Consider the following 56953-nt stretch of genomic DNA (forward strand, 5'->3'; position numbering starts at 1 on the left):
CAGCGCGACCGCGATCGCGCAGGACGCCGTCCACGCCGCCAGGCCGATCCAGTACGCGATCCGCGGCCCGAGCCTGACCGCGATCGTGGTGTAGCCGCTGGCCACGTCCGCCTTGTAGTCGGTCACGGTGGTGGGGATGTAGAGCGCGGTCGCGACCAGCACTCCCTCGGCGACCATCACCCACGGGAAGCCCTCGATCGGGCGTACCACCGTCCAGCCCGCCAGCAGCGCGAAGCCGCCGACCGAGACGGCGTTGGTCGCCACGTCGAAGCCGGGCCGGTCCTTCAGCCGGATCGGGCGCACGCTGTAGAGCCAGCCGAGCACCAGGAAACCGAGCGTGACCAGCGCGAACGAGGTACGGATCGTGGCCGCGACCAGCAGCGCGGCCGCAGCGGTGACGTGCGCGGCGACCAGCGCGGCCCGGACCGAGAGCCGTCCGCTGGTGAGGGGCGCGTCGTCCTTGCGCGGGTTGCGCAGGTCGCCGTCCAGGTCGCAGGCGTCGTTGATGGCCAGTACGGCCAGCCAGACGAGCGGACCCCAGATCACCAGGCCGGTGAGCACGGGCCCGAGCGTCGGCAGGCATGCGCGCGAGGGCGGCAGGCACACGTTCTGCCCGGCGACGAGCTGCCGCGTCGCGAGCAGGTGGCCGACGTAGAAGGGAACGAGGGAGACCAGCCAGAGGGCCGGGCGGGCGATCAGCCACAGCTCGACCAGCATCCGCCAGGGCGGCGCGTGCCCGTTCGCCGTGGGGGCTGCGTTGCGGACCCGCACGTCCGTCACCTCCCGGAGGTGAAGATCGAGGAAGCGGGGCCCTTCCCATTAGACACTAAGTCCAATGAGTGCACCATGCGGGTCTGGCCGCTCGGCCCCCTCGCCCGAACGGCCAGATCGCCGCATACCCGGAAGACGAATCAGGACCCGCAAAGGTTCAATCCACCCCAATCAGGACTTATGGAACGTGAGCCCCTTCTGCGATCATGAAGCTCCCTTCGTTCCCCCCGCGAAAGGGTGCCCATGCGGTTCCTTCCTGCTTCCCGCCGCCGAGCCGTGGTCGCCTGCGGAGCGGCCCTCGCCCTCGCGGGCGGGCTCGCCGCCCCGGCCCCGGCGCTCGCACAGACTGCGCCCGCCTCGTCGTCCGAGCAGCTCGTACGGGTCAACGCCCCCGACACCGCGGCCCGCCAGCGGCTCGCCTCGCTCGGCCTCGACCTCACCGAGGCGAGCGGCACCGGCTGGGCCGACGTCCTCCTGCACGGCTCCGGCGACGCCGCCCGCCTGCGCAAGGCCGGGTTCACCTGGAACGTCCGGAACACGGCCGCCTCCAAGGCAGCCGAAGCCGCCGCCGTCTCCACGCCGCTGCCCAGCGGCCGCACCGCCTACCGCACGCTCGACGACTACGAGGCCGACCTGTCCAAGCTCGCCCGCACGTACCCGAGCAAGGTCCGCCGCATCACGCTCCCGTACCGCACGCTCGAAGGCCGTACGGTGCACGGCATCGAGATCGGCCACCACGTCGGCGCCGGCGACGGCCGTCCCGTCTTCGTGATGATGGGCCTGCACCACTCGCGCGAGTGGCCGTCCGGCGAGATGACGATGGAGTTCGGCTACGACCTGCTCAAGCACGACGGCCGGGACCGCGGCATCACGCGCCTGCTCGACCAGGCCCGCGTCATCCTCGTGCCGGTCGTGAACCCCGACGGCTTCAACCAGTCGCGCAGCGGCCCCCTGGAGAACAAGCGCAAGAACTGCCGGATCGTCGACGGCCAGGACGCGCCGCCGCCGCTGTGCTCCCAGCCGGAGAACGCGCAGCTCGGCGTCGACATCAACCGCAACTACGGCTTCGGCTGGGGCGGCACCGGGTCCAGCGCGAACAAGACGGCGAGCGACTACCACGGCGCCGGTCCGTTCTCCGAGCCCGAGATCCGCAACATCCGCGACCTGGTCACCGGCCGCCAGGTGACCACGCTCATCACCAACCACACCTACGGCGGAACGATCCTGCGGCCCTACTTCACCAAGGCCGAGGGCGACACCCCCGACGAGACCGCCTACAAGGCGCTCAGCGACAAGATGGCCGCGCAGAACGGCTACACCGGCATGAAGTCGGGCGACGACTACGAGACGACCGGCGAGACCAACGACTGGTCGTACTACGCCACCCGCGGCCTCGGCTACACCTTCGAGTTCGGCAAGGACGGCTTCCACCCCGACTTCGCGAGCGTGGCCGGCGAGTACTACGGCACCGGCCCGTACGAGGGCAAGGGCAGCCGCGGCGCCTTCCTCCTCGCGCTGGAGAACGCGGTGGACCGCAGCGCCCATTCGGTCATCCAGGGCCGCGCCCCGGTCGGCGCCACGCTGCGCATCGCCAAGAAGTTCACGCTGTGGACCTCGCCGTGGACCAAGGCCGACGGCACCACCGGCGCTCCCCTGCCCGTCCCGACCGCCCTGTCCTCCACGATGGTCGTGGGTCCGGGCGGACGGTTCACCTGGGACGTCAACCCGTCGATCCGCCCGCAGTCCCCGTTCACCGCGACCGGCGAGTCCCCGGTCACCGGCCTGATCCGCGAGTCCTGGACCCTCACCTGCACGCCGCGCGGCCACCACGGCGGAACGACCGTCAAGGTCACGGTCGACCGCGGCCAGACCGCCAAGGTCGACCTCGGCCGCTGCCGCTGAGCCGGACGCCGGCGCCGGTGCCGACGTCAGAACCGGCGCCGGCATCGGCGGTCGTAAGATCCAGAGCATGTTCCTGCTGCTCCTGACCTACAACGCGCCGGTCGAGAAGATCGACGAGGTGCTCGACCAGCACGTCGCCTGGCTGGACGAGCACTACGCGGCGGGCATCTTCCTGGCGTCCGGCCGCAGGGTCCCGCGCACCGGCGGCGTGATCCTGGCGACCGGCGTCGACCGCGACGGGCTGGAGGCCATCGCCGCCACCGACCCGTTCTGGCGGGAGGGCCTGGCCAGCTTCGAGATCGTCGAGTTCACCGCGACCAAGGCCGCGCCCGAGCTCACGGCCTTGATCGAATAAATCCCGCCCGGGTGCCAACCTTTGCCGCCCCTCCGGTGTGTGTAACGGGCGACAAGGAGGCGGATGGTGCGATACGACGGTTTGCCCGAGTTCGTCGCGGCCCGAGGACCGGCGCTGCTGCGCTCGGCGTTCCTGCTCACCGGTGACCGGCATCTCGCCGAGGACCTCGTGCAGACCGCCCTGGTCAAGCTCGCGCCCCGGTGGCAGCGCGTGGCGAGCGGCGGCGACCCCGAGTCCTACGTGCGCAAGATCCTCTACAACGAGCACCTCAACTGGTGGAAGCGCCGGGGCAGGCACGTCTACCCGAGCGCAGTGCCGCCCGAACCCGACCGGCACCCCGACATCGCCGACGGCGCCGTACGGTCGATGCTCCTCGGCCAGGCCCTCGGGAGGCTGACCGCCAAGCAGCGCGCGATGATCGTGCTGCGCTTCTACGAGGACCGCTCGGAGACCGACACCGCGCGCCTGCTCGGCTGCTCGGTCGGCACCGTGAAGAGCCAGACCCACCGCGCCCTCGCCCGCCTGCGCGCCCTCGAACCCGGCCTCGCCGATCTCCTGACCGACATCGAGATCACGGAGGTGGCGCGATGAGCCCCCGCCTGCACGACGCGCTGAACGAACTGGCCGCGGGCGCCCCACCCGAGGTCAGCGCCGACCGAGTCCTCGACGGCGCCCGCCGCCGCAGGCGCATCCGCCTTATCGCCGTCCCCACGGTGGCCGCCGCCGCTGCCGCCGCCATCCTCATCGGCACGGCGCTCGTCGAGGGCCGCACCGAGCCTCCCCGGCCCGCCGAACGGCCGGACCCGCCTCTGGTCACCGAACCCGGCAAGATCCTCAACCCGCCGGGCGTGCTGCCCGGCCCGCTCCCGAAGGGCAAGGTCGAGCCGATCGTGTACGCCTTCCTGGACCATTGCCGGGGCAAGAACCTCAAGGAGACCACCAGCGTCACCGGCGACTGCGCCCAATGGCGGCTGGTCGGCCGGTCCGGGAAGCAGTGGCGGCTGCCGGACGGGGTCGGTTCGCGTGCGGTGAGGCCCGACGACTACATGAGCGGCGACGCACCGCTGGAGATCAGCCCGGACGGCCGGCGCATCGCCTACTACCGCGCGAAGGACCAGTGCATCGTGGTCCGCGACCTGACATCGGGCAAGGTCACCCCCGTCGGGCCGCGCTGGGTCCCGTCGGCCATTCCCAGTCTGATGTTCTCCGGCGACGGAACCCGGCTGGCCCTCAACCCACGCGACGAGACTCGCACCTCCCGGCCATTGCTGGGTGACGTCCGGACCGGGACCTCCACAGCACTGCCCTCGGGAACCGTGATCGGTCTCAGCCAGGATGCGTCCACGGTCGTGCTGGGCGACATCTGGAACGAGAAGGCGCCCCTGACCGTCTCCGGCGCGGACGGCTCCGTGCGCTCCCGCGTGCGGCTCGACCCGACGGTCAGCCTGAGGGGCATGGACGGCAACGCTCTCTCGCCCGACGGGCGCAGGCTGCTCGCTTCCACCGAGCACATGGACAAGGCCCTGCTCGTGAACGTTCAGACCGGCAAGATCGCTTCCACACTGCGGATCACCGGCGGGGTCGGGACGGTGGGGGCTTGGGCGGGGCCGACGGCGTACTTCAGCCCGAGAGACGTGTCAGCACCCCCGGGCCGACGGCTCGAACAGGAAACCCCTTCCGAGGCGTCACGGGGTGCCCTCGTCGACCTCACCACCGGCAAGTACCGCTACTTCGGCAGGACGTTCAGAATCGAGACGACACAGGCTTCCCAGGCCTTCGGCGGCTACCTCTCCTGAACGAATTTCGCGCAGGCGCCAACCTGTCGCCGCCGCCTGGCGTGTGTTACGGGTGAGAGGGAGGCGCTATGGCACGGTTCGACGGTCTTGCCGAGTTCGTGACCGCCCGCGAACGCGCGTTGATGCGGTCGGCGTACCTGCTGACCGGGGACGCGTTCCTGGCCGAGGATCTGGTGCAGAGCGCCCTCCTCAAGGTCGCGCCCCGGTGGCGGCGCGTCACGGCCTCGGGCGACCCCGAGGCGTACGTCCGGAAGATCCTCTATCGGGAGCATGTGAGCTGGTGGCGGCGCCGGGGACGACACGGGGACGTTCTCAGCGCCGCCCCACCCGAGGGTGACGGACTGCCGGACTTCGCGGACGGCGCGGTGAGCTCCGTGGTGCTGCGGCAGGCACTGGCACGGCTCACCGCGCCACAGCGCGCGGTCATCGTCCTGCGCTTCTACGAGGACTGCTCGGTCGCGGAGACCGCCGAGTTGCTCGGCTGTACGACCGGGACGGTCAAGAGCCAGACCCACCGCGCACTCGTCCGGCTCCGCCAGCTCGAACCGGGTCTGGCCGATCTTCTGTCCGAGGCCGAGACCGAGGAGGCGACCCGATGACACGCCTGCACGACGCCCTCCACGCCCTGGCCGACGAGGCCCCGCCGACCGCGATGGCCGAACGGATCGTCGTGCGCGCGCGCCGTCGCCACCGCGTTCGGACGCTCGCAGTCCCCACTGCGGCTGCAGGAGTCGCGGCAGCCGTCCTCGTCGGATCGCTGCTCGGCGGCGGCGTGCATCGTTCCGCGCCCGTGGGCAGCGGCCCCAAGGGCGTGATCAACTCCGGCCCCGTTCCCGTCCCGCTGCCCTCCGGCACCGTCGAGCCGATCAAGTACGCCTATACCGACAGCTGCCGGCAGGGCCAGGTCCCCATACCCGACGATCCCTGCCGTCAGTGGCGCGTGGTCGGTCTGTCCGGGAAGCAATGGCGGGTTACGGACGCACTCAGGTCGGCCACGCCCCACAAGGGCGGCGAGCCGGTATACGGGCCGCTTGTCGTCAGTGGCGACGGTCACCGCATCGCGTACTACCGGCTGGCCGACGAACGCTTTGTGGTGAGGGACCTCACCACGGGCCGAACCACGGTGGCCTCTCAACGGGTCCCTTGGTCGGAGTATCAGCGCACACAGGCCACGCTGGTCTTCTCCAGCGACGGGTCGCAGCTCGGCATCTCGCGCGTCCTCTACAAGAGCGAGGGGCACGCGCTCCTGATGGACACGGCCACCGGCCAGGTGCGTCAGCTGCCCGCCGGCAGCATCGCGGGGCTGGGCAAGGACGCCTCCACCGTCGTGCTCACGACGAGCAAGGGGAAGCGGACCTATCTCACGCTCGCGCGCTCGGACGGCTCGCAGGTCGGCCAGCCCAAGGAGCTCGATCCGGGTGTGGTCCTCGAAGGGACCGGCAACCAGCTCTCCCCCAACGGCCGCCTCCTGCTCACCACCCCGTACCGGGGCTCCGGGGCTGCGGACGATCCCGCGGTCGGGGCGAAGAGCCGGCTGAGCACCATCTCGCTGGTGGACGTCCGCACGGGAAGGGTCGTCAGCGTCGACTCGATCCACCTGCCTCCGGGCCTGGGTACCGACGGTGTCGAGGCCGAGTGGGTCGGGACCTCCACCATCCTCCTCGCCTGCGGCACCGACGCGTCGAGTCCGCCTGACCTGGAAACCAGGGCCTACATCGTCGACCTCGGCACCGGGCGGTCCCGGCTCGTCGGGTCGATCAAGCTGCACTCGTACGGCGGCGCGATGCTCTTCGGCGCCTACGCCCGCTGAGCGAGGAAGGCGCGGACCTGGTCGGGCGAGGTGAAGACCTCGGCGGTCATGCCGACGGCGCGGGCGCCTTCGACGAAGGAGGGCTTGTCGTCGAAGAAGACGATGTCGGCCGGGGCGACGCCGAGGCGTTCGGCGCAGATCTCGTAGGCGCGGGGGTCGGGCTTGGCGACGCCGATGCGGCACGAGTAGGTGAGCGCGTCGAAGCGGCCGAGCCAGGCGTGGTGACGGGCCTCGAAGCGGGGCACCAGGTCGGTGATGATGTTGGAGAGCAGGCCGAGCGTGCGGCCCTGGTCGGCGAGCTCGCCGACCAGGGCCACCATCGCGTCGTCGACCTCGGTCCAGCTGGCCAGGTCGGCCTCCAGCACGGCCGGGATGTCGGGCAGCTGGGTGCCGAGGCGGGTCTCGACGGTCTTCCAGTACGCGACGCTGTCCTGCCCGGCGTCGTAGTCCGGGCGGCAGGCCCAGTACGCCTCCCAGAACCGTTCCCCCGAGACCCCGTCGGCCGAGACCCCGGCGAGCCGCTCGATCTCGGCCTTGGCCGCCGGGGTCTGGTCGCGGGCGATCACTCCGTACAGGTCGAACACGATCACAGGTGACATATGTTCGACCCTAGAGCATTTTCACCTGAGCAGCACGTCCGCCATCGTCGCGGCCGTCTTGCGGAGATCGTCCTCGCCGTAGCCGCGGCGGGTCACCTCCTGGGTGCCGATGCGCAGGCCGCGGTCCGGCTCGCCCGGCTCCTGCCAGGGCAGGCCGATCGCGCTGAGGTAGATCCCGGCCTCGGCCAGCCGCGCCATCGCCGCGCGCCCGTCGCCGACGTCCACGGCGACGTGGTGGGAGTCGGTGAAGCCGCGATCGGCGCCCGCGACCGTGAAGCCCTCCTCGGCGAGGGCGGCGGCCAGCAGGCGGGCGTTGGCGATGCAGGTGTCGGCGTACGCGCCGCCGCCCGCCATGATCTCGGCGGCGGTGACGGCCAGCGGCGCCAGGCGGCCCGCGTCGTAGTTGGCGGTGAGGCCCGGGAAGACCGCGGTGGACAGCCGTTCGGCCAGCCCCTCGTCGTCGGTGGCGATCACGCCGCCGGGCGGGCCGCCGAACGACTTGTAGGTCGAGAAGGTGAGGATCTGCGCCCCCTCGGCCAGCGGCTTCTGGAAGCGCCCGGCGGCGACCAGCCCGGCCATGTGCGACGCGTCGTACAGCAGCGTCGCCCCGGCCGCCGCGACGGCCTCGGCGATCGCGCCGACGCGGTGCGGGAACAGCAGCAGGCTCGCGCCGATCACCACCAGCCGCGGCCGCTCCCGGTCGAGGAAGCCCGGCAGGGCGTCCAGATCGACGTCGTAGGCGCCGGAGTCGTACGGCAGGTCCACCACGCGCAGCCCGCGCACGCCGGGAGCGCCGACCGCGTGGTGGCTGGTGTGGCCGCCGGCCCGTTCGGGCAGCACGGCGATCGTGTCCCCGGGCTCGGTCACCGCCGTGTAGACGGCGAGGTTGGCCATGGTCGCGCTGTGGCTGCGCACCTCGGCGAACCGCGCGCCGAGCAGCCGCGCGACGATCGTCGGGGCGAGCACCTCGAGGGTGTCCAGATGATCGAGCCCGGCCTGGTACTTCTCCCCCGGCCAGCCCATGCTCGGGCGCCCGCTCACGAGGGCCTCCGAGACCGCCTGCGCGGCCGGGCTCATCACGTTCGTGCCCGCGTAGAGCACGATCCCCTCGCGGTCGAACGACCTGGCATGATCATCGAGCGCCCGCCGCACGGTTTCGGACACGCCCTCGGGCGAGAGGTCGGTCAGCTCCGCGGCGACCTCCGCGATCCGGGCACGAGCCACCGGCGACGCCCATGGCGCCAGTTCCTGGGTCATTCACCCTCCTCAATCACGTTCTAGGACAGAACGTAGAGAAAGGAACGGGCCGCGCGCCAGAGGGATCTTGCGAGGTCACAGCAAGCGCTTGCTACAACACGTAACCTGATGTCAACGGGCCAACTTGAGCAAGCGGTTGGGTGGAGACGGCATAATGAGAGGGTGACGACCACGAGCACTAATTCCGGACGGCCCAAAGCCAACGAGGGCGGCGGCGGCACGCGCCGCCGGGGCAAGGGCTCACCCGCCCTGGCCTCGGAGCGGCGCGAACACCTGGTCAAGCTCGCGGCCGAACTCTTCGCCGAGAAGGGCTTCCAGGCCACGACGGTGCGCAACATCGCCGAAGAGGCCGGGATCCTGTCGGGCAGCCTGTACCACCACTTCGACTCCAAGGAGTCGATCGTCGACGAGATCCTCTCGGGGTTCTTCACCGAGATCATGTCGGCGTACCAGGGCGTCATCGACCAGGGCATGAGCCCCCGCGACACCATCGCGGGACTGGTCCGCCTCGCCTTCGGCACCCTGGAGCCGCACCGCGCCGCGATCACGGTGATGCAGAACGACTGGAACTACCTCAAGGGCATGGACCGGTTCGCCTACCTGACCAAGTCCGAGGACGAGGTCGAGAAGATGTGGGTCGACACCATCAAGGCCGGCCAGAAGGACGGCTCGTTCCGCGAGGACATCGACCCCAAGCTCACCTACCGGATGATTCGCGACACCGTCTGGGTGGCGGTCCGCTGGTTCAAGCCGGGCGGCCGGCTGAACTCCAAGGGCCTGGCCGAGCACTACCTCAAGGTCATGTTCGACGGCATCAACACGCACTGACGACCGATCACCACGCGCCGACGGCCGGTCACCGGTCGGCGGGCCGCCGGATGAACGCGGCGAGGACGGCGGCGGCCACGGCCACGGCCGCCGCGAGCAGCAGCGGTGTGCGCAGCATGGCCTCGTAGTCGGGCCGGTATCCCCGCGCCGCCGAGGGCGGGGCGATCAGGTCGCCGTCTCCGCGGAAGGCCATGAAGACGCTGACCAGGCCCGTTCCGAGCAGCGCGATCTGTTCCTGCAACCCGGAGCCGAACCCGGCCAGGCCTTCGGGGACGTCGCCAAGGATCGCCATCGCGACCGAGACGGCGAGCGCTCCCCAGGCGAGGCCGTAGAGGAACAGCCAGGCGGCGATGACGAGGTAGGGCGAGCCGCCGTTCTGGCCGAACGCCAGCGCCGCCGTGGCGATCGCCACCAGCGCCGTCGCCGCCGTCATCGGCCAGCGCGGGCCGAGCCGCCAGCACAGCAGCCCCGTGACCGGCGCGCTCACCAATGCCCCGATCAGCACGGGCGACAGCCGCAGCCCCAGCAGGCTGCCCTGGCCGTACCCGCCGTAGAAGGTCCATTCGAAGACGGCCTGGTCGAGGACGCTGAGGGACGCGAACGCGGCGATCGCCGCCACCGCTGACAGGACCAGCCGCAGGGGCAGCAGGTGGGGCCGTACCGCCAGCGCCACCGTGACCAGGGCGACCAGCACGGCGGCGGCCGGGACCAGCCCGGCCAGGGTGCGCCAGTCGATCCAGCCGTAGCTGCCGCCGCACCACACACCGAAGATCACGCCCGCGCCGAAGAGGCTGAGGAGCACCGTTCCGGCAACGTCCGCGGCGCGCCCACGCCCCTCGCGGCGCGAGTCACGCGTACCGAACGCCCCGAGAACGGCCGCGAGCAGGACCAGCGGCACCGCCGCGAAGTACAGCACCCACCGCGCACCGAAGTCCCGGACCATGCGCGCCGTGACCGACGCGGCCACCTGGGGCACGCCGAGAAAGGCTCCCCACACGCCCAGGGCGATGCCGAGGCGGCGTCCGGGGAACATGTCCTGGAGCAGCGCCAGGCTCGGCGCCAGGACCGCCGCCGCGCCGATCCCCATGAGCGCGCGCGGCAGCAGTTGAAGCCACGCTCCGGCGGCGTCCTGGAAGTCGAGGAAGAACCAGCCGCCCAGCATCAGGCTGATCGCGAAGACCCCGAGCCCGGCCAGGAACACCTTCTTGCGCCCGATCGAGTCGGCCAGCCGCCCGAACGGGACGACCGTCACGACCAGCGCCAGCGGGTAGGCGAGGCTGAACCACAGCTGGGTGTGCGCGTTGACCGGCATCGCGTTCAGGGTGAACGAGTTGCCGAGCCCGACCGCCAGCGCCGCGACCGTCACCGCGGCCAGCGTGAGAACGGCGTTGCCTCCGGCGATCCCCCGCGGCACGGCGGGCAGCGGGGGTCCGGGCGGCAGAAAAGGGGGCGGCCCCACCATCGGCGGCAACGTGGGCACCGCCTGTCCCGGCAAGGTCGGCGCCACTGGCGCCGCGCCCGGCGCCACCACGGGCGCGAACTTCCCGGTCGCCATGGACGCACCCTGCTCCAGCATCGCCGCTGCCCCCGCAGGCGCCGCGCCCTGATGGTCGAGCAGATGCAGGAGCAACTGCGGCGCGCTGGGCCTGCGCCCCGGGTCCTTGCTCAGGCACGCGGCGACCAGCCCAGCCAGTTGCTGCGGCAACGCCGACAGATCCGGATCGGCATGAAGCACCCGGTGCATGACCGCGGGGATCGTGTCGTTGCCGAACGGGGAACGCCCGGTCGCCGCGTACAGCACGGTCGCGGCCCAGGCGAAGATGTCGGTGTGCGGCCCGACGACCGCGCCCGCGACCTGCTCGGGCGCCATGTAGGCCGGGGTTCCGACCACATGGCTGGTCATCGTCCCGGTCGCGTCCAGCGCCTTGGCGATCCCGAAATCGATCACCCTCGGACCGTCGGGCCCCATCAGGACGTTCGGCGGCTTGAAGTCGCGGTGCACGATCCCGGCCTCGTGAATGGCCGCCAGCGCGGTCGCGGTGCCGATCGCCAGCCGGTAGAGCTCCCCGCCCGTCCGCGGTCCCTCTTCCCGTACGAGCTCCTGCAGCGAACGCCCCGGGACGAACTCGCTGACGATGTACGGCTGATCCCCCTCGGAGTCCGCGTCGAGCACCTGCGCCGTGCAGAAACCGGCCACCCGTTCCGCCGCCTCGATCTCCCGCACGAACCGCGCCCGCGCCGAGGCGTCAGAAGTGAACTGCGCCCGCAGCAGCTTGACCGCGACCCGTTCCCCTTCCGGCCCCCGCCCCTCGAAGACGACTCCCTGACCGCCCTCGCCAAGTCGCCCCGCGAGCTCGTACTCTCCCAGCCGTTCCGGATCACCCGGCCTGAGAGGTCCGGCCATCGTTCCCCCTGGTCCTTGGCCCCCCGCCGACAATGCGGACCATTGGACCACAATCCCGCACGATTGGTTCCCGTCCCGCGGGTATCAGCAAACACACCATGATCGTCCCTCAATGGAGAGATGGTGTTTTGTGTCACATATGAGTCTGAACTCGTGACGCTTGCGTCTCAGGGAACGCTGTTACGGATGAGGTCTACGGGGGAGGCGAGATGTCGGCTCAACGCGGTGCCGCCGCAGGGCGGGAGGAACAGCCGCCTGTGGAGCTGCGCGCCGCCCTGATCCAGGGGCTGCAGGAGCAGTTCCCCGGCGTCCGGGTCTGGTTCGGCGAGGCCACCGGTTCCTGGTGGGCGCTGGTCCCCACCAACGCCGGCCCGCGCCTCCTCGAGGCGCCCACCCCCCAGCAACTCCGCGACGCCATCATGGCCACCCGCACCCGAACCTGACCCCGCGCCGCACGCCTCACCAAAATGTGACCCGTATCACTCCCCTGTCCTGACAACCGTTCATAGGGCTAGCGCGTCACGAACATGATCAAGCGGGCCTCGGGTTGCTATGGCAGGGGATCGATGTGCGGGACAAGAGGAACACCCACGGATCCCGAGCGGTACGAGCCGGCGGCGAGGCGGCGGATGGGGCGCGGAAGGTCTCGGTGGTCGTCAACGGGTGGGGCGGGCATCTCACGCTGGAGCAGCACGCCGAACTGCTCGGGCAGCTGGTGACCGTCATCGGCCATTTGGGCGACGGTATTCGTGCGCAGGCGGGCTACCTCGGGCAGTACCCGCACGTGGTCGACGGGCTGCGCGAGGCGGCGGGCGGGTTGGACTCGGCGCGGGAGAGCCTCAAGAAGGTTCAGGGGCAGATCGAGGAGCTCGCCTAGGCGCCAGGTGCCTTCGGGCGGCGAAGAAATCGCGGATCTCGCGTTCGCCGGTGTCCTGCCAGAAGCGGACGGAGTGGGTGACCAGGCGGCCCTCGTCGACGAGCTGTTCGGGTGAGGAGGGCAGGCCTCGCCAGCGCAGGGCCAGGGGGTCGTCGGGGCCGCCGAAGTCGGCGAGGTGGTAGCCGGCGGCGACGGTGAGCAGGGCGTAGATGTGGTCCTCGCCGGTCTTGGTGCCGACCAGTTCGGGGAGGTCGAGCCAGCCTCGGTCGTAGATCGCGCGCAGCGCCTCATGGGAGTAGACGCAGGCGCCGCCTAGGACGTGTTCGCCGGTGACGTAGCCGTTGGCGCGTGCTTGTTCGAGGAGGTCGCGCATGCGGCGGCGGAGCGCGGGGCGGCGGAGGCCGCGCAGGCCCGCTTCGGAATGAAGGGCTCGTCCGGCCTGGGTCCAGTCGCGCGATCCGCCGTCGGGGCCGTAGCGGTAGGAGCCGAGCAGGCCGAGGGCCGGGTCGTCGGTGAAGCGTTTCGCGGCGGCGGCCTCCAGGCCGGGGCCGAGCATCAGCGCGTCGGCGTCCAGTCGGAGGAGCAGGTCGAACTCGGCGTTCTCGAGGGCGTGGCGGAGACCTGCGGCGAGTTTTGCCCAGAGGCCGCCGTAGGTGCCGGGGGGTGTCGAGGGTGCGGGCAGGACGACGACCGGGGGGCCGAGCTCGCGGAGCCTTCTCATCTCGGGGACGCGGCCGCGGGTGTCGTCGATGACGACGATGAGCGCGGGGTCCTCGGAGTAGCAGAGCACGCTGGCCACGGTGTCGGGAGCGTCGTCGTCGGGCCCCGCGGGCAGCACGGCCGCCAGCCTTCGTCCACCCGTCACGGCGCCCACGTCGCAAAGGCAGGGGGCGTCACGCGAGGCGACGCTATCAGCCATGACCGATGGGGTCGGGAGATCGTGACAGAACTAACCACAACGACAAATGAACCGCGACTTCTTGCGCATCCTTCACATAGATCCCACGGGTGGGCATGTCCAGACTCGCTATGATCCATCGCTGAACATCACAGGAGAGTCACGCCCCCCACAGAAAGGCCGTCATGACGAACCCGGTTGGCCCCTCCGGCAAGGGGCGCCGTCGGATCTGGATCGCCGCCGCCTCCGTGGGCGGGATCGTGGTCGCCACGACCGCGGTGGGCGCCGTCCAGCTGAACGGGAAGGCCGAGCCGTCCGCCGCCGGAAGCAAGGCGGTCGCGCCGGCGGCCGGCAACGCGCCGACCGCCGAGGCGGCCGGGATCGCTCTCCCGCGCGTCAAGTGGAAGGTCAGCTGGCACGACGAGTTCCGCGGCCGCGGCAAGCCGTCGAAGTACTGGCGGCCGGTGACGGGCAACGGCACCAACGGCTGGTCTCACAAGGCGCTCCACTACTACCGGGCGGGCAACGCCGCACAGGACGGCAAGGGCCGGCTCCTCATCACCGCCGCCAAGACCGGGCCGAAGGACAAGCTCCGGTGCTGGAACGGCAGGTGCAAGTACACCTCGTCGCGCATCCAGACCAGCGGCACGTTCAAGCAGGCGTACGGCCGCTTCGCGATCCGCGCCAAGCTCCCCACCGGCAAGGGCGTCTGGCCGGCGTTCTGGATGCAGCGGGCCGCCAAGCCGTACGGCGAGATCGACGTCGTCGAGACGATCGGCAGCAAGCCGAACCTCGTCCAGGGGTACGCGCACCAGACGCGGCGGGTCGGCGGCGGCACCAAGCTCATGCCGCGCTCGCTGGCCGCCGGCTATCACACCTACGGCGTCGACTGGACCCCGTACCGGGTCGTCTGGTGGGTGGACGGTCACCCGTACGCGCAGCTCAAGCGCTACAAGGGCTGGGTCTTCAACAGCCCCTTCTACCTCATCCTCAACGTCCAGGTCGGCGGCCAGTGGCCGGGGACCCCCACGCGCGCCACGCGCTTCCCGGCCCGCATGGCGGTCGACTGGGTGCGCGTCTATAAGGCGACCAAGTAAGGCTCTCTAACGAGAGTCTTCTCACCACAACTGAGATCTGCGTCACCGGATCGGCGCGCTCCAAAATGAGCGGCCGATCCGGCGCTCAGGCTTTCTAAGTTACGAGCGGATTACCAGGGTTACGGCGAGCTGACAGGAAATTGTCCACGGCGCCATGACCACCCGTGGACAGGCTTAACGGCAGCCCGATCCGGCACTCACAACAGCCCAGGTCGCAGCGCGATCTCGAACGCCAAGTCGTCGCCAAATCACAAAATGTGACCTAGTCCCACTCATATAGGTCGGTTGTACCGAACTGTCCGAGCGTGATAGAAATCCACCTCGGTCGACCCGGAAATAAACATCTCAGAACATGTTTCGCGCTTGTTTCGCGATGTGAAGAAAGGGAGCGATTACCAGATGGTGTCCTTCGCAAGGACACGGCAACACGACCCGGACGACCCATTGGGCGAAGCGGCTACCGTCCACCGGCCGGGACCTCCCGGCCTCCCCGGACTACCCGCGGGACTCGTCTCCCGCCGCCGCGCTCCCTACATCGCCCTCTTGGCCGTCGTGTTGATCCTGGGCGGGTTCGGCCAGACCCCGCCCGGCCGCCACCTCTTGCGAACCGCGGGCATCCTCGGCTCCCCCGCCTCCTACACAGAACTGGCCTTTGCGGCGCCGAAGTCGCTGCCGCGCGAGATCTCCCCCGGCTCCCCGCTCCCCCAGGTCTCCTTCATGATTCACAACTCGACGGACAGGGCCCGCGACTACCGCTGGTCCGTCACGCTCGCCCCCCGCCAAGAGACGGCCGGGCAACCGGCCGCTCCCGCCAAGCCCACCGCCCCCGCCAGGCCCGCTGCCCCCACCACTCTGACCACCGGGAACCTCAATCTGGCCGACGGCGGTTCCACGACCGTCACGCCGCAGGCCGCCAAGGTCGCGTGCGTGTCCGGCCCGGTGGTCCTCACCGTCCGGCTCGAGGGCAGCGGCGAGACGCTGTCCTGGCAGGCCGACTGCACCGCCGCCGACATCACCCAGCAAGGATGAGCGCGCCCGGGAAGGCGTCCGCGCGCGCCGAGAAGCAGAACGCGAAGAGACCGAACGCGAGGCCGAACGCGAAGAGACAGGCCGCGTGGCCGCAGGGCGAACGGCCCGTGGTCGCACTGGTCACCGACGCCGTCCACCCGTACAACTTCGGCGGCCGCGAGATCCGCTACCACGAGCTGTCGCGCCTGCTGTCGGCCACCGCCGACGTGCACATGTACACGATGCACTGGTGGGACGGGCCCAGGCGGCGCACCGACGGCCCGATCACCATGCACGCCCTGACGCCCAAGCTCGCGCTCTACAAGGGGCGCCGACGATCCTTCAGGCAGGCGATCGTGTTCGCGCTCGCCTGCCTGGCGCTGCTGTGGCGCCGCTTCGACATCCTGAAGGTCGACCACATCCCGCAGTTCCAGCTCTTCACGTTGCGCCTGGTCGCGACCGTGCGGCGAAAACCGCTCATCGCCACCTGGCACGAGGTCTGGGGAGCGGAGTACTGGAACGACTACCTGGGCCGTGGCGGCCGGCTCGCCTGGTGGGTGGAGCGCATGTCGATGCGCCTGCCCGACCACATCATCGCGGCGTCGCCGCAGACCGCCGACCGCCTGTACGACCAGCTCGGCCCGGACGCCTCGATCATGGTGGCGCCGAACGGGATCGACCTGGAGGCGGCCCGCAACGCCGATCCGGCGGGTGACACCACCGACCTGGTGGTGGTCACCCGGCTGATGGTGCACAAGCGGATCGACATGCTGCTGGACGCCGTCGCCCTGCTGCACGCCGAGGGCCGCCGGATCACCTGCCGCGTCATCGGCACCGGTCCCGAACGCCTGGCCCTGCACGAGCAGGCCGAACGGCTGGGCCTGTCCGAGCATGTGGACTTCCGGCACGACGTCGAGGAGCAGAAGGAGCTCTTCGCCCTCATCAAGGCGGGCCGGGTGTTCGTGCTGCCGTCCGAACGCGAGGGCTTCGGGATCGCCATCCTGGAGTCGCTGGCGTGCGGCGTTCCGGTCGTGACCACCGCGGCCCCCGACAATCTGTCCCAGCATCTGGTCACCCGTTCGCAGCGCGGCCTGGTCTCCGAGCACACCCCGGCCGCGCTGGCGATGGCGATCGGCACGGCGCTGTCGGCGCAGGACGACCTGGACGGCGGGGACCCGTGGCTCGGCGACCCGTGGGTGGGCGACTACTCCTGGGACGCCATCGCCGCGCAGATCTCCGGAAAGTTCTGGCCCGAGGCGTCATGAGGATCCTGTTCGTCAGTCCGTACCCGCCCGCCAAGGACGGGATCGGAACCTACACGCACGTGCTCGGCGGCGCCCTGCGCGCGGCCGGGCACGACGTCGCCGTCGTCACCCCGCGGCCGCTGCCCGGCGCGCCGCCGGAGGTGATCGGCGCGCTCGGTCCCGGCGGCGCCACGCAGGCGCTGCGCGAGGCCGAGGCCTCGTTCGCGCCCGACGTCGTACACGTCCAGTTCGCCGTCCCCGCGTTCGGCTCCCGTACGCCGGCGATGGTGCGCTGGCTGGGCGAGCTGTCGCACGGGCGGCCGGACGGCCGCGCGGCGGTCGTCACGACGATGCACGAGGTCACGCGCGACACCGCGCTGCTGCGCGGGGCCGGCGAGGCCCTGTACCGGCGGATCGCGGCGGGCAGCGACCACGTGATCGTGCACACGGCGGCCGCGCAGGAGCTCGTCCCGGGCTCGCAGGTCGTCCCGCACTTCTCGTCCCCGCCGCCCGAGACCACCACGACCCCGGCCGAGCTGCGCGAACGCTTCGGGCTCGGCGAGTCCGAACGGCTGCTGCTGGCGTTCGGGTTCATCCACGTCGACAAGGGCCTGGACGACCTGGTCGCGGCGCTGGGGCTGCTGCGCCGCCGCGACGCCGGCCTGGCCGCGAACGTGCGCGTCGTCGTCGCCGGCACGGTCCGCGGCCGGACGGGTCCGTTCCGGCTCATGGAGCTGCGCGACCACGTTCACCTGCGGAAGGTGCTGCGCATGGCGCGCCGCGCCCGGCTGCTGGACCGGCTGGTGTTCACCGGATTCGTCCCGGACGGCGACATCGGCGCGTGGTTCGGCACGTCCGAGGCCGTCGTGCTGCCCTACCGCAAGGCCGAGCAGAGCGGGGTCGCCAACCTCGCGCGGGCGTTCGGCGTTCCGGTGCTGGCGACGACGGCGGGCGGGCTGGCCGAGCTCTTCGCCGACTCGCCCTGGACCGCGCCTCCGGCCAAGCCGAGCAGCCTGGCCGACCTTCTCCAGCGCTTCCTGACGACCAGTCCCCATGATCCACCCGCCCACCACGTACCGGAGCTCGGCGAGACCGTCGCCGCGACCGCCGAGGCGTACCGGACGCTCCTGAACGCCACCCGAGCCGACATCCAGGCGGACGCCGCTCAAGGGAGAGTGACCGATGGCCGCTAGCCTCACCGTCGTCATCTGCTCCCTGAACGGCGCGGACCGCATCGACAGGCCGCTGAACGCCCTCGACGCGCAGACCGCGCGCGGCGAGCTGGAGATCATCGTCGTGGACGACGGCTCGTCCGACGGCGTCGGCGACGTCGCCCGCGCACGCGGCCTCCCGGTCATCGCGCACGAGGCCAACCAGGGTCTGTCGGCGGCGCGCAACACCGGCATGCGGGCGGCGACGACGCCGCTGGTCGCGTTCATCGACGACGACTGCGAGCCCACGCCCGACTGGGCCGAGCTGCTGATCGGCGCGTACGAGGACGGCGTCACGGGGGTGGGCGGCCCGGTCGTGCCCATCACCGGGACCGGCTTCATGTCCCGCTACGTCGAGCGCAACAACCGGCACGAGCCGCTGGAGCTGGAGCTCACCACGAGCCAGGCCCTCCCGTACCGGCTCTACCTCTACCTGCGCAACCAGTGGACGACGCCGCAGCCCAAGCCGCGGCGCGACGTCTACTCGTTCACCGGCGGCAACATGTCGTTCCGGCGCGAGGAACTGCTGGAGGTCGGCGGCTTCGACGAACGGTTCCGCTTCGGCTCGGAGGAGGAGGACCTCACCAGGCGCCTGCGCCGGGCCGGGCACGACCGCATGGTCTTCGTGCCGGAGGCGTGGATCACCCACCGCTTCGAGCCGACGCTGCGCAATGTGCTGCGCCGCAGCCTGCAGTACGGCCGCGGGAACGCGCTGCAGTACAGCAAGTGGCCCGGGGTCCGCCCGACGCTGTTCCCCTGGCCGGTCCTGACGTTCCTGCTGCTGGCGGCCTCGCTGCTGCTGTGGCCGCTGGTCGTGGTCGCCGTGCTGCTGCCGCTGTTGCTCTACCCGCGCGGCCTGAAGAACGCCACGCTGGGCGGCGCCCCCGAGGCGTTCGTCGACCCGTTCCTGCAGCTCACGCAGGAGGCGTACGAGAACGTCGGCTTCGTGCGCGGCGCCCTGGCCTTCCGTGGCATGGAACGCGAACCCGAACCCGTTCGAGCTGGACATCCGGCGTGATCGATGTCCGGCCACCCTTGAGCGATCAGTTCCCAGAGGAGGACCTGCCCCCCTCGCCTCGCCGGATCCGCGGCACCATCGAATGGCTGATCTTCCGGCGCGTCGTCACCTACGGCGGCTCGCTGGCGCTGATGGCGGCCCTCGCGATGCTCCAGGACCTGTGGATCGCGCAGCTGGTCCTGATCCCGATGCTGTTCACGGTGCCTGGACTGCTCCTGCTGAACGCGATGCGCGTGCCCGGCACGTCGGTGGCGAACTTCCCGCTGTACGTGCCGGCCTGCTCGCTCGTCGTGCTGATGACCTCGGGCCTGGCGGTCAACATCATCGGCGCGCAGGCCGGGATGGCGCATCCGCTGCGGCCCGCGCCGCTGCTCATCGGGCTCGAGGTGATCTGCCTCGTGCTCCTGCTGTTCGGCACGACCGCGCCGCTCAGCACGGCGATCCCGCGTCCGGCGATCCCGTCGGCCGCGTGGCTGGCGCTGATGGGCCTGCTGCCGCTGATGGCCGCGGTGGGCGCGCTCCGCCTGAACCACGGCCAGGGCTCGGCGGTGGCGATCGGCGTCCTGGTCACCTGCGGCGTGGTGCTGATCCTGGCCGCCGTGCTGGCCGGACGGCTGGACGTCACGCTCATCTCGCTGCTGCTCTTCGCGATCTCGCTGGCGATGATGTGGGCGTACTCGCTGCGCAGCGACCTGATGTACGGGTTCGACATCTCCACCGAGTACGCCATCGCGACCCAGACGATCCAGGACGGGGTGTGGCAGATGCACCCCCACAAGGACGCCTACGGCGCGATGCTGAGCATCACCGTGCTGCCCGCGCAGCTGCACGCCCTGACCGGCGTGGACGTGGCGCTGGTGCTCAAGCTCGCCTATCCGGCCGCGTTCGCGATGTTCGTGGTCGGCATCTTCAACATCGCCACGCGCTTCCTGCCGCGCCGGTGGGCCTTGCTGGCCGCCGCGTACGTGCTGGTCCAGGGCGGTGTGTCGCAGCAGCTCCCGGCGCTCACCCGCCAGGAGGTCGCGCTGCTGCTGTTCCTGGCGCTGTGCGCGGCGATGCTGGAGATCGAGATGCCGCGGCCGCAGCGCGTCGCGCTGGTGATCATGTTCGGCCCGGCGCTGGTGGTGTCGCACTACTCGTCCGCCTACTTCGCGATCATGATGCTGGTCGGCGCGATCGTGATGCAGGTCCTGCTGGCGATCCTGCGCCGTGCGACACCCGTGCGCTGGACGGTGGTCGCGGCGACGGTCGCGGCGACGATCAGCGCGGTGGCCTGGTACGGGCCGGTCACGCAGTCGGCGTCCAACCTCGGCCAGCTGCGCACCGCGCTGAGCTCGGACGGGCTGCAGCTGCTGCCGCACGGCCAGGGCAAGGGCATCATCGGCGCGTACCTGGCCGGCGGCGACGGCGCGACCATCTCGGCGGCCGAGTACGACAAGAAGGTCCGCGAGGAGTACGCGGCGCAGCGCAAGTACGTGGTGCCGTCCGAGGGCGCGGACGATCCGAGGTACGCGCTCAAGGACGCGCCGCTCACCAAGCCGACGCCGCGCCTCATCCCGATCGGCCAGCTCCTGGAGCTCGCCGTCCTGATCTTCGCCCAGCTCGGGAACCTGCTGGCCCTGGTCGCGGCGGCGGTCATGGCGTTCACCCGAAGATCCCCGGGACTGACGCGGCAGGTGGGCCTGCTCGCGCTGCCCGCCCTCGGCGCCCTGGTGCTCTTCCGGCTGTCGGGCACCCTGGCCAGCACCTACAACCAGGGGCGCGCCCAGATCCAGGCGCTGACGCTGGTGTCGGTCGCGCTGTTCTGGATGCTGCACAAGAGCTCGCCGCACCTGCGCAAGGTCGGGCTGCGGTTCTCCAAGGGGGTCCTGGACGGCCTGATGTGGACGGCCGTCGCGGGCGCCGTACTGGCGATCTTCCTGAAGACCAGCGGGCTGTCGGCGGTCGGCCTGAACGGGTCGCCCGGCACCAACCTGAAGGGCGGCGGCGAGGACACCGAGCGCTACTACATGTACCGCCCGGAGATCGCCTCGGCCGCGTGGCTGGCCGCCAACGTCGCGAACAACAAGGACTTCGTCTACTCCGACCGCTACGGGCAGACGCGCCTGTTCACCCAGATGGGCGCGTGGCGGCCCGGGATGCTGACCGACCTGGCGCCACCGGTGATCAACAACTCGGCGTGGATCTACGCCACCCGGGTGAACGTCGTCCAGGGCCGGGCCCGGTCCTCGGTGACCGACGGCATGGCCACCTACGCCTTCCCCGCCGACTTCATCAAGGAGCACTACGACCTCGTGTACAGCAACGGCACATCCGAGGTGTTCCACAAATGATCTCCATGGTGGTCATCAGCAAGGACGAGCCCGAGCTGGACGCCACGCTGAGCGGCGTGGCCGCCGCGGCGGACGCCTACGGCGCGGCCGACGGTCACGGCGAGCCGTACGAGATCATCGTGGTGGACGCCTCCGACGGCCGGCTCGACCACATCGCCGCCGCCCACCCCGGGGTGCGCTGGATCGCGTTCGAGCGTCCGGCCGGGGTGCGGGTGTCGATCCCCCACCAGCGCAACGCGGGCGTGCGCGCCGCCAAGGGCGACATCGTGGTCTTCACCGACGCCGGCTGCCGTCCGCTGGACGGCTGGCTGGGCGAGCTGCTGGCGCCGATCCAGGTCGACGGCGAGGACATCGTCGCGGGCGTGGCCGTCGGCCCCGAGGGCGCGGACGGGCTGTACGACGCGGAGGCGCTGCGCCGGGCCGAGGCCGCCTACCTGGACGAGTGCCCGACCATCAACCTCGCGTTCCGCACCAAGGTGTGGGAGGCGATCGGCGGGTTCGACGAGGCCTTCGAGTACGGCTCGGACGTCGACTTCGCCTGGCGGGCCATCGACGCGGGCCACAAGATCCGCAGTGCTCCCGGCTCGGTCGTCACGCACCACTGGGGCGACCGGCGGCGGCAGTTCAAGCGTTCCTTCGCTTACGGCAAGGCGCGCGCCCGCCTGTACCGCAAGCACCGCTCGCGGCGCGGGCAGCTGTTGTCCACGGAGCCGATGGTCGTCGTCTACCCGGTCTTCCTGGCCGGGATCCCCGTCGTGCTGGTGGCGTCGGTGTTCGTTCCGTGGGTGCTGCTCTACCCGCTGCTGCTCGCGGTCCCGGCCTGGCGCAACCGGCGGATCGGCGCCGGGCGCGTGATCGTCGACCACCTCGCCTACGGGGCCGGAGTGCTGGCGGAGCTGCCGTCGCGATGAAGGTCCTCGTACTCCCCCGCGACGGCAACCCCTACCAGGAGCTTCTGTATACCGAGCTCCGGCGGCGGGGCATGCGCGTGCGCTACCTGGGCGGACTGACGCCTTCGCACACGCTGAACGTGCTGCTGCTGCCGCTGGAGCTGCTTGCCGGAAGGCTGACCGGCGCACGGATCGTTCACCTGCACTGGGTGTGGGCGTTCACGCTGCCGGGCGGGAGCCGGACGCGGCTCCTGGCCCAGGCGTGGTTCCGCGTGGTGCTGGCGACGGCGCGGCTGCTCGGGCTGCGGCTGGCCTGGACGGCGCACAACGTGCTGCCGCACCAGCAGGTCTTCGCGAACGACGTCGCCGCGCGGCGAACGCTCGTGCGCGCGTGCGACCTGGTCATCTCCCACTCTCTCGGGACTCTCGACGAGCTGGCGGCGATGAGGGCCCACCCCAGGCGCGCGGCCGTCGTGCCGCACGGGCCCTATCCCGCTCCCGCGCTGCCCGCGCCCGGCGGGGGCGAAGGCGGAGGCGGGCGGTTCCTCTTCCTGGGCATGGTCGCCGAGTACAAGGGCGTCGAGGATCTGATCGCCGCGTTCGCCGAGCTGCCGTCGGGGGTCGAGGCGTCGCTGACGATCGCGGGCTCCTGCTCCGACGCGGCGCTGGCGGCCCGGCTGCGCGAGCTCGCGGCGCCGCTGGGCGACCGGGTGACGCTGCGGCTGGAGCACGTACCGGACGGCGAGCTGGCCGGACTGTACGGGGCGGCGGACGTGGTCGTGCTGCCGTTCCGCAAGATCACCACGAGCGGGTCGGCGCTGCTGGCGCTCAGCTACGGCCGCCCGCTCATCGTCCCGGACGTCCCGCCGCTCGCCGAGCTGCCGGACGACGCCGTACGGCGGTACGAGCCCGCTGCCGAGCCCGGCGACCGCGTCCAGCTCACCAAGGCACTGGCCGAGCTCGCGCAGGCCGGTGCGGCGGACCTTGAGGCCATGTCGGAGGCCGCGCTCGCCTACACCCGCGAGAACGGCTGGGAGGCCATCGGCGAGACCACCGCCGAGGAGTTCGCCCGCATCGTCGAGGCACCACCGCCGCCCGCCGAACGCGGCCCCAGGGAACGCGGACGGCTCGCGGCCCTGGCGCACGGCTGGTTCCGCCGCGTCGCCGACGACGCGCTCTACCGGGGCTCGATGCTCCTGCTGTCCAACACGCTGGGCCTGGCCGCGTTCGGGTTCCTCTACTGGACGCTGGCGGCGCGCACCTACCCGCAGGCGCAGGTCGGGTGGCTGGCGGGCGTGACCGCGGGCGTGAACCTGCTCGCCACCGTGGCCTCGCTCGGCCTGCCCAACACCGTGATCCGCCACCTGACCAAGAGCGAGGACCCGCGCGAGCTGGCGCGGGTGACGGTCGCGGCGGTGACGGTCATCGGCGGGGCGCTCACCGTGCTCTGCCTGCTGCTGCTCACCCCGCTGCTGCCCGGCGGCGGCCCGAACCTGGGCGGAGACCTGCGTTCGGTGGGCCTGATGACGCTGCTGGTCGTCGCCACGGCCGGGGGCGCGCTGTTCGACGCGGGCCTGATCACCATGCGGGCGACCGGCGCGCTGCTGGTCAAGAACGTGGTCGGCCAGGTCGCCAAGGTGGGCGCGCTGCTCGCGCTGATCCCGTTCGGGCTGCCCGGGCTGATCGTGTCGTACGGCTCGGGCACCGTCCTCGCCTCGGTCCTCGGCGGGATCGCGCTGATGCGCAGGCTGCCGCCCGACCGCGTGCGGCTCGGCGCGCGCCGCGTGCTGCGCGAGCACCTGTCGTTCTCCGGCGGCAGCTACCTCGGCACGGTCTTCGGGATCCTGCCGAGCACGGTCACCCCGATCCAGGTCCTGGCGATCTCCGGCAGCAAGCAGACCGCGCTCTTCGCGGTGGCGTTCCAGCTGGCGGGGTTCATCAACTTCATCCCGTCGACCGCCGCGCAGGTCGTGTTCGCCGAGGCGCAGCGCGGTGCGCTCGCCAAGCAGCTCGCCAAGGCGGTCAAGGCGATCTACGGGCTGCTGCTGCCCGCCGTGCTGATCGCCATCGTCGCCGCGCCGCTCGTGCTGCGGCTCTTCGGCGACGCCTACGCGGAGGCCGCGACCGGCTGCCTGCGGTGGCTGGCGATCGGCGCGCTGCTCAGCGGCGGCTCCTACCTGGTCGACGCGGCGCTGATCGCGCGCGACCGCACCAAGGCCTACATCTTCATGAACGGCGCCAACGCCACCCTCGTCCTGGTCATCACCGCGCTGTTCCTCCCGCACGGCCTCACGGCGGGCGCGGCGGGATGGGCCCTCGCGCAGGGCCTGTCGGTCCTGGTCGGGGCCGTCGTGCTGGCCACCAGCTTCCGGTCCCGGCTGTCGGACATCCCCAAGGTGAGCCGGGTCCCGTTCCCCCAGAGCGGAGGGGCCCGCCGATGAACCCGGTTGAGCGAACGCAGCCCACCAAGCGGCTCGCCTGGCTGGACGTGCTGCGCGGGATCGCGGCCTGCGCCGTGGCGGCCCACCACGCGGCCGGATGGTTCCTGCCCGACCTCTACCGGCACACGAGCCGGTGGTTCAACCTGGGCATCTGGGGCGTCCTGGTGTTCTTCCTGGTCAGCGGCTACGTCATCCCGGCGTCGTTGGAGAAGACCGGGTCGCTGCGGCGCTTCTGGATCGGCCGGCTCTTCCGCATCCATCCGCTGGTCGTCGTCGCGGTGTGCGGGGTCGGGGTCCTGGCGGTCGGCAACATCACCGCGTCCTCGGCCCGCGCGCTCTCCCACGCCGAGCCGATCACCGCCGCGCTCGCGCACGGGTTCCTGCTGCAGGAGATGCTGAACGTCCCGAACGCGATCGTGGTCATGTGGACCCTCTCGTACGAGATGGTGTTCTACCTGCTGGCGGCGGGTCTCTTCGCGGTCGGCCTGCATCGCCGTTCGGCCCCCATCGCCGTCTCCCTGGCGACGGTCGGGTTCGTGCTGGGCGCGGTGGTCCCGGCCGCCTTCCTGTCCCGCCACGTGGGCACGGTCCCGGTGATCGCCGTGGCCGCCCTCCTCCTGGCCGCCGCGATCGCCGCGTCCGTCGCCCGCCCCACCGGCAGCCTGCGAACGGTCGGCGCGGTGTTGGGAGCCGTCGTCGCCCTGCTCCTGGTGACCCTCAACAGCAGGTCCGGCATCGGCTGGAGCTGCGCGCTGCTGGCGATGATGTTCACCGGGACCGTTCTCCACCGCGCCGACCAGGGCCGGCTGCGGCGTTCGACCGCGGCGCTCACCACCGCCGTCGTCGCCGTGCTCGCCGTCGTCGCCGGTTTCTGGAACTCCGGCGTCCCGGCGGGCGTGGAGAAGGACTACTCCACATACCCGCGCGAATGGGCGATCGCGCTCGTCCTCGCCGTCGCCGCGTTCGTCGCGGGCCGCGCGCTGAGCAACCGCCGCATGCCGGGCGCCCTGGCCTGGCTCGGAACGGTCAGCTACTCGGTCTACCTGATCCACCCGCTCCTGATGGCGGCGATGCTGGCGATCCTGCCCGAGTCGCAGTGGGGCCCGGCGGCCTTCGTCGCCTACTTCGCGATCCTGCTGCCGGTCTCGTGGCTGTCGTACCGCATCGTCGAGATCCCGATGCAGAACCTGGGCCGCCGCCTGGCCCGCCGCGCCGACCCGGCGCCGCCCTCCTCTTCCGCCGCCGCGCCCGCCGAGGTCCCGGCGCCCGCCCCCGCCGAACGCCTGGAGGTCCTGTGACCACCACGCACGCTCCCGCTCCCGTCCGCGAAGACCACGCCCCGGGCCCCACGCTCCGCGCGCAAGGCCTGGCCGCGCTCCTCACCTGGCTGGTGGCCGGTACGGCGGCCGCCGCGATCCCCGCACTCCTCGACCTCGACCCGTTCGGCACCTGGTCACGCCTGGTCCCCGCCGCGATCGGCCTGGTCGCCGCCGCGCTTCTCTGCGTCCCCGCCCTGCGCCGCAGCCGCCTGCCCATCTCCGGCGTGGCCGTGGGCCTCTTCGCAGCGTTCACCGTGCTGGTGGTGCGCTCCGCGTTGAGCGGCACGCCGTTCGCCTACGAAGGTGTTCTGGGCGACACCGGCCGGCTCTCGGCCATGGCCAACCGCTACTCCTCCGAGTGGCGCGTCGTGGACGGCCTCGGTACGGGCGTCAGCTCCGAATACCCGCCGCTCTTCCCCTGGCTGATCGGCAAGGCCTCGGCGCTCCTGAGCATCCCCGCCTGGCGCCTGCTGGCCCCCGCCGAGATCCTCACCGTCTCCGGCTCGCTGGTCGCCGCGTTCGCGCTCTGGCTGCGTCTGGTCAAGCCCCCGGTCGCCGCCACCATCAGCGTCGTCGCGCTCCTCGCCCTGGGGAGCCCGAACGCGCTGGGCGCCGCGAACAAGTCCTACGAGGTCATCGCCCTCGCGGTCACGGTCCCCTGGCTGATTCTGACGTTCGGCAACCCGCCGCGCGGACGCCTGCACTGGCTGCCCGCAGGCTTGCTGGGCGGCTTCCTACTCCTGGACTACTACGCCTACGTCCTGTTCAGCGTGGCCGGAGTCCTCGCCCTGATGTGGTCCTCCTGGCGCGCCGACCGCCGCGCCTACCTCGTCCATGTTCTGCGTACCACAGCCGTCTGCATCGCCATCGGCGCGGTCTACCTCGCCCCCTTCGCATGGGGAATGCTCCAGGACGGCGGCAAGCAGGTCAGCGACACCTACCAACCCGACTACGCGCTGAAGGCCGTTTTCCCGTTCATCACCCCGAGCCTTCTGGCCTTCGTCGAGCTGGCAGGCCTGGGCGGCCTCATCTACTCGATACGGAAGACCTGGTGGAGCAAGCCGCTCCTGTCCCTCCTGGGCGGCTGCTACGTCTACGCGGGGGTCAGCTGGGTCCGCAACGAAGGCTCCGGCCACACGGGCCTCTACTACTACGCGGGCTTCCTCATCTCGGCGATCCTCCTGACCGCCGCCGTCCTCACAGCCTTCGAATACCTGCCCCGCCTAAGCCACACCAAGGGCGTCCTCGCCCTGGCCGCGACGTTCACCGTCGCGGGCGGCCTCTACTTCGTGAGCAACCAGCCTTCCCTCTCCCCCGGAGGCTTCCTCACGTACGCGCACCTGCAACCGGACGCCAACGGCCGCCTCCCCCGCCACGCCGCCGAAGCCGCCCGAACGTTCCGCCCGGCGGACGAGGCCCGCGACCGCTTCACCTTCCCAGTCGCCCCCCTGCGCGCCGCCGTGAAGGAGAACTTCACCGGCGACCCCACGATCCTGTCCCCCGACGAGGCGGTCTTCGTCTACGAGAAGTGGCACGGCTACCTGGGCTGGGACCGCGGCGCCACGGCGGCACTCCAGCGCTGGGACGCCCGCTTCGCCGAGCTGACCCGCCTCTCCGCCACCCCGGACCTGGCCAACGCGACGACGGCCTTCGGCCGGATCGACGTCTACGTCCTCCACCGCGAAGGCACCAGCCTGGTCTGGCGTTCCAAACAGGGAGCCACGGCGACGTTCCGCCCCGCCCAGTTCCGCGGCTTCCAGGTCACCGACCTCCCCAACGGCTACGTAGTGGCCATCCAGAAGGCACCATGACCGGAAACATCCGCTGGATCGTCGTAGCCGTCGTGGTCACCGTGGCCCTGGCGGTCACCACCGCCGCGTTCGTCCTCACGGACAAGAACTCCGACAACGCCGGCACATCGGCCACACCACCGCCCACCCCCACGACCCCCGTGCCGACCCCGACAGCGCCGTCGTCCCCACCGCCGTCCCCCAAGCCCAAGAACACCTCCCCCTGGAAGCTGGCCTGGTCGGACGAGTTCAACGGCAAGGTGCGCACCGCCCCGCAGTCCGGCAAGTGGACGTTCCAGGTGGACAACTACCACGCCAACGGCGAGCTGCAGGACTACACCCAGAGCACCTCCAACGCCTCCCACGACGGCAGCGGCAACCTCGCCATCACGGCCCGCACCTCCGGCGCTGGCAGGTACACCTCGGCCCGCCTCATCACCGACCGCAAGTTCACGCCCCGCTACGGTCGCCTGGAGGCGCGCATCAAGGTCCCGCCCGGCAAGGGCCTCTGGCCCGCGTTCTGGGCGATGCACGCCCCCAAGTGGTCCACGCCCCGATCCGAGATCGACGTCATGGAGCACCTGGGCCGTTCCCCCACCAAGGCCTTCGGCCGCCTCCACGGCGGCGCCGACTCCTCGGGCAAGCTCCGCAGCTTCCCCTTCCACACCTACGAGCTGCCCGGCGGCCAGGACTTCTCGAACGACTTCCACATCTTCTCGGCCGACTGGTACCCCGACCGCATCGAGTTCGCCGTCGACCACAAGGTCTACGCGGTCGACAAGAAGTCCAGCGCCCCCGGCGACTCCTGGACCTTCGACGCCCCCGTCTACCTGATCCTCAACCTCGCCGTGGGCGGCACCTGGCCCGGCGCCCCCGACTCCACGACCCGGTTCCCCGCCCGCATGCTGATCGACTACGTCCGCGTCTACAAGCGCGCCTGAGACCGGGCGAGCGCGCGACGGGCGAACGGGCGGGGCAGCCACCAGTTGGCGTCGCCGCACAGCTCCATCAGCGCCGGTACGAGGACCAGGCGCACGATCGTGGCGTCGATCAGGACGGCGACGCCGAGGCCGAGGCCCATCTGCTTCACGGCGATGTCGGCGCCGAGCAGCACGGACAGGAAGACCATCACCATGATGGCCGCGGCGGCGGTGATGACGCGGGCGGTGCGGGCGAGGCCCTGCGCGACCGCCTCGCGCGTCTCCATGCCGTGCTCGTGGAACTCCCGGACCCGCGAGACCAGGAAGACCTCGTAGTCCATCGACAGCCCGAACAGGATGGGGAACATCATCAGCGGCACCCAGGTGGCGACCGGCATGGCCACCGGGAAGCCGAGCGCCGCGCCGCCCCAGCCCCACTGCACGACGGCCGTCAGCACCCCGTAGGCGGCCGCGATGGACAGCAGGTTCATCACCGCCGCCTGGAGCGCCACGACGACCGACCGGACGAGTGCCACCAGCAGCACCATCGACAGGCCGACGACCACGGCGATCAGGAGCGGCAGCCGGGACCGCACGCTGTCGGCGAAGTCGATCGACGCGGGGTTGGGCCCGCCGACGTGGACCGTGGCGCCCGTTCCGGCGACGGCGCGCGGGACCACCTCGTCGCGGATGGTGTGGACGAGTCCGGGCGTCGCCTTGTCGTGCGGGCCGGTACGCGGGAACGCGACGAACACCGAGGCGGCGCCGTCCGGGCTCGTGCGCGGCGGCTGCACGCCCGCCACCCCCGGCGTCGAAGCGACGGCCTCGGCGACGCGTGAGGCGTCGCCGCCCTGGACGACGACGACCAGCGGCGCGCCGGTGCCTTCGCCGAAGCCCTCGGCGATGATGCGGTGCGAGGCGTAGCCGCTGGTGCCGTGGGGCTGGGTGCTGGAGTCGGGCAGGCTGAGCCGCATCGACAGCGCGGGCACGGCGAGGAGCACCAGAATCCCGGCGGCGGCGAGGCCGGCGGTCAGCGGCCGGCGCTGGACGGTCCGCGCCCACCGCTCGGCGAGCGGCCTGCGCGCCCGCCCGAGCCCGGGAACGCGCAGCCGGTCGATGCCCCGCCCGGCGAAGCCGAGCAGCGCCGGCAGCAGGGTCACGGCGGTGACCATCGTCATCAGCACGGTCACGCCCGCGGCGACCGCGACGCCGTTCAGCAGCTTCTGCTGCATGACGAACAGCCCCATCAGCGCGATCACGACCGTGGTGCCGGCGAAGAGCACCGCGCGCCCGGCCGTCGCGATGGCCTGCACCGTGGCCTCCTCCGGATCGTTCCCCTCGGCCAGCGACTCCCGGTAGCGGGTCACGATGAACAGCGCGTAGTCGATGCCGACGCCGAGGCCGATCAGCGCCGCGACGATGGGGCTGAACGCGGGCGCGGGCAGCACGTGGCCGAGCAGCATGGTGAGCGCGAGCCCGGTGCCGATCCCGAACAGGGCGGAGGCGATGGGCAGGCCCATCGCCAGGACCGAGCCGAACGCGACCAGCAGGATGACCATCGCGGCCAGCACGCCCACTCCCTCAGAGGGGCCGCCACCGGGTGTCTCGGCCTGGTCGATCGCCGCGCCGCCGAGCTCCAGCCGCACCGGGCCGTCACTGTGGCGCACGTCGTGCAGCAGCTTGGTGACCTCGGCCTTGGGCATGTCGTCGGAGGTGACGTCGAGGTTGGCGGTGGCGAACGCGATGCGCCCGTCCCGCGAGATCTGCCCCTGGCCCTGGTACGGCGAGGACACCGAGCTCACATGCGGGGTCCGGGCCAGCCGGGCGATCGCCGCCTGGACGCGGGCCCGCGCCGCCGGGTCGCGCACCCCGGCGTCCGCCTCGATCGCCAGCGTGATGCTGTCGCCGCTGAGCTGCGGGAAGTGGTCCTTGAGCAGCTGCTGGGCCTTGGCCGACTCCGCCTTCCCGCCGGAGAAATCGTTCAGCGGCTTGGCGGCGAAGCCGAAGCCCAGCGTCAGCAGGGCCGCCGTGCCGAGGAGCCAGGCGAGGACGGTCAGGCGCCGCCGCCGGTAACAGAGCCGTGCGAGCCGTGCGAGCCGTTCGGGCTGTGACGGCACCGGAGATCACCTCTGGGAGGTCGTCGGATGTGGTCCGTTCGAGAGTCCACGTCCGGCGTCGCCCTGGCATCCCGCGAAAGAAGTCAATCGCGGCCGCGCGTACTCCCCCGGAAGTACGCCCGGAGCGTCATCATCCCGGCCGACCGCCGCCCGGGGTGACGAGGCCGCTCTCGTAGGCCAGCACCACCAGCTGCGCCCGGTCACGCGCCCCGGTCTTGGTCATGGCGCGGCTGACGTGCGTCTTGGCGGTGAACGGGCTGACCACCAGCGCCTCGGCGATCTCGTCGTTGGACAGTCCCCGCCCGACCAGCCTGACCACCTCGCGTTCGCGCGCCGTCAGTCCCGCCAGCGCGTCCCCTGAACGGGGAGCCGGTCGCGGCCCGGCCGCCCCCGCGGCAGCGCCCGTCTGGACGAACGCCTCGATCACCGCGCGCGTGACGGCGGGCGCGAGCAGCGACTCGCCGCGCGCGACGACGCGTACGGCCTGGTGGAGGTCGGCGGGCTCGATGTCCTTGACGAGGAAGCCGCTCGCCCCGGCGCGCAGCGCGCGGAACACGTTCTCGTCCTCGGCGTAGGTGGTGAGCACCAGGACGCGCACCCTGCCGAGCAGCGGATCGGCGGTGATGCGCCGGATCGCGGTGAGCCCGTCGACCTCGGGCATCCGCAGGTCCATCAGCACCACGTCGGGCAGGTGCTCGCGGGTCAGCGCCACGGCCGTGCCGCCGTTCGCGGCCTCGCCGGCGACCTCGATGTCGGGCGCCGCCTCCAGGAGCACCCGGAACCCGGCCCGCACCAGCGACTGGTCGTCGGCGAGCACCACGCGGATCACGGGTTCACCGCGGGCAGCCGGACGCCCACCACGAAGCCGCCTCCGGGCCGCGGTCCCGCCTCGAACGTGCCGCCGAGCGCCTCGGCCCGCTCGCGCATCCCGCGCAGCCCGTGGCCGCCCGCTCCCGTTCCCCCGGCACCGTCGTCGGCGACCTCCAGCTCGATCCCCCGGGGTCCGCAGGCCAGCCGGACCCGGGCGCTGACCCGCGGTCCGCCGTGCCGCAGCACGTTGGTGAGCGACTCCTGCAGGATGCGGTACGCGGCGTGGTCGAGCCGGTCACCGAGCCCCTCGTGCGACCCGATCACCTCAAGCTCGACCGAGACCCCGGCCGCCCGGACCGCGTCGACGAGCGCGGGCACGCGGTCCAGCCCGGCGGCGTCCCGTTCCCCGTCCTGGGCGCCCGCCCGCAGCACCCCGAGCGTCGCGCTCATGTCCCGCAGGGCGCGGCTGCCGGTGTCGCGGATCGCCTCAAGCGCCGGAGCGGCCTGGCTCTCCTCCCCGACCAGCTGCAGCGCCGCGCGCGCCTGAACGGTGATGGTCGCCATGCTGTGCGCCACGGTGTCGTGCAGTTCGCGCGCGATGCGCACCCGGTCCTCGGCGACCCTGCGCGCGGCCGTCAGCTCACCCTCCTCGGCCAGGAGCCTGAGCCGTTCGCGCGACTCCTCCGCCAGGGCCCGCCTGCTGCGCACCACCTCGGCGAGGAGGATCACCGCCGCGGCCAGCGCCCAGTGGGTCACGAACGTCGCCATGCCCTCAAGGAAGGACATCCCCTTGCGGCCCACGACGACGAAGAAGCCGATGGCGAAGAAGCCGCCGATGATCCCGGCGGCCCAGCGCAGGTGTCCCGCCATGACCGTCGAGTACAGCGGAACGGCCAGCACGCCGATCGGCGAGATCCCCGGGAAGTTGGCCGAGTAGTAGCCGAAGAGCCCGAGGCTGCACAGCAGCAGGACGGCGATCGGCCTGCGCCGGTGCCACAGGATCGGCAGGGTCATGAGGGCGCCCAGCAGGTACGCCTGCGCGTCGACGGCTCTCGAACCCGGCTCGGAGGCCTCGTGAATCATCATCGCGTTGATCGCGCCGACCACCAGCGTCACGCCGGCGTCGGCGAGCACCCGTCGCGGTACCACCACAGCGCGAGCGTACGCCCGCAGGGCCACGGCCGATCAGATCGTCAGGGGCGGGTGAGGATGGCGGCGCTGCCGTAGCTGCCGCCGAAGCCGGTGCAGAGGGCGACCTCGGGGTCCCTGGTCTGGTTGGTGCCGGTGCCGCGGAGCTGGCGGACCGCTTCGGCGACGTTGTTGAGGCCGTGGACGTAGCCCTCGGAGAGCAGGCCGCCGTGGGGGTTGACGGGGATGTGGCCGTTCCAGGCGATCTCTTGGGCGTGTAGGAGAACGCCCAGGTCGGAGCGAGGAACGAGGCCGAAGTCCTCCAGCTGGCGGGGCACCAGCCAGCTGTAGGCGTCATAGAGGAGGGCGAGGGAGACGTCGTCCGGCTTCATGCCCGCGGCCTCGTAGAGGGGGCCTGCCACGTAGGAGGAGAAGAGGCGCGTGACGTCGTCGGCCTTGTCCATGGTGGAGGCGCCGGGGCCTCCACCTCTGACGACCGCGTGGATGCGGGGTGCTTCGGGGGCCAGTGCCGTCTTGGTGATGACGAGGGCGCAGGCGCCGTCGGTTTCCTGGCAGCAGTCCAGGCGGCGCAGGGGTGAGGCCACCATCTTGTCGGCCATGTAGGTCGGCAGGTCTATGCGCTCGCGGCGGAGGGCTCGGGGGTTGCGGGAGGCGTGGGCTCGGGATTGGGCCACCACCGAGAAGGTGTGGGCCTCGGTGAGCTCCGCCTCGTGCAGGTAGCGCTGGCCCGCCAGGGCGAACTGGTGAACGGGGCCCGCCATGCCGTACGGGTGGGTGAACTGCTCCTCGGTGCCCTCGCCCAGCTTGAGGCCGAGGGTGTTCATGCGCTTGCCGGAACGGCCGTTGAGGGCACGGTAGACCAGGACCGACTCGGCCAGGCCGGCGTCGATCAGCATGGCGGCGTCGGCGAGGATCGAGGCGCTCTGGGTGCCGCCGCCGTAGATCTCGTTGTGCCAGCCGATCTCGGGCAGGCGCAGCTCGCGGGCCAGGTAGAGCACGGGGGCCGAGTCGTTCAGGTGGTAGCTGAGGATGGCGTCCGGGCGTTCGACACCGGCGTCGGCGAGGGCTGCGCGGGCGGCCTCGGCGGCCAGTTGGAGCTCGGTCCTGCCGGACTCGCGGGACAGCTCGGTCATCCCGATGCCCGCGATCGCGGCGCGGCCCGAGAAGCCCTGCGTGCCCACGGCCCTCCTCGGATATAGGTGTCGCCCGCCGAGACGGGGCGCGATCCGTCCCGGCGGGCGACCTCTCGCCGAACCTAGCCGTAAAGTGCTATCTAGACAAGCGCTTGCTCGGTTTTTCAGTCCGACATGCGGATCAGCCTGCGTTCCACCGCCGCCGCGACGGCTCCGGTACGGGTCTCGACGCCGAGCTTGCCGAAGATGTGGACCAGGTGGGTCTTCACGGTCGCCTCGCTGATGAACAGGTCCTTGGCGATCTGGCGGTTCGACAGGCCCTTGGCGAGGAGTTCGAGGATCTCGATCTCGCGGGTGGACAGGGCGGTGGGCTCGCGCATGCGGTTCATCAGGCGGCTGGCGACACGGGGCGACAGGGCCGTCTCCCCCCGGGCCGCCGTTTCGATGCCGCGGAACAGCTCGTCCGGCGGGCCCGCCTTCAGCAGGTAGCCGACCGCGCCGACCTCGATGGCACGGGCGATGTCGGCGTCGGAGTCGTAGGTAGTGAGGACGAGGACTCGGGGCGGCTCGGGCAGTTCCAGGATGCGCCGGGTGGCCTCCACGCCGTCGATCCCCTCGCCCAGCTGGAGGTCCATGAGGACCAGGTCGGGGCGGACCAGGCCGGCCTGGCGTACGGCGTCCTCGCCGTTGGAGGCCTCGGCCACCACCTCCACGCCGGGCTCGCTGCCCAGCAGTGCCCGGAGACCCGCGCGGACGACGGTGTGGTCGTCCACGATCATCAGCTTGACGGTGTTCATCGGCCGATCCTCGCTGCCACCACGGTGCCCTCCCCAGGAGCGCTCTCGATCACCAATGTGCCGTCCACGGCGGCGAGCCGGTCGCGCATGGCGCGCAGGCCGTAGCCGCGGCCCGCGGCCGAGGGGCCGGGGCTGGACGGGTCGAACCCGGCTCCGTCGTCGGCGACGTCGAGCGTCACCGCGCCGTCCAGCCAGGTCAGCGTCACCACGATCGTGCCCGCCCCCGCGTGCTCGCGGGCGTTGGCGAGCGCGCCCTGCGCGACGCGGAGCAGGACGGCCTCGCCCTCGGGGGCCAGTGGGCGCTCGTCGCCGTCCAGCCGCAGAACGGTGCCGGGCGCCTCGCGTTCGATCATCCTGCGCAGCGCCTCGGCGAGCGACCCTCCGGCCAGGTCCGCGGGGGCGAGGCCGCGCACGAAGCGGCGGGCCTCCTCCAGATTGCCCTCGGCCGCGTCCGCCGCCTGCCGTACATGGTCGCGCGCGGTGGCCGGATCGCTGTCCCACTCGCGTTCGGCGGCCTGCAGGAGCATGCCCATGCTGGTCAGGCCCTGGGCGAGCGTGTCGTGGATCTCCCGGGCGAGCCGTTCGCGCTCCTCCAGGACGCCCGCCGAACGTTGCGCGTCGGCCAGTTCGTCGCGGGTGCGCTGGAGCTCCAGGAAGACCACGGTCGCCACGGCCATCACGGCGACCGGGCCGAAGACCAGGCTCGGGTCGAAGCGGTCCGACAGGCGTACCTGCGCCCAGATCACCGCGCCGGTGAGCAGGGCCGCGATCGCCACGGCCACAGTCGGCGGCAGCAGCCGCAGGCCCATGAAGAACAGCGGGATCGAGCACCACGCGAAGCTCGGCGCGATGAACACCAGGCCCAGCCAGGCCCCCAGCACCACCGCGAGCCAGACCAGCCGGCCCCGCTCCCCCAGCGGGTCCCAGAACACGATGCCCACCGAGTAGATCACCGCGACGACCACGCACAGGATGAGGGCGGTCTCGGCGTTCGCGCCGTGCCTGATCACCAGCCGCGACGCCGCGGCGGCCATCAGCACGAAGAACCCCGCGTGCATGGCCGCGTAGACGCGGTTTCCTGCCCTGCTCATGATCCCTCCCCCCGGCATTACTGAACGTTAACGCAGCGTCACACGCGGCACGGGGGCGGGCATCAACCGATCGGTTGATTCGCGATCAATCAGGCTCCCGATGGAACCCGACCCGATCCCGGCGAGAGTTGTGGATGTCAGCGAAAAACCGCTAACCACCAGGGAGAACCATCATGCGGAAGCTCAACACCGTCGTCGGGATGACCGCCGGACTGGCCCTCGTCGGGGGCGCGATCGGCATCTCCGCCGCCCAGGCCGCCCCCGCGGCTCCCGCCGCCGCCCCGAACGCGGCCGTCGTCCAGCAGGTGAACGTGCTGAGCAGCGACGCCGCCATGAAGGTCGCGGACGCGGTCCAGAAGGAGGCCGCCAAGCAGAAGCAGAAGGTCGCGGTCGCGATCGTGGACCGCTCCGGCGACCTGCGCCTGGTGGTCAAGGGCGACGGCGCCGGCCCGCAGACCGTCGAGTCGGCCAAGCGCAAGGCCTTCACCGCCGTCTCGTTCGGCCAGCCGACCTCCAAGCTCGCCGACGGCGCGACCGGCAACGGCCCGACCACCAAGGACATCCCCGGCACGCTCTTCCTCGCGGGCGGCGTCCCGGTGGCCTCCGGCGGCGCCCCCATCGCGGGCATCGGCGTCGGCGGCGCTCCCCAGGGCTCGATCGACGAGTCGATCGCCCAGGCGGGCCTCAAGGCCATCCAGGGTCAGCTGCGCTGAATTGCCTTCGCGGCCTCGGGCCCTCGCCTAGAGGCTCGGTCCCCGAACCGCACAAGCGGTGAGCGCGACATCGCTTCGCGATCTTCGCGGGGAGCATCGCCTCCGGCTCGCGCCCCGCTCAGGTAACGCGCTCACGTGCGGGCTAGGCCCCGTGCTCGTACTGAATGGCGGCGCGCTCGGCCAGGATCGGCTTGATGAACTCGTCGATCACGGCACGGTGCGCCGGGTGGTCACGGTAGGCGACGTAGTCGTCCTTGGACGCGAAGTCGCCTACCACCACGAAGTCGAAGTTGCCCGGGTTGACCCCGGCGTCGGTTCCGATGCTCAGCGAGCCGACCTCGGGGATCACCCCGGCCAGCGCCGAGAGCCGCGAGGCGACCTCCTCCGCCTGGCCGGTGGTGGTGCCCTCGGCCCAGCGGAACAGCACGACGTGCCGGAAGTTACTCATGTCGCCAGGCTAGCGGCGACGGTGGCGCCGAGATCCCAGCAGGCCTCCAGATCGGTCTTGCCGGGCTCGCCGGTGATGACCACGGGCGGGAGCACGGAACGCCACTTCAGCCCGGTCGTAATCGACTCCAGCGCGCGAAGGGCACCGGTGGCGTCGTTGTTGCCGTGCAGATAGGCCCCGTACGGGAGGCGGACCGTCGCCTCCAGGCACGGGTAGTAGACCTGGTCGAAGAAGTGCTTGAGGGCGCCGGAGAGATATCCCAGGTTGACCGGCGTTCCGAGCAGGCAGGCGTCGGCCTCCAGCACGTCCACCGGGGACGCGGTGAGCGCCGGGCGGGAGACGACCTCCACGCCCTCGATCTCGTCGGTGGTCGCCCCGGACCGCACCGCCTCGTACATCGCCTGCAGAGCCGGTGACGGTGTGTGATGAACGATCAGCAGCTTCCTCATTGAGCACGACCCTAAACCCGCCCCCCGAACGAGGCGCGCCCTTCGTTCCGGTCATAGCCTGGGAGAGGCGTTAGACCAAAAGCGGTCAAAAGTAACGCCGCAGACGGGGAACAAGTTCCAAAGGATCTTGGTTGCGCCTCATCGGAGGTGTGGTGTGGAGCTAGAAGCGAAACCGGCCGGGCCGGTCTGGCCCTTCGCGCTACCGGCCGCGGGGGTGGCGGCGCTCGTCGCCGTCCCGGCCGTTCCGGACGCGCCGCGATGGCTGGACCGGCTGTCCCTGCTGGTGACCGGGCGCCCGCTCGCTCCCGTGCACGCCGTGGTGCTCGCGCTGGTGCTGGCGCTGGTCGCGCGCGGCGTCGTGCTGCGCCGCCGCGCCGCCTGGTACGGGCTGATGACCGTGGCGGGGATGGGCCTGCTGGCGGTGATCGCAGGCGACGACGCGCTCTGGCGCGCGCCGCTGATCGCCGCGGTGCTGGTCGCGCTGTGGCTGCGCCGCGACGACTTTCCGGTCCGCCCCCATCCCGAACGCGTCCGTACCGCCGTGAAAACCGGCGCGGTGCTGGTCATCGGGGCGGTCGCCGGCTCGATGCTGATCGGCGGCGTGGCGATCCGTTCGGTCGCCGGCGACGTCGCCGACGGGCTCAGCGCCTCGCACATGGACGGCGCCGGCTGGCTGCCGAACGTGCTCGCACTCGCGGGCGCGGCCGGGCTGCTGGTGATCGTGGTGACCCTGCTCGCCTCCGACCCCGCGCCTCCCGCGGGCGGTGAGGACGAGCGGCAGGCGGTCGCCGGGCTGGTCGCCAACCCCGGCTCGGACACCCTCGCCCCCTTCGCGCTGCGCCGCGACAAGTCGTACGTGTTCAGCCGGGACGGCCGGGCGGCGATCGGCTACCGGGTCCTGTTCGGGCTCGCGGTCGTCGGCGGTGACCCGGTCGGCGACCCGCGCTCGCAGGAATCGGCGATCGAGGAGTTCCTGGCGATGAGCCGCCGGACCGGCTGGCGGCCCGCGGTCCTCGGCGCCAGCGCCGACCTGCTGCCCGCCTGGGGCGACCTGCGCTCGTTCGGCTTCGGTGACGAGGTCGTGGTCCGCCCCGCCGAGTTCAGCCTGTCGGGACGGCAGATGCGCAACGTGCGCCAGGCCGTGAAGCGCACGCACAACTTCGGCGTGAAGTCGGAGATCGTGCGCGAGGACGAGCTGACGCCCGAGCTGCGCGACGAACTGCTGGAGGTCGCCTCCTCCTCGCTCGGCGGCGCGGCCGAACGCGGCTTCTCGATGAACCTGGACGAGCTGCTCACCGGCTTCCACCCCGGCACGATCGTGGCGATCGCCTACGACGAGGACGGCAGGGCCATCGCGTTCCAGCGCTACGCGACGGCGGGCAACGGCATCAGCCTGGACGCGATGCGCCGCTCGCCCGACGGCCCGAACGGCGTCAACGAGCGGCTCATCACCGAGGTCATCGAGTACGCGCGCGAGCAGGGCATGGACCTGGTCTCGCTCAACTTCGCCGCGTTCCGCGAGCTGCTGGACTCCGAGGACCGCAACCCGGTCGAGAAGGCGGGCTACCAGGCCCTCCACCTGCTCGACCCGCTGATCGCGGTGGAGTCGCTCTACCTGTTCGACAAGAAGTTCCGGCCCGACTACCGGCCGCGCTCCATCGTCTTCCGCTCCTGGTTCGACATCGTCTGGCTGGCCGCCGCGCTGCTCACGCTGGAGTTCGGCCGCACCAAGCCCGCCACCGCCGACGAGCACGCGGTCGCCGAAGAGCCCGCCCACCACTTCGGCCCCTTCTAGCTCCCTCTCCATAAGCGCCCCGTTCCCAGGCCTGGGAACGGGGCGCTCCTGTTCGGTGCTTCTGTTCGGTGCTTCTGTTCGGTGCTCCTGTTCGGTGCTCCTGTCTGGTCCTTCGGTCTGGCTGCTAGGCTTCCCAAGCGAGCGCTTGGTACGTAATGATGGGTCAGGCCCTGCCAGGCCCGCAGATGAAGGAGCCGTCCACGTGGCTGACCGCCCGATGAAGTTCTCGACCTTCCACCTGTTCCACCAGAACCCGGGGCAGACCGCCCGGGAGGTGTACGACTACCAGATCGAGGTCGTCGAGCTCCTGGAAGAGCTCGGGTTCGACGGGGTGTGGGTCGCCGAACACCACTTCCGGGACTACGGCGTCGTCCCCAACATCTTCAACCTGCTGTCCAACCTGGCGGCGCGCACCGAACGGCTGCGCCTGGGCACCGGCATCGTGGTGCTGCCCCTGCACAACCCGATCCACGTGGCCGAGGAGGCCGCGATGGTGGACCTGTTGTCGGGCGGGCGGCTGGACATGGGGATCGGCCGCGGCTACCAGAGCATCGAGTTCGAGAACTTCGGGCTCGACCTCGCCGAGGCCCGGGACCGCTTCAACGAGTGCCTGGACATGATCCTCGGCCTCTGGACGCAGGACGACTTCGAGTACAAGGGCAAGTTCTACGAGACCACGCATCCGCTGACGCTGATGCCCAAGCCGGTGCAGCGCCCGCACCCGCCGCTCAGGGTCGCCGCCGTGAGCCCCGAGACGGTCGAGATGTACGCGGCCCGCGGCATCCCGATCCTGGCCGACCCCGCCGCCCCGTTCAAGAAGATCGCCAAGGCCGCCGAGACCTGGCACGCGACCGCCGCCGCCAACGGCGTCGACTCCGACTCGGTCGAGCTGGTCGCCAGCCGCTCGGTCTACGTCGCGCCGACCATCGAGCAGGCCCGCGAGGACCAGGCCCGCTTCGAGGCCGAGTTCGACCGCTCCCGGATCTTCAACGTGCAGAGCGCGCCGATCGACCCGAAGACCGGCCAGGCGGCCAAGGGTTTCGAGTACTACCAGAACCGCTACCTGAAGGGCGGTTCGGTCGACAACGAGTTCCGCTGGGAGCAGCTGGAGGTCATCGGCGACCCCGAGCGGGTCATCGGGCAGATCAAGATGCTCCAGGAGATGGGGTTCGGCAACCTCATGTGCGACTTCGGCAGCACCCGCCCGGTGCCGATCGAGGAGCTGCGCAAGGTCCTCAAGTTCTTCGCCGCAGAAGTGATGCCGGCGTTCCGTTAAAACCACCCCCCTCGTCTGGAGGCGCGATGTCCGTCGTTCAACGGTTCACTCTCGGGGACGTTCTCAGCGAGCATCGGCGCGGCCGGCCGCTGGAGACCGCGGTCGTCGACGGCGACGTCCGGCTGACCTGGCCCGAGCTGGACGACCGGGTGAACCGCCTGGCGCACGCGCTGGCCGCGGACGGCGTCGGCCCCGGCGAACGCGTCCTGTGGCTCGGCCAGAACTCCTTCCGCGTCCTGGAGCTGCTGCTCGCCGCGAACCGGCTCGGCGCGGTCTTCTGCCCGGCCAACTGGCGGCAGAGCGCCGACGAGCTGGCGTACGTGCTGAACGACCTCACCCCCAAGGTGGTCGTCTGGGAGGAGTCCGAGGCGGTCGAGAAGGCCCGCGGCCAGGTCACGCTGGACGCGCGCTGGGTGAAGTCGCCCGAGGAGTACGAGTCCTACCTGTCCGACGACGCCACCGAGCCGGCCGGCGCCGCGGAGGTCCTGTCGGGCACGCCCGCGCTCGCGCTCTACACGGCGGCCTTCGACGGGCGCCCGAACGCGGCGCTGCTGAGCAGCACGGCCCTGATCGCGCACAGCATGTCGCTGCTGCACATCCGCCAGATGGAGAACGGCTTCACGTTCCTGGCGTGCGGGCCGCTGTTCCACGTCGGCACGGTGATGTTCACGCTGGCCACGTTCCAGATCGGCGGCAAGCTGGTCTTCACGCCCGCGTACGAGCCGAAGGAGGTCTGCCGCCTCATCGACGCCGAGAAGTGCACGCAGGCGTTCCTGTTCGGCCCGATGATCGACGGCCTGGTCGAGGCCAACAAGGAGGGCGACCACGACCTGTCCTCGCTGCGCTTCGTCTCGCACTCCCCCGAGTGGGACGCGATGATCACGGTGGACGACAGCCCGTGGTGCGCGTCCAAGATGGGCGGCTACGGGCAGACCGAGGTCGGCGGCATGCTGACGTTCCTCGGCCTCGGCATGGGCGGCGCGGGATACGCGGGCCGGCCCTCCCCCCTCGTCCACGTGCGCATGCTCGGCCCGTCCGGCGAGGAGGTCGCGGCGGGCGAGGTCGGCGAGATCTGCGCCCGGGGCGCGAGCCTGTTCTCCGGCTACTTCAACCGGCCCGAGCTGAACGAGGCCAAGATCGCGGGCGGCTGGCACCACACCGGCGACCTGGGCCGCCGCGAGGCCGACGGCACGATCACCTTCATCGGTCCGAAGCTCCGCATGATCAAGTCGGCGAACGAGAACATCTACCCGGCCGAGGTCGAGCGCGCGGTCAAGGCCCACGCGGCCGTCGCCGACGCCGCCGTGATCGGGGTGCCGGACGACCGCTTCGGCCAGTCGCCGAAGGCGATCGTGGTCCTCAAGGACGGGCAGACCGCGACCGCCGAGGACATCATCGAGCACGTCCGGGGCGAGATCGCCTCGTACAAGAAGCCGCGCGACGTCGAGTTCGTGGACGCGATCCCGAAGAAGGGCTACACCCCCGACTACGACGCGCTCGACGAGCAGTACGGCGGCGGCGCCTACCCGGGGGCGTAACCCCAGGGGAACTACAGGACGGCGATGGGATTGATCGGACTGGCGGTGCCCCCCTCGATTCTGAGGGGGGCCGCCATGAACAGGAAGTCCGTCCGCCCGGCCTCGGCCGCGACCTGCGCCAGCTCCTCCAGCCAGAGCATCTCGGCCAGGTAGATCCCGTGCCGCCACAGGAAGATCATGTGCAGGTCGTCGGCGAGGCCCTCGTCGGCGAGCTGCCGTTCGTTCAGGCCGCCGATCGCCGCGTTGTCGCCGGCGACCATGCACACGTCCCGTTCGGCCAGCCAGCGCCCGCCGTCCGCCGACAGCCCCGGCTGACCCGCCCAGTAGGCCTCGGGCCCTTCCTGCCAGGCCAGCGGCCACCCCGTCCGCACGACCGCGACGTCACCGGCCCGCACTTCCACGCCGCAGGCCTCAAGATCCTCTGGCCCGATCCGGTCGGTCGCGTCCAGCCGCTCGACCCCGCGTACGCGCGGCACGTCGAACAGCACGCCGCGCGCCACGACCGGGCCCGCCTTGTCGATCCCGCAGCGCCCCGCGCCGTACGAGCGGACGCGGTCGGCCGGGTGCCCGTTGTAGAGCTCGTCGCCCGACCACATGTGGCAGAGCGCGTCCATGTGCGTGGTCGTGCCGTGCGGCGTGACCACGATCGCGTCGTCGGCCATCTTCAGCCCGGCGCCGATGGCCCGCGTTCCGGCCGCGTAGTCGCCGCCGTCCACCGACATGAAGTGCTGCGGCAGCGGCCGGCCCCGCAAATGCGGAACGGTCGTCGGCGCGGGCGACGAGGTGGCGCCGCGGATCGGCAGCGACAGGCTGAGCGCCCGCCCCTCCCGCACGCAGCCCGCGGCGGCGAGCACGACCTCCGGGGCCAGCAGGTTCAGGGCGCCGCGCTCGTCTTCGGCACCCCAGCGTCCCCAGTTGTTGGACTCATCGAGCATCATTCGGTTAGACCTTCCTTCGAAAGGACCGCGCATGATTGTCGTGCAGGGCACCTGCGACCCGGCGTTCACCGGCGTACGAGAGATCTTCGAGCAGAACTTCGCCGACGGCCGGGAACTCGGGGCCTCTCTGGCGGTCTACGCCGGGGACCGCAAGGTCGTCGACCTGTGGGGCGGCGTCGCCGACCGGCGCAGCGGCCGCGAGTGGCTCGTGGACACGCCCTGCTTCGCGTTCTCCTGCACCAAGGCGGTGACCGCGACGGCCGCGCTGCTGCTGGCCGAGCGCGGCGCGTACGAGATGACCGGCCCGGTGACCAACTGGTGGCCGGAGTTCGGGGTGAACGGCAAGTCGGGCGCGACCGCCGAGCACCTGCTGTCGCACCAGGCAGGCCTGCCCGCGTTCGCCCGCCCGGTGATGGCCGAGGAAGCCGCCGACGCCGAGGCGCGCGCGAACGAGCTGGCCGCACAGACGCCCGAGTGGACGCCGGGTGAGGCGCACGGCTACCACGCGCTGACCTACGGCTGGCTGGCGGGAGAGATCGTCCGCCGCCACTCCGGCAAGACCGTCGGCGAGTTCGTCCGCGAGGAGTTCGCGGGCGACCTGGACCTGTGGATCGGCTCCCCCGACGAGGTGATCGACCGCGCCGCCAAGCTCACCGCGGGCAAGCGGCCCCCCGAAAACGGCGCGGACGCGCCCCGCGCGGTCGACGACGACAACGTCCTGGAGCGCCTGGCCAACGCCTACGTCGACCCCAACAGCCAGCTGAACCGGGCCCTCAACAACCCGCACCCCGGCAAGGGCGGCTACAACAACCCCGTGGTCCTGCGCGCGGGCTGGCCCGCCGCGGGCATGATCGCCACGGCCCGTTCGCTCGCGGAGTTCTACAACCGGCTGATCAACGGCCGGATCGTGCGCCCCGACACCCTCACCGACGCCCTGCGCCGCCGCGTCGACGGCCCGGACCGCACGATGCTGGTGAACAGCTCGTTCGGGCTCGGCTACATGCGCCCCTCGGCCACGTTCTTCACCCCGAAGGCGGGCCGCGAGACGGCGTTCGGCCACACCGGCGCGGGCGGCTCGATCGGCCTCGGCGACCCGCACGCCGGGCTCACCATCGCCTACCTGCCGAACATGATGGGCGACCAGCTGTCGGGCGACCTCCGCGCCTACCGCCTCACCGAAGCCGCCTACGCCGCCCTCGCCTGATCGCCGCTTTCCTGAGCCGCGCACTATTGCATCGTGATCCCGCCGCTGACCGACAGTGTCTGGCCGGTGATGTAGGCGGCGCGGTCGGTGCACAGGAACGCGACGATGCCCGCGATGTCGTCCGGGCGGCCGATCCGGCGCAGCGGGATCTGCTTGGCGAGCTTGTCGAGCAGCCCGGGGTGCTGGTCGGAGACCGCCCGGACCATCGGGGTGTCGGTCGGGCCGGGGCAGACGATGTTGCTGGTCACGCCGCCGCGCGCGGCCTCGCGGGCCAGCGTCTTGGCCAGCCCGAACAGCCCCGCCTTGGTGGCCGCGTACGCGCCCTCGCCGCCGGACCCGGCCCGCGCGCCGTCGGAGGAGATGAAGATCAGCCGGCCTCCCCCGCGTTCCACCATGCCGGGCAGCAGGCCCTTGGTGAGCTGCATCGGGGCGCGCAGGTTGATCTTCCACATGAGGTCCCAGGCCGCCGGGTCGCTCTCGGTGAACGGCTCCACGATGCTGACCCCGGCGTTGTGCACGAGGATGTCGACGTCCCCGGCCGCGCCGATGAAGCGGTCGATGTCGTCCGGATCGGTGAGATCGACCCGCAGCGCGACGCCGCCGACCTCCTTGGCGGCCTCCTCGGCCGCCACGAGGTCGATGTCGGCGACGATCACCCGGGCGCCGAGCGCGGCCAGGTCGGCGCAGATCGCCCGGCCGATGCCCCCGGCTCCCCCGGTGACGACGGCCGTACGGCCCGACAGGCTCATTCCGTCCACGTTCATCCCTCCCAGGCGGCGGCGAGCTCGGCGCCGGTGGTCCGGGCGGCGAGCAGGCTGATGGTGTTGGCCATGACGGCGTCCCCGTACTCGGCGGGCATGCCCGCCACGGCGTCGGTGAGCACCACCACCCGGTAGCCGAGGTTGACCGCCTCCAGGCACAGGCCCGGGATGCCGAGGTTGAGCGACAGCCCCATCGCGACGACCGTACGGACGCCGAGCGAGCGCAGCGTCTGGTCGAGCGCGGTCCCGGTGAACGGGGAGAACCCGTGGTAGCGCCGCGACTCCAGGTCGCCGGGGCCCGCCAGCTCCGGCACGACCTCGATCGCCCCGGTGCCCTCCAGCATGTGGTTCGGGTCCTTCAGCAGGCCCTTGATGAACGGGCAGTTGTCGGTGTGGCTGCCCGCCCGGTCGGCGCGGAACGCGGCCGTGCACTGCACGACCCGTACGCCCGCCGCCCGTGCCGCCGCCGCGGCCCGCGCCGCGTTCGCCACCACCCCGCGCTCGTCGCAGGCCTTCACCAGCTCGGGGAACTTGGCGAGATCCCCGACCACGCCGCGCTGCATCTCCATGACCAGGAGCGCGGTGTGCCGGGGGTCGGCCAGCTCTGCAAGATCGATCGCCACGCGACCCAGGCTATCGACCTAGCACTTGCTTGGGTAGTCCGCCCTGCCCCGCCCTACCGATAGCGTGCTGGTTCATGGAGGTACGGGACCTGCACGAGTGGCCTGCCACAGCCGAGGAGGCCGAAAAGATCCAGGACCGGCTCCGGCCCCTGCTGGATCTCGCCGGGCCGGGTCCGGCGGCGCCGCGGACGGTCGCCGGACTGGACGTCTCGTACGCCGACGGGAGCGACCGGCTCGTGGCGGCGGCAGTCGTCCTGGACGCGGCGACGCTCGACACGGTCGAGGAGTCCGTGGTGGCGGGGACGGCGACGTTTCCCTATGTGCCGGGGCTGTTCGCGTTCCGGGAACTGCCGACGCTGATCGAGGCGCTGCGCGGGCTGACGGTGACCCCCGACGTGCTGGTCTGCGACGGCTACGGGCTGGCGCATCCGCGACGGTTCGGACTGGCCTGCCACCTGGGCGTTCTCACCGATCTACCGACGTTCGGGGTGGCCAAGACCGGTTTCGTCGGCACGTACGCCCCGCCCGGGGAGGATCGCGGCGACGCGAGCCCGCTGACCGACGCGGGCGAGGTCGTCGGGCGGGTGCTGCGGACCCGGGACGGCGTGAAGCCGGTGTTCGTCTCGGCCGGGCACCGCATCGATCTTGATACCGCGTGCCGGCTCACCCTGGGCCTCTGCCCCGGCTACCGGCTGCCCGAGACCACCCGCCGGGCCGATCATCTGTCCCGGCAGGCCCTGCGCCACACCTGAAGGCGGGTCGGTTCCCCCGCCGCCATTCCATGATCGTTACACTGAGTAACGGAAAGATCACGGAATGGTGGATTTCGGGGGGACAGTGAGTGACACCGAGGGCGGGCGCCCGAAGCTCGCCGGGCAGACGCCCGAGGGCTGGGACGACGACCCGCTGAGCCTGGAGCCGACCGAGCGCTGGTCGCGGCGGTTCGCGCTCGGCGTGCGGATCCTGCTGGGCCTGGCGACCGTCTGGCTGATCTGGTCGGTGTACGACTACCTGTCACACGGCGGATTCGGCCTGAACATGGACGACCCGCAGGGCTACGGGACCCTCCTGCTCTCGACGATCGTCTTCGTGATCCTGCTCGCGCTGGAGATCCTCAAGCCGCTGGCCGAGCCGGACGCCAAGCGCATCCGGTCGCGGTTCGGCTGGGTGAGCGGGCTCGCGACCGTGCTGTGCCTGGCGGGCATCGTGCTGTCCTGGGTGATGGTGTACGGCAAGGGATCCGAGGAGACCGCGCTCGGCAAGCTGGTCGCCTCGCCGGCCCAGGCGAACCAGGTCCTGCACAAGGACCTGCCGAACGCCGGGGCGGGTTACACGCGCCTTCCGACCGGTGTCTTCATCCAGTCCATAGAGTTCAAGGGCACCAGCGACGTGGCGGTGTCCGGCTACGTCTGGCAGCGCGTTCCGAAGGGCCTCCCCATCCAGCCCGGGGTGGTGCTTCCCGAGGCCGGCGACGCCTACAACACCACGAAGGTCTACGAGGAGAAGCAGAGCGACGGGACGCTGACCGGCTGGTACTTCAACGCCGAGATCCGCCAGCTCTTCGACTACGGGGCCTACCCGCTCGACAAGCAGAACGTGTGGCTGCGGATGTGGCCGACCGACTTCAACACCAACGTCGTGCTCACCCCCGACTTCGCGGCCTATCCGCCCTGGAAGATCCACAACCTGCAGGCGATGGACGGCCAGCTGGTCTACGGCGAGTGGAACCCCGACTTCACCGGCTACAGCTACGTCAACAACCAGTACTCCTCGAACTTCGGCTACCAGAAGGCGGCCGGGATCAGCGGCAGCAGCACCCCGGAGCTCTACTTCAACGTCGGGCTGAAGCGCGACCCGCAGGGGCCGCTGTACGGGCAGCTGATCCGCTGGCTCTTCATCGCCCTCATCGTTTTCGCCGCGCTCTTCCTGATCACCGTGGACGAGGAGCAGCGGGAGGTCGTCGGCTTCACCACGTTCGAGGTGATGAGCTTCGCGGTCGGCATGCTGCTGGTGATCGTCTTTGACCAGAACGCCATCCGGGACGCCACCGGAGCCAGGGGCGTGGTGTATCTGGAGTACTTCTCCTACGCCCTCTACTTCATGATCCTCATGGTCGGGCTGAACGCCATGATGATCACCGCCAAGGCGCGGTTCCGGTTCCTGGCGTGGGGCGGGAACCTGCTGCCGAAGCTGCTCTACTGGCCCGGCTACTTCGGCCTGGTACTGATCGCGACGGTCCTCGCGTTCTTCTGACCGGCGAGGCCGCGTCCGTGACCGGCGAAGGAGTGTCTTGTTCAGCCAACCAAGCGTGCGCTAGGTTGGCTGGCGATGGACCGCCCGCGCCCCGTACCCGTGCCGACCCCGCTGACCGAGCCGTACTGGACGGCCTGCCGGCGGGGTGAGCTGGCGCTGCAGCGGTGCGCGGCGTGCCGGCGGTTCGTGCACTTCCCCGAGCCGGCCTGCCCGTACTGCGGCGGCGGCGAGCTGCCGTACGAGACGGTCGCCGGCCGCGGCACGGTGCACGCCTTCAGCGTCGTGCACCGTTCGTTCCTCCCCGGCTTCGAGCCCCCGTACACGATCGCCTGGATCGACCTCCCCGAGGGCGCCCGGGTGTTCGGCGACATCACCGGCTGCGCGCCCGAGGACGTGCGGATCGGGATGCCGGTGGAGGTGCGCTTCGACGAGGACATCCCCCATTGGAGGCCCACATGACCCGGATCGGCAACGTCCTGTACGGCGCCAAGAACGTGGACGAGGCGGTCCGGTTCTACCGCGACGCGCTCGGCCTGGCCGTGAAGTTCCAGGACGGCGACCGGTTCGCGGCGCTGGACGGCGGCGGCGTCACGTTCGCCATCGCCGGGCCGGAGGAGGACGTCACCGGCGGCGAGCCCGCGGTGTCGTTCAAGGTCGACGACGTCGCCGCGCTGGCGACCTCGCTGACCGCCGCCGGCGCCGAGCTGGTGCGCGGCCCCGAAGAGGGCCCCCACGAGACCCGTGCCGTCCTGCGCGACCCCGCGGGCAACCCGTTCGTCATCTACGCGAGCCGCAAGTAGCCCCCCGCCGCACGTCCCCACCCCCTGCAGGAGTTGAAGGAGTCCAGCCGTGGCGCGAGAGAACTCTCCGTTCAGCAACTACGCCTACGCGATCCTCACCGCGAACGCGCTGCGCACGCCCGACAAGGTGGCGCTGACCTATTGCGGCGACCAGAGCTTCACCTATGACCAGCTCAACCGGAAGGTCAACCGGGTCGCGCACGCGCTCCTGGCCGCCGGCGTCGGGCGCGGCACCCGGGTCGCCTCCCTGATGAACGAGACGCTCCATGTGGCCGAGGTCTACCTCGCCCAGATGAAGATCGGCTCGACCGTCGCGGCGCTCAACCCGTACTGGCCCGCCGACACGCTGCAGCAGGTCGTCGAGCATTCCGAGTGCACCGCGTTCGTCTACGACGCGACGGTGGAGGGCCTGGTCAACGAGATCCGGCCGAAGCTGCCGAACGTCAAGCTGTGGCTGCGCGTCGGCGGCCCCGGCACGGACGCGGTCGACGTGGACGCCCTCGCCGAGAACGCGAGCGAGGACGAGCCGCCGCTCGGCGGGTTCGGCAACGACCTGCTCGCGCTCTTCTACACCTCCGGCACGACAGGCCTGCCCAAGGCCGTCATGCACACCCACTTCAGCTCGCTCGCCAGCGCGCAGATCTGGCTGGACGTGGACCGCGACCAGGACTCGGTGATGGGCACCGGCGCGATCATCTGGGGCATCGGCTTCCCGGCGCTGGTCGGCCCGGCGTTCTACGCGGGCATGAAGCTGGTCCTGGAGCAGGACTGGGGCCCGTCCAACTTCCTCAAGGTCGTGCCGCGCGAGAAGGTCACGCACGTCAGCCTGATCCCGAGCTTCTTCTCGGCCCTCCTCGGCTCGGACGAGCACTCCGGCGTCGACCTGTCGTCGCTGAAGGGCATCGTGCTGGGCGGCGAGCCGCTGCTGCCCGCGCTGCGCGAGCGCATCCTGGAGCGCATCCCCGGCGCCGGGATCTATTGCTACTACGGGCAGACCGAGGCGCCGTACACCTGCTTCGGGCGCCAGGACGACGGCAGCCAGGACATCTCCTCGGTCGGCCGGGCGCGCATGTCCTGCGCGGTCCGCGTCACCGACCCGAACGGCGCGCGCGTGCTCGACGAGGTCGGCGAGATCAACCTGAACGGCCCGAACGTGATGGTCGGCTACGACAAGCAGCCCGACAAGACCGCCGACGTGCTGCGCGACGGCTGGTACATCGGCGGCGACCTGGGCCGGATGGACGCCAACGGGTTCCTGTACGTGCTCGGGCGGCGCGAGGACGCGATCCTCAAGGGCGGCCAGTGGTCCCAGCCGGTCGAGATCGAGGGCGCCGCGATCAAGGTGGACGGGGTCGCGGAGGCCGGCGTGGTCGGCGTCCCGGCGCACCCCGAGGGCCAGGACGCGGTCGAGCAGAAGATCCTTCTCGCCGTCGTGGCCCGTTCGGGCACCGACCTGGACCCCGAGGCGGTGAAGGCGGCCGTCGCCGCGCTGCTGCCCGGCCACCAGGCGCCCGACGCCGTCGTGATCGCGCCCGAGCTGCCGCACACGCAGGACGCGTCGGGCGGCCCCGGCAAGCTGCTGCGCCGCGGCATCCGCGACCAGTACGCCGACCAGGTCGGCTGACCGAGGACGTTGATGAGCCACCTTCCTGAACACATCGTCAAGGCCTGGGTCTCGGGGTTCGGGGTGAGCGTGCCGCGCGGCGCGACCGCCTCAACCCCCGAGGGTCTCGAAGCGGCCGCCGGCGGGCTGGCCCCGCCGCTGGTGGTCAAGGCGTACGGTCCCCGGCTGCTCCACAAGAGCGACGCCGGGGCCGTGCGCCTGAATCTGAACTCCGCGGGCACCGCCGCGGCGGCCGCCGCCGAGATGCTCGCCTCCCTGGCCGGGCAGGACATCGCCCCCGACGGTTTCCTGGTCGAGGAGCAGGCCTCCCCCGGCGTCGAGGTCATCGTCGGCGCGGTCCGCGACCCCGCGTTCGGCCCGGTGGTGCTGGTCGGCCTCGGCGGCGTCTGGACCGAGGTGCTGCACGACACGGCGCTGCGCCTGGCGCCGATCACCGAGGCCGACGCCCGCGCGATGCTGAACGAGCTGCGCGGCCGCGCCCTTCTCGACGGTTTCCGGGGTCAGCCCGCCATCGACAAGGAGGCGCTGGTCAAGCTCCTCCTGGCCGTCGGCGGAACGGGCGGCATCATCGACACTCTCGGCGACGGTTTCGAGGAGTTCGAGCTCAACCCCGTCATCGCCACTCAGGACGGCGCCACCGCCGTCGACGCTCGCCTGATCGGCCCCGACTCCCTTGAAGAGCTGCCCGCGCCCACTCCCGCCGCGGCCGAGCAGGTCGGCGACTTCGGGCGGTTGTTCGCGCCGCGGGGGGTCGCGGTGGTCGGGGCTTCCACCAAGAAGCCCAACTTCGGGAACATGTTCCTGACCTTCTACAAGGCCATGGGCTTCGAGGGGACGCTGCTGGCCGTCCATCCGTCCGCCGAGGAGATCGACGGGGTGCCGTGCGTGCCGTCGCTGGCCGAGGCGGACGTGGACTACGCGCTGGTGGCGGTCCCCGCCAAGCAGTGCGCGGACGTCGTACGGCAGGCCGCCGGGATCCCGTTCGTGCAGGTGATGAGCGGTGGGTTCCGCGAGATGGGGAACCCGGAGCTGGAGGACGAGCTGATCGCCGCCGCCCAGGAGGCCGGGGTACGGCTGCTCGGCCCCAACTGCATGGGCGTCTACTCCCCGGCCGGTAAGCAGACGTTCATCGGCGGCGAGCCCGGCACGCCCGGCCGCATCGCGGTCGTCTCGCAGAGCGGCGGCCTGGCGGGCGAGGTCATCAAGGTCGGCGAACGGCGCGGCCTGGCGTTCTCCAAGGTCGCCACGGTCGGCAACAGCGCCGACGTCACCCCGGCCGAGCTGCTGCGCTACCTGGCAGCCGACGGCGAGACCAGCACGATCGGCCTCTACCTGGAGGACCCGCGCGACGGGCGCGGGCTCTTCGAGACGCTCCAGCACGTGCGCAAGCCCGTGGTGGCGCTGGTCGGCGGGCGCAGCGGCCAGGGCCAGCGGGCCGCCGCCTCGCACACCGGTGGCATGGTCAGCGACACCCGCGTCTGGTCGGCGCTCGGCGCGCAGACCGGCATGGCGATCGTGGCCGGCCAGGACGACCTGATCGGCACGCTGGACTTCTTCGACCTGCACGCCGCCCGCAAGAGCCCGGGGACCAAGGACGTCCTGGTCATCGGGCCGAGCGGCGGCGCGAGCGTGCTGGCGGCCGACGTCTTCGACGCGGCCGGCCTGGAACTGGCGGCGCTCCCCGACGACGCCAGAACGGCGCTGAGGGAGATGGGGCTCGGCGCGGGCACCTCGCTCGCCAACCCGCTGGAGATCCCGGTGGGCCCGCGCGGCAACCCCGACCTCGTACGGCATGCCGTGACCGCGATCCTGGCGCACCGGCCTTACGCCGACGTCATCGCGCACGTCAACATCCAGAGCTTCTTCACCTTCGGCACCAGCGCCGATCCGCTCGTGGCGTACGCCCGCGGCGTCGGCGCGCTGCAACAGGAGTTCCCGGACGTACGGATCACCATGGTCACGCGGAACGCCGAGTGCGCTCCGCCCGGGGTGGAGGACGCCGTACGGGAGGTCGCGCGGGCGGCCGGAGTACCGGTCTACCGGAACATGGAGGCCGCGGCGGTCGCGCTCGCCGCGGGCAAGACATTCGCTGCGAGGAGTGCGCATGGGAAAGCTTGACGGCAAGGTCGCCCTGATCACGGGCGGTGCGCGCGGCATGGGCAAGTCCCATGTGCGGCGCTTCGTGGAGGAGGGCGCCAAGGTCGTCTTCGGCGACGTCCTGGACGAGGAGGGCGCCAAGCTGGCCGCCGACCTCGGGGACGCGGTCCGGTTCGTCCACATGGACGTGACGAGCCCCGACGACTGGCGTACCGCCGTGGACACCGCCGTCGAGACCTACGACGCGCTGCACGTCCTGGTCAACAACGCCGGGATCATGCGGCACAAGAAGATCGAGGACATGGAGCTCGAGGAGTTCAAGCTCGTCCTCGAGGTCAACCTCGTCGGCCAATGGCTCGGCGTGAAGAGCGTGACCGAGGCGATGAAGGCGGCGGGCGGCGGCTCGATCGTCAACGTGTCGTCCACCGAGGGCTTCATCGGCGCCTCGGGCCTGGCCGCCTACAGCGCCAGCAAGTTCGGCGTACGAGGGCTGACCAAGGCCGCCGCGCGCGAGCTCGGCGCGTACGGCATCCGGGTCAACTCGATCCACCCGGGCGGCGTTCTCACCTCGATGTCCATGCAGGACGACGTCATCGAGGCGACCGCCGCCAACGCCGACCTGTTCATGAAGGCGCTCCCGCTGGGGCGGCTCGGCAAGACCAAGGAGGTGTCGGGCCTGGTCGTCTACCTCGCTTCCGATGACTCCTCGTACTGCAGCGGAAGCGAGGTCCTCGTCGACGGCGGCATGCTCACCGGCGCGGGTTACTGACCGCGGGTTACTGACCCGCGGGTTACTGGCTTACGGGGGCTCCGGCCACCGACTCCGGCCTGCGGTAGGTCCAGCCCTCGGCCCGCTCCAGCTGGGCGGCGAGCGAGATGAGCGTCGCCTCGTCGGAGTCGTGGCCGAGGAGCTGCGCGCCGATCGGCAGGCCGGACGAGCTGAGCCCGGCGGGCACGTTCACGCCGGGCCAGCCCAGCACGTTCCACGTCCACGCGTACGGGCACGCCGCCGCGACGCCCGACTGCGTCCGCTGGTAGCCGGCGCCGTCGAACGCGCCCACCTTCAGCGGGAGCTGCGCGGTCGTCGGCGTGAGCACGACGTCGGCGTACTGGAAGATGCGGCCGACCTTCTTGTGCAGGTACGGGTCCATCCGCTTGGCCAGCGGGAGCAGCCGCTTGCCGACCAGGCGCCCGAGCTTCGCCTCGACCTCGGTGCGCGGCTCGGGCACCGGGTTCGGCATCGAGTCCAGCCAGTCGGCCACGCCCGAGGTCCCGCGCGGGACGAGCCCGAGCGCCACGAGCCCGTAGTCGGGGTCGGCCGGGAAGACCTTGTGCCCCAGGTCGGTGAGCCGCCGCGCGAGCCGCTGCACGGCCAGCCGGATCTCCGGGTCGAGCTTGCCGCTCACCCCGAAGGCCGTACGGAACGAGATCGCGATCCGCAGCCGTCCCGGCTCCTTGCGCGCCGACTCCACGAAAGGTGCCCGCGGCGGGTCGAGCTGGTAGACGTCCTCCGGGTGGCTGCCCGTGAGCACGTCCAATAGCAGCGCAGCGTCCTCAACACTCCGTGCCAGCGGTCCCCACACGGTGATCCCGTTGAACGGATCGGTGTGCGGAAAGCCCGAGACCCGCCCCCGCTGCGGCTTGATCCCGACGAGCCCCGTCCAGGCGGCCGGAATCCGGATGGACCCGGCCCCGTCGGACCCCACGGCCGCAGGAACCATGCCCGCAGCCACCGCCGCGGCCGATCCCCCCGACGACCCACCCGGTGTGTAGTCAGGGTTCCAGGGGTTCCTCGCGCGCCCGAAGCCGGGCGACTCGCTGAACGGCCACAGCCCGATCTCGCAGGTCGTCGTCTTGCCCACGATGACCGCGCCCGCCGCCCGGAGCCGCCGCACCAGCTCGGCGTCCTGGCTCACCGGCTTGTGGTCCCCGATCACCGCGAAGGGCGTGGTCTCCCCCGCCAGATCGGTGTCGTCCTTGATCGCGACCGGCACACCGAGCAACGGCAGCCGCTCGCCGTCCTTGAGCCGCCTGTCCGCCTCCCGCGCCTCGGCGAGCGCCGCCTCGGCCCGTACCACCCGGAACGCGCCGAGCTCCTTGCCCGCCTCGATCCTGTCCAGCGACCGCTGCACCAGGTCCACCGACGCGGCCTCGCCCTTGGCCAGCGCCTCCGCCTGGCCGGTCAACCCCTCCACACCCACCCAAACCACCACATTCCAGGTATCGTTCGTTCGAACGAACGATAACCAACGATCCACGGATGCGGAAGACTGGGTCCCGATGAGCGAAGCCGCGCGTGACCGAATTCTCGAGGCGACCCTGCGCCTGATCGGCGAGGAGGGTATCGGCGCCGTGACCAACCGCGCCGTCGCAAAGGCCGCCGGCGTCTCCCTCGGCTCCCTCACCTACCACTTCCCGAGCCAGACCGACCTGCTCCGCGAGAGCCTGCGGACGTTCGTGGACGCCGAGATCGCCCGCATCACGACCCGCGTGAGCCGCCTGCGCGACGAGGGCCTGGACCCCGCGCTCGCCGCCGACGAGGTCGAGAAGGCCATCATCGACTTCGCCTACGGCCCCGAGCAGATCGCCAACCTCGAGTTGCACCTGCATTCGGCCCGCGACCCCGGCGTCCGCGACGCCTCGGTCCGCTCGGTCGAGGCCTACGACCGCCTGGCGACCGCCGTTCTCACCGCCCTGAAGGTCCCCGACGCCGAACGCCACGCCCCCGCCATCGTCGCGATGCTCTACGGCCTGGCCGTACGCCGCCTGGCGACCGGCGACACCGCCGCCACCGGCACCGCCGACGCGTTCCGCCTCCTCCTGCACGGCGCACTCGCCGAGAACGACTGAAACCGGTCCGCACGGCCCCCGAGCGGGGATTACGGGCCGTACGAACCGGTTTCAATGTCTCAATCAGGAAGCTCTGTCGGAACCTCGCCGACGTTCACTGTGCGCTCTCCGCCTGTGCACCTCCGCCGTATCTCGTTCTGACACCAGAGACGCTACGGCGCAACACCCGCCCCGAGAACGCCCCTAAGGCTCGCTTAAGGAGAGCCTCAGGAGCCCCTAACCAGAACCGGACGCCCCGCACACTTTCACCCACCGAAATGAGTCAGGCGGTCCTGGTTCTTGGGTGGGCGGGGGTCGTCCGGGTGTAGTCCTTGTCCACGAGCCGTGATGACTCGATGACCATTTGCGCGGTGGACTCGGAACAGGCCATGGGCACGTCCCAGGCGACGGCTATCCGGAGCAGCGCCTTGACGTCGGTGTCGTGCGGCTGGGTCTCCATCGGGTCCCAGAAGAAGATGACGGCGTCGATGACGCCTTCGGCGATCTTGGCGCCGATCTGCTGGTCGCCGCCCATCGGGCCGCTCAGCGTCTTGGAGACCGTCAGGCCGAGCTCGGTCTCCAGGAGGCCGCCGGTGGTCGCGGTGGCGAAGATGGTGTGCCCGTCGAGGCGGTCGCGATTGCGGGACGCCCACTCGATCAGGGCGGCCTTCTTGCTGTCGTGGGCGACGAGTGCGAGTTCCATGGGCGGTCTCCTCCGGCTTCTCGCGGCTCAATCTAGAAGCCGCGGGCAGGAGATCGGACTCGCGTACAAGCCTGCCTTTTCTTTCTGGACTTTCGGTCCAGGAAGAAGGCTCCAGGGCTTAAGCACCGGTCTTGCGACGCTCCCGCATCTCTTCGAGGAGGCCGGTCGCGTCTTCGCCTTCGGCGACCCGCGCCCGCGCCTCCACCAGGTCCGGGTCCTCGCCCTCGTGGTAGCCGCGGCCGGACTCGTTCCGGGTGGCGGGATCGACGCCCATGACGGCGCCGAGGCCCTGCCGGGGTGTGTCGCCGTACAGGGCCTGGTAGGCGCCGGGGCGTACGGAGAGCATCTCGTGCCAGATGCCGACCGCACCGCTGGAGACGATGAACCGCTCAACGAAGGCTTCCTGGCGCGGGTAATGCGTGCGCTCAGGATCGTGCGAGAAATTGCGGATGTCGCCCGCCCGGCGCCAGTACTGGATCACCATGAAGTCGCGCGGCGGGCCGTAGATGACTCGGTAGCCCAGCAGGCCGCTGTCGGGGTCGGCGGACAGCTCCCGCAGCATCGGCAGCATCCCGGCCACCGTGGGCACCCACTGCCGGAGCTTACGCCAGGAGTTGACGCGGGCACCGATGAGCAGGACCGCGACGGGCTCGTCGCTGCGGGCCAGGAACCGGCCGAGCTCGGGCCGGTCACCACGCCGGGGGTCGAAGGCGGCGCTGGGCCGTGTCCAGTGGAGCTTGGGGGGTCGCAGACGCATGGGGGTCTCCCTCATGGATAGTGGCTCTATCCTTGAGGTCACGCTAAAAGAAGGATAGTGCCGCTGTCCATGCCTGGACCGGCCCCGATCCGGAAGGCATCGCCATGCGGTTGTCCGAGCTGAGCGAGCGATCGGGCGTCAGCGTGCACAGCATCAAGTTCTACCTGCGCGAAGGGCTGCTGCCTCCGGGCGAACGCAAGTCGGCCCGGCTCAGCGAGTACGACGAGCAGCACCTGCGCAGGCTGCGGCTCATCCGCGCGATGCTCACGGTCGGCGGACT

The 56953-nt window shown here is 71.2% G+C and carries 53 protein-coding genes (2 of these 53 only partly in view); 34 read left to right on the forward strand and 19 right to left on the reverse strand.

The genetic code is table 11. The annotated features are described in order from the left end of the window. Positions 1-780, reverse strand: the 5' portion of a protein-coding gene (locus J4573_RS06475; protein ID WP_208254308.1) for a UbiA family prenyltransferase. It extends 198 nt beyond the left edge of the window; the window shows 780 of its 978 coding nt (coding positions 1-780); its start codon is at positions 778-780; its stop codon lies off the left edge, out of view. A 234-nt stretch (positions 781-1014) separates the two neighbouring features. Between J4573_RS06475 and J4573_RS06480 the strand changes: the two genes are divergently transcribed. The 6 genes from J4573_RS06480 to J4573_RS06505 all read left to right on the forward strand — a co-directional run bounded on the left by J4573_RS06480 (position 1015) and on the right by J4573_RS06505 (position 6634). Beyond that, complete coding sequence (locus J4573_RS06480; protein WP_208254309.1) at positions 1015-2673, forward strand: M14 family metallopeptidase; 1659 nt, start codon at positions 1015-1017, stop codon at positions 2671-2673. A gap of 67 nt (positions 2674-2740) precedes the next feature. After that, on the forward strand, positions 2741-3028 hold the full coding sequence (locus J4573_RS06485; protein ID WP_208254310.1) for a YciI family protein: 288 nt from the start codon (positions 2741-2743) through the stop codon (positions 3026-3028). A 63-nt stretch (positions 3029-3091) separates the two neighbouring features. Then, positions 3092-3619, forward strand: a complete 528-nt coding sequence (locus J4573_RS06490) for a SigE family RNA polymerase sigma factor (protein WP_208254311.1) — start codon at positions 3092-3094, stop codon at positions 3617-3619. After that, positions 3616-4824: a WD40 repeat domain-containing protein gene (locus J4573_RS06495; RefSeq protein WP_208254312.1), complete on the forward strand. Its 1209-nt coding sequence runs from the start codon at positions 3616-3618 to the stop codon at positions 4822-4824. Before J4573_RS06490 ends, J4573_RS06495 begins: the two co-directional genes overlap by 4 nt. Before the next feature lie 68 nt (positions 4825-4892). After that, the gene (locus J4573_RS06500) at positions 4893-5423 is read left to right on the forward strand and encodes a SigE family RNA polymerase sigma factor (RefSeq protein WP_208254313.1); all 531 of its coding nucleotides are present in this window, start codon (positions 4893-4895) and stop codon (positions 5421-5423) included. After that, positions 5420-6634, forward strand: coding sequence for a hypothetical protein (locus J4573_RS06505; protein ID WP_208254314.1), 1215 nt, complete (start codon positions 5420-5422; stop codon positions 6632-6634). The genes J4573_RS06500 and J4573_RS06505 overlap by 4 nt, the downstream gene beginning before the upstream one ends. Here the strand turns inward: J4573_RS06505 and J4573_RS06510 are convergent. Together J4573_RS06510 and glyA are read right to left on the reverse strand one after the other, a co-directional pair. Next, complete coding sequence (locus J4573_RS06510; RefSeq protein ID WP_208254315.1) at positions 6622-7233, reverse strand: HAD family hydrolase; 612 nt, start codon at positions 7231-7233, stop codon at positions 6622-6624. The genes J4573_RS06505 and J4573_RS06510 overlap by 13 nt on opposite strands. 21 nt (positions 7234-7254) lie before the next feature. Next, on the reverse strand, positions 7255-8490 hold the full coding sequence (gene glyA / locus J4573_RS06515) for a serine hydroxymethyltransferase (protein WP_208254316.1): 1236 nt from the start codon (positions 8488-8490) through the stop codon (positions 7255-7257). Positions 8491-8652: 162 nt separating this feature from the next. Here glyA and J4573_RS06520 point away from each other — a divergent pair, with 162 nt between their 5' ends. Then, the gene (locus tag J4573_RS06520) at positions 8653-9318 is read left to right on the forward strand and encodes a TetR/AcrR family transcriptional regulator (protein ID WP_307796516.1); all 666 of its coding nucleotides are present in this window, start codon (positions 8653-8655) and stop codon (positions 9316-9318) included. A gap of 28 nt (positions 9319-9346) precedes the next feature. Here the strand turns inward: J4573_RS06520 and J4573_RS06525 are convergent, their stop codons facing one another. Next, positions 9347-11722, reverse strand: a complete 2376-nt coding sequence (locus J4573_RS06525) for a bifunctional serine/threonine protein kinase/MFS transporter (protein WP_208254318.1) — start codon at positions 11720-11722, stop codon at positions 9347-9349. 209 nt (positions 11723-11931) lie between these two features. Here J4573_RS06525 and J4573_RS06530 point away from each other — a divergent pair, with 209 nt between their 5' ends. Together J4573_RS06530 and J4573_RS06535 are read left to right on the forward strand one after the other, a co-directional pair. Further along, entirely contained in the window at positions 11932-12165 is a 234-nt protein-coding gene (locus J4573_RS06530) for a hypothetical protein (protein ID WP_208254319.1), read from the forward strand. Between the two features lie 125 nt (positions 12166-12290). Then, positions 12291-12599 carry a hypothetical protein gene (locus J4573_RS06535; RefSeq protein WP_208254320.1) on the forward strand — a complete coding sequence of 103 codons (309 nt, stop codon included), beginning with the start codon at positions 12291-12293 and terminating at the stop codon, positions 12597-12599. Here the strand turns inward: J4573_RS06535 and J4573_RS06540 are convergent. Further along, positions 12562-13464: a hypothetical protein gene (locus tag J4573_RS06540; protein ID WP_208254321.1), complete on the reverse strand. Its 903-nt coding sequence runs from the start codon at positions 13462-13464 to the stop codon at positions 12562-12564. The two genes, J4573_RS06535 and J4573_RS06540, sit on opposite strands and share 38 nt — an antisense overlap. 218 nt (positions 13465-13682) lie before the next feature. Here J4573_RS06540 and J4573_RS06545 point away from each other — a divergent pair, with 218 nt between their 5' ends. From J4573_RS06545 to J4573_RS06595, 11 genes are all read left to right on the forward strand, one after another. Further along, a complete protein-coding gene (locus tag J4573_RS06545) occupies positions 13683-14594 on the forward strand; it encodes a glycoside hydrolase family 16 protein (RefSeq protein ID WP_208254322.1) in 912 nt (303 codons plus the stop codon). Positions 14595-15137: 543 nt separating this feature from the next. Next, positions 15138-15623: a hypothetical protein gene (locus J4573_RS06550; protein WP_208254323.1), complete on the forward strand. Its 486-nt coding sequence runs from the start codon at positions 15138-15140 to the stop codon at positions 15621-15623. Then, on the forward strand, positions 15620-16867 hold the full coding sequence (locus J4573_RS06555; protein ID WP_208254324.1) for a glycosyltransferase family 4 protein: 1248 nt from the start codon (positions 15620-15622) through the stop codon (positions 16865-16867). Before J4573_RS06550 ends, J4573_RS06555 begins: the two co-directional genes overlap by 4 nt. Beyond that, positions 16864-18039: a glycosyltransferase gene (locus tag J4573_RS06560; RefSeq protein WP_208254325.1), complete on the forward strand. Its 1176-nt coding sequence runs from the start codon at positions 16864-16866 to the stop codon at positions 18037-18039. The genes J4573_RS06555 and J4573_RS06560 overlap by 4 nt, the downstream gene beginning before the upstream one ends. After that, on the forward strand, positions 18029-19075 hold the full coding sequence (locus J4573_RS06565; protein ID WP_208254326.1) for a glycosyltransferase family 2 protein: 1047 nt from the start codon (positions 18029-18031) through the stop codon (positions 19073-19075). Before J4573_RS06560 ends, J4573_RS06565 begins: the two co-directional genes overlap by 11 nt. 17 nt (positions 19076-19092) lie before the next feature. Then, a complete protein-coding gene (locus J4573_RS06570; protein WP_208254327.1) occupies positions 19093-21408 on the forward strand; it encodes a hypothetical protein in 2316 nt (771 codons plus the stop codon). Continuing rightward, positions 21405-22319 carry a glycosyltransferase family 2 protein gene (locus tag J4573_RS06575; RefSeq protein WP_208254328.1) on the forward strand — a complete coding sequence of 305 codons (915 nt, stop codon included), beginning with the start codon at positions 21405-21407 and terminating at the stop codon, positions 22317-22319. The genes J4573_RS06570 and J4573_RS06575 overlap by 4 nt, the downstream gene beginning before the upstream one ends. Continuing rightward, a complete protein-coding gene (locus J4573_RS06580; RefSeq protein WP_208254329.1) occupies positions 22316-24739 on the forward strand; it encodes a glycosyltransferase in 2424 nt (807 codons plus the stop codon). Before J4573_RS06575 ends, J4573_RS06580 begins: the two co-directional genes overlap by 4 nt. Further along, positions 24736-26037 (forward strand): acyltransferase family protein, encoded by a 1302-nt coding sequence (locus J4573_RS06585; RefSeq protein WP_243772502.1) that lies wholly within the window; start codon positions 24736-24738, stop codon positions 26035-26037. The genes J4573_RS06580 and J4573_RS06585 overlap by 4 nt, the downstream gene beginning before the upstream one ends. Further along, on the forward strand, positions 26034-27869 hold the full coding sequence (locus J4573_RS06590; RefSeq protein ID WP_208254330.1) for an arabinofuranosyltransferase: 1836 nt from the start codon (positions 26034-26036) through the stop codon (positions 27867-27869). The genes J4573_RS06585 and J4573_RS06590 overlap by 4 nt, the downstream gene beginning before the upstream one ends. Then, the gene (locus tag J4573_RS06595; RefSeq protein ID WP_208254331.1) at positions 27866-28789 is read left to right on the forward strand and encodes a glycoside hydrolase family 16 protein; all 924 of its coding nucleotides are present in this window, start codon (positions 27866-27868) and stop codon (positions 28787-28789) included. Before J4573_RS06590 ends, J4573_RS06595 begins: the two co-directional genes overlap by 4 nt. Here J4573_RS06595 and J4573_RS06600 read toward each other — a convergent pair. The 6 genes from J4573_RS06600 to J4573_RS06625 form a co-directional block, all read right to left on the reverse strand. After that, positions 28774-30885 (reverse strand): MMPL family transporter, encoded by a 2112-nt coding sequence (locus J4573_RS06600; RefSeq protein WP_208254332.1) that lies wholly within the window; start codon positions 30883-30885, stop codon positions 28774-28776. The genes J4573_RS06595 and J4573_RS06600 overlap by 16 nt on opposite strands. 130 nt (positions 30886-31015) lie before the next feature. Further along, positions 31016-31714 carry a response regulator transcription factor gene (locus J4573_RS06605; protein ID WP_208254333.1) on the reverse strand — a complete coding sequence of 233 codons (699 nt, stop codon included), beginning with the start codon at positions 31712-31714 and terminating at the stop codon, positions 31016-31018. Next, positions 31711-32847: a sensor histidine kinase gene (locus J4573_RS53705; RefSeq protein ID WP_208254334.1), complete on the reverse strand. Its 1137-nt coding sequence runs from the start codon at positions 32845-32847 to the stop codon at positions 31711-31713. The genes J4573_RS06605 and J4573_RS53705 overlap by 4 nt, the downstream gene beginning before the upstream one ends. Before the next feature lie 41 nt (positions 32848-32888). Next, on the reverse strand, positions 32889-34025 hold the full coding sequence (locus J4573_RS06615) for a thiolase C-terminal domain-containing protein (protein ID WP_208254335.1): 1137 nt from the start codon (positions 34023-34025) through the stop codon (positions 32889-32891). Between the two features lie 116 nt (positions 34026-34141). Then, positions 34142-34774, reverse strand: coding sequence for a response regulator (locus J4573_RS06620; RefSeq protein ID WP_208254336.1), 633 nt, complete (start codon positions 34772-34774; stop codon positions 34142-34144). Further along, the gene (locus J4573_RS06625) at positions 34771-35865 is read right to left on the reverse strand and encodes a sensor histidine kinase (protein WP_243772503.1); all 1095 of its coding nucleotides are present in this window, start codon (positions 35863-35865) and stop codon (positions 34771-34773) included. The genes J4573_RS06620 and J4573_RS06625 overlap by 4 nt, the downstream gene beginning before the upstream one ends. A gap of 173 nt (positions 35866-36038) precedes the next feature. Between J4573_RS06625 and J4573_RS06630 the strand changes: the two genes are divergently transcribed. Next, positions 36039-36578 (forward strand): GlcG/HbpS family heme-binding protein, encoded by a 540-nt coding sequence (locus J4573_RS06630; RefSeq protein ID WP_208254337.1) that lies wholly within the window; start codon positions 36039-36041, stop codon positions 36576-36578. Between the two features lie 142 nt (positions 36579-36720). Here the strand turns inward: J4573_RS06630 and J4573_RS06635 are convergent, their stop codons facing one another. Both J4573_RS06635 and J4573_RS06640 read right to left on the reverse strand, forming a co-directional pair. Continuing rightward, entirely contained in the window at positions 36721-37026 is a 306-nt protein-coding gene (locus J4573_RS06635; protein WP_208254338.1) for a Dabb family protein, read from the reverse strand. Continuing rightward, on the reverse strand, positions 37023-37475 hold the full coding sequence (locus tag J4573_RS06640) for a flavodoxin family protein (RefSeq protein WP_208254339.1): 453 nt from the start codon (positions 37473-37475) through the stop codon (positions 37023-37025). The genes J4573_RS06635 and J4573_RS06640 overlap by 4 nt, the downstream gene beginning before the upstream one ends. A gap of 154 nt (positions 37476-37629) precedes the next feature. Between J4573_RS06640 and J4573_RS06645 the strand changes: the two genes are divergently transcribed. The 3 genes from J4573_RS06645 (at position 37630) to J4573_RS06655 (ending at position 42084) form a co-directional block, all read left to right on the forward strand. Next, entirely contained in the window at positions 37630-39270 is a 1641-nt protein-coding gene (locus tag J4573_RS06645) for a bifunctional lysylphosphatidylglycerol flippase/synthetase MprF (protein WP_208254340.1), read from the forward strand. Between the two features lie 217 nt (positions 39271-39487). Then, a complete protein-coding gene (locus J4573_RS06650) occupies positions 39488-40546 on the forward strand; it encodes an LLM class flavin-dependent oxidoreductase (protein ID WP_208254465.1) in 1059 nt (352 codons plus the stop codon). Positions 40547-40572: 26 nt separating this feature from the next. After that, on the forward strand, positions 40573-42084 hold the full coding sequence (locus J4573_RS06655) for an AMP-binding protein (protein WP_208254341.1): 1512 nt from the start codon (positions 40573-40575) through the stop codon (positions 42082-42084). An 11-nt stretch (positions 42085-42095) separates the two neighbouring features. Here the strand turns inward: J4573_RS06655 and J4573_RS06660 are convergent, their stop codons facing one another. Beyond that, positions 42096-43019: a cyclase family protein gene (locus tag J4573_RS06660; protein ID WP_208254466.1), complete on the reverse strand. Its 924-nt coding sequence runs from the start codon at positions 43017-43019 to the stop codon at positions 42096-42098. 34 nt (positions 43020-43053) lie between these two features. On the opposite strand from J4573_RS06660, the gene J4573_RS06665 reads away from it, so the two are divergent. Continuing rightward, complete coding sequence (locus tag J4573_RS06665) at positions 43054-44226, forward strand: serine hydrolase domain-containing protein (RefSeq protein ID WP_208254342.1); 1173 nt, start codon at positions 43054-43056, stop codon at positions 44224-44226. A gap of 23 nt (positions 44227-44249) precedes the next feature. Here J4573_RS06665 and J4573_RS06670 read toward each other — a convergent pair whose 3' ends face one another. Both J4573_RS06670 and J4573_RS06675 read right to left on the reverse strand, forming a co-directional pair. Next, positions 44250-44990 carry an SDR family NAD(P)-dependent oxidoreductase gene (locus tag J4573_RS06670; protein WP_208254343.1) on the reverse strand — a complete coding sequence of 247 codons (741 nt, stop codon included), beginning with the start codon at positions 44988-44990 and terminating at the stop codon, positions 44250-44252. Then, positions 44987-45610, reverse strand: coding sequence for an isochorismatase family protein (locus tag J4573_RS06675; protein ID WP_208254344.1), 624 nt, complete (start codon positions 45608-45610; stop codon positions 44987-44989). Before J4573_RS06675 ends, J4573_RS06670 begins: the two co-directional genes overlap by 4 nt. A 74-nt stretch (positions 45611-45684) precedes the next feature. Here J4573_RS06675 and nfi point away from each other — a divergent pair, with 74 nt between their 5' ends. From nfi to J4573_RS06710, 7 genes are all read left to right on the forward strand, one after another. Further along, positions 45685-46362 carry a deoxyribonuclease V gene (nfi, locus tag J4573_RS06680; RefSeq protein ID WP_208254345.1) on the forward strand — a complete coding sequence of 226 codons (678 nt, stop codon included), beginning with the start codon at positions 45685-45687 and terminating at the stop codon, positions 46360-46362. An 85-nt stretch (positions 46363-46447) separates the two neighbouring features. Further along, positions 46448-47863, forward strand: coding sequence for a hypothetical protein (locus J4573_RS06685; protein ID WP_208254346.1), 1416 nt, complete (start codon positions 46448-46450; stop codon positions 47861-47863). A gap of 75 nt (positions 47864-47938) precedes the next feature. After that, positions 47939-48322 carry a Zn-ribbon domain-containing OB-fold protein gene (locus tag J4573_RS06690; RefSeq protein WP_208254347.1) on the forward strand — a complete coding sequence of 128 codons (384 nt, stop codon included), beginning with the start codon at positions 47939-47941 and terminating at the stop codon, positions 48320-48322. Further along, positions 48319-48663 (forward strand): VOC family protein, encoded by a 345-nt coding sequence (locus tag J4573_RS06695; RefSeq protein WP_208254348.1) that lies wholly within the window; start codon positions 48319-48321, stop codon positions 48661-48663. The genes J4573_RS06690 and J4573_RS06695 overlap by 4 nt, the downstream gene beginning before the upstream one ends. 49 nt (positions 48664-48712) lie before the next feature. Further along, entirely contained in the window at positions 48713-50287 is a 1575-nt protein-coding gene (locus tag J4573_RS06700; protein WP_208254349.1) for a class I adenylate-forming enzyme family protein, read from the forward strand. Between the two features lie 12 nt (positions 50288-50299). Continuing rightward, complete coding sequence (locus J4573_RS06705; protein WP_208254350.1) at positions 50300-52405, forward strand: acetate--CoA ligase family protein; 2106 nt, start codon at positions 50300-50302, stop codon at positions 52403-52405. Beyond that, entirely contained in the window at positions 52392-53153 is a 762-nt protein-coding gene (locus J4573_RS06710; protein WP_208254351.1) for a glucose 1-dehydrogenase, read from the forward strand. The genes J4573_RS06705 and J4573_RS06710 overlap by 14 nt, the downstream gene beginning before the upstream one ends. A gap of 22 nt (positions 53154-53175) precedes the next feature. Here the strand turns inward: J4573_RS06710 and J4573_RS06715 are convergent, their stop codons facing one another. Beyond that, positions 53176-54579 (reverse strand): amidase, encoded by a 1404-nt coding sequence (locus J4573_RS06715; RefSeq protein ID WP_307796521.1) that lies wholly within the window; start codon positions 54577-54579, stop codon positions 53176-53178. A gap of 85 nt (positions 54580-54664) precedes the next feature. On the opposite strand from J4573_RS06715, the gene J4573_RS06720 reads away from it, so the two are divergent. After that, on the forward strand, positions 54665-55234 hold the full coding sequence (locus J4573_RS06720) for a TetR/AcrR family transcriptional regulator (protein WP_208254353.1): 570 nt from the start codon (positions 54665-54667) through the stop codon (positions 55232-55234). 262 nt (positions 55235-55496) lie between these two features. On the opposite strand, the gene J4573_RS06725 is transcribed toward J4573_RS06720, so the two are convergent. Both J4573_RS06725 and J4573_RS06730 read right to left on the reverse strand, forming a co-directional pair. Beyond that, the gene (locus tag J4573_RS06725) at positions 55497-55916 is read right to left on the reverse strand and encodes a methylglyoxal synthase (protein ID WP_208254354.1); all 420 of its coding nucleotides are present in this window, start codon (positions 55914-55916) and stop codon (positions 55497-55499) included. Between the two features lie 118 nt (positions 55917-56034). Further along, positions 56035-56673, reverse strand: a complete 639-nt coding sequence (locus tag J4573_RS06730; RefSeq protein WP_208254355.1) for a monooxygenase family protein — start codon at positions 56671-56673, stop codon at positions 56035-56037. Positions 56674-56777: 104 nt separating this feature from the next. On the opposite strand from J4573_RS06730, the gene J4573_RS06735 reads away from it, so the two are divergent. Next, on the forward strand, positions 56778-56953 hold the 5' end (the start) of the coding sequence (locus J4573_RS06735; RefSeq protein ID WP_208254356.1) for a MerR family transcriptional regulator. Its footprint extends 466 nt past the window's final position; only the first 176 of its 642 coding nucleotides appear in the window; it begins with the start codon at positions 56778-56780; the stop codon falls past the right edge of the window.

Origin of the sequence: Actinomadura barringtoniae (assembly GCF_017573505.1) — a bacterium.
Taxonomy (GTDB): domain Bacteria; phylum Actinomycetota; class Actinomycetes; order Streptosporangiales; family Streptosporangiaceae; genus Spirillospora; species Spirillospora barringtoniae.

Coding starts and splice junctions, on each gene's coding strand:
- J4573_RS06695 (WP_208254348.1), top strand. CDS start 48,319: ATGACCCGGATCGGCAACGTCCTGTACGGCGCCAAGAACGTGGACGAG.
- J4573_RS06665 (WP_208254342.1), top strand. CDS start 43,054: ATGATTGTCGTGCAGGGCACCTGCGACCCGGCGTTCACCGGCGTACGA.
- J4573_RS06585 (WP_243772502.1), top strand. CDS start 24,736: ATGAACCCGGTTGAGCGAACGCAGCCCACCAAGCGGCTCGCCTGGCTG.
- J4573_RS06485 (WP_208254310.1), top strand. CDS start 2,741: ATGTTCCTGCTGCTCCTGACCTACAACGCGCCGGTCGAGAAGATCGAC.
- J4573_RS06660 (WP_208254466.1), bottom strand. CDS start 43,019: ATGCTCGATGAGTCCAACAACTGGGGACGCTGGGGTGCCGAAGACGAG.
- J4573_RS06510 (WP_208254315.1), bottom strand. CDS start 7,233: ATGTCACCTGTGATCGTGTTCGACCTGTACGGAGTGATCGCCCGCGAC.
- J4573_RS06725 (WP_208254354.1), bottom strand. CDS start 55,916: ATGGAACTCGCACTCGTCGCCCACGACAGCAAGAAGGCCGCCCTGATC.
- J4573_RS06730 (WP_208254355.1), bottom strand. CDS start 56,673: ATGCGTCTGCGACCCCCCAAGCTCCACTGGACACGGCCCAGCGCCGCC.
- J4573_RS06655 (WP_208254341.1), top strand. CDS start 40,573: ATGTCCGTCGTTCAACGGTTCACTCTCGGGGACGTTCTCAGCGAGCAT.
- J4573_RS06530 (WP_208254319.1), top strand. CDS start 11,932: ATGTCGGCTCAACGCGGTGCCGCCGCAGGGCGGGAGGAACAGCCGCCT.
- J4573_RS06525 (WP_208254318.1), bottom strand. CDS start 11,722: ATGGCCGGACCTCTCAGGCCGGGTGATCCGGAACGGCTGGGAGAGTAC.
- glyA (WP_208254316.1), bottom strand. CDS start 8,490: ATGACCCAGGAACTGGCGCCATGGGCGTCGCCGGTGGCTCGTGCCCGG.
- J4573_RS06555 (WP_208254324.1), top strand. CDS start 15,620: ATGAGCGCGCCCGGGAAGGCGTCCGCGCGCGCCGAGAAGCAGAACGCG.
- J4573_RS06635 (WP_208254338.1), bottom strand. CDS start 37,026: ATGAGTAACTTCCGGCACGTCGTGCTGTTCCGCTGGGCCGAGGGCACC.
- J4573_RS06500 (WP_208254313.1), top strand. CDS start 4,893: ATGGCACGGTTCGACGGTCTTGCCGAGTTCGTGACCGCCCGCGAACGC.
- J4573_RS06580 (WP_208254329.1), top strand. CDS start 22,316: ATGAAGGTCCTCGTACTCCCCCGCGACGGCAACCCCTACCAGGAGCTT.
- J4573_RS06595 (WP_208254331.1), top strand. CDS start 27,866: ATGACCGGAAACATCCGCTGGATCGTCGTAGCCGTCGTGGTCACCGTG.
- J4573_RS06640 (WP_208254339.1), bottom strand. CDS start 37,475: ATGAGGAAGCTGCTGATCGTTCATCACACACCGTCACCGGCTCTGCAG.
- J4573_RS06575 (WP_208254328.1), top strand. CDS start 21,405: ATGATCTCCATGGTGGTCATCAGCAAGGACGAGCCCGAGCTGGACGCC.
- J4573_RS06620 (WP_208254336.1), bottom strand. CDS start 34,774: ATGAACACCGTCAAGCTGATGATCGTGGACGACCACACCGTCGTCCGC.
- J4573_RS06710 (WP_208254351.1), top strand. CDS start 52,392: ATGGGAAAGCTTGACGGCAAGGTCGCCCTGATCACGGGCGGTGCGCGC.
- J4573_RS06690 (WP_208254347.1), top strand. CDS start 47,939: ATGGACCGCCCGCGCCCCGTACCCGTGCCGACCCCGCTGACCGAGCCG.
- J4573_RS06480 (WP_208254309.1), top strand. CDS start 1,015: ATGCGGTTCCTTCCTGCTTCCCGCCGCCGAGCCGTGGTCGCCTGCGGA.
- J4573_RS06630 (WP_208254337.1), top strand. CDS start 36,039: ATGCGGAAGCTCAACACCGTCGTCGGGATGACCGCCGGACTGGCCCTC.
- J4573_RS06650 (WP_208254465.1), top strand. CDS start 39,488: ATGAAGTTCTCGACCTTCCACCTGTTCCACCAGAACCCGGGGCAGACC.
- J4573_RS06490 (WP_208254311.1), top strand. CDS start 3,092: ATGGTGCGATACGACGGTTTGCCCGAGTTCGTCGCGGCCCGAGGACCG.
- J4573_RS06565 (WP_208254326.1), top strand. CDS start 18,029: ATGGCCGCTAGCCTCACCGTCGTCATCTGCTCCCTGAACGGCGCGGAC.
- J4573_RS06495 (WP_208254312.1), top strand. CDS start 3,616: ATGAGCCCCCGCCTGCACGACGCGCTGAACGAACTGGCCGCGGGCGCC.
- J4573_RS06560 (WP_208254325.1), top strand. CDS start 16,864: ATGAGGATCCTGTTCGTCAGTCCGTACCCGCCCGCCAAGGACGGGATC.
- J4573_RS06670 (WP_208254343.1), bottom strand. CDS start 44,990: ATGAACGTGGACGGAATGAGCCTGTCGGGCCGTACGGCCGTCGTCACC.
- J4573_RS06505 (WP_208254314.1), top strand. CDS start 5,420: ATGACACGCCTGCACGACGCCCTCCACGCCCTGGCCGACGAGGCCCCG.
- J4573_RS06720 (WP_208254353.1), top strand. CDS start 54,665: ATGAGCGAAGCCGCGCGTGACCGAATTCTCGAGGCGACCCTGCGCCTG.
- J4573_RS06705 (WP_208254350.1), top strand. CDS start 50,300: ATGAGCCACCTTCCTGAACACATCGTCAAGGCCTGGGTCTCGGGGTTC.
- J4573_RS06625 (WP_243772503.1), bottom strand. CDS start 35,865: ATGAGCAGGGCAGGAAACCGCGTCTACGCGGCCATGCACGCGGGGTTC.
- nfi (WP_208254345.1), top strand. CDS start 45,685: ATGGAGGTACGGGACCTGCACGAGTGGCCTGCCACAGCCGAGGAGGCC.
- J4573_RS06545 (WP_208254322.1), top strand. CDS start 13,683: ATGACGAACCCGGTTGGCCCCTCCGGCAAGGGGCGCCGTCGGATCTGG.